The 57,671-nt window shown below is 44.6% G+C and carries 44 protein-coding genes and 1 riboswitch (1 of these 45 running past the window's edge); of the genes, 23 read left to right on the forward strand and 21 right to left on the reverse strand.

All coding sequences use genetic code 11. The annotated features are described in order from the left end of the window. Positions 1-296: 296 nt before the first annotated feature. From D0T51_RS10125 to D0T51_RS10150, 6 genes are all read right to left on the reverse strand, one after another. Positions 297-1,319: a BF3164 family lipoprotein gene (locus tag D0T51_RS10125; protein WP_163728859.1), complete on the reverse strand. Its 1,023-nt coding sequence runs from the start codon at positions 1,317-1,319 to the stop codon at positions 297-299. A gap of 87 nt (positions 1,320-1,406) precedes the next feature. Next, positions 1,407-1,643: an NVEALA domain-containing protein gene (locus D0T51_RS10130; protein WP_163728863.1), complete on the reverse strand. Its 237-nt coding sequence runs from the start codon at positions 1,641-1,643 to the stop codon at positions 1,407-1,409. A gap of 18 nt (positions 1,644-1,661) precedes the next feature. After that, positions 1,662-2,711: a BF3164 family lipoprotein gene (locus tag D0T51_RS10135; protein ID WP_163728867.1), complete on the reverse strand. Its 1,050-nt coding sequence runs from the start codon at positions 2,709-2,711 to the stop codon at positions 1,662-1,664. A gap of 65 nt (positions 2,712-2,776) precedes the next feature. After that, positions 2,777-3,025, reverse strand: a complete 249-nt coding sequence (locus D0T51_RS10140) for an NVEALA domain-containing protein (RefSeq protein ID WP_163728869.1) — start codon at positions 3,023-3,025, stop codon at positions 2,777-2,779. Next, on the reverse strand, positions 3,022-3,888 hold the full coding sequence (locus D0T51_RS10145) for a DUF1573 domain-containing protein (RefSeq protein WP_163728872.1): 867 nt from the start codon (positions 3,886-3,888) through the stop codon (positions 3,022-3,024). The genes D0T51_RS10140 and D0T51_RS10145 overlap by 4 nt, the downstream gene beginning before the upstream one ends. 84 nt (positions 3,889-3,972) lie before the next feature. Continuing rightward, positions 3,973-4,197, reverse strand: a complete 225-nt coding sequence (locus D0T51_RS10150; RefSeq protein ID WP_163728875.1) for an NVEALA domain-containing protein — start codon at positions 4,195-4,197, stop codon at positions 3,973-3,975. A 175-nt stretch (positions 4,198-4,372) separates the two neighbouring features. Here D0T51_RS10150 and D0T51_RS10155 point away from each other — a divergent pair, with 175 nt between their 5' ends. Next, the gene (locus D0T51_RS10155; RefSeq protein ID WP_163728878.1) at positions 4,373-5,389 is read left to right on the forward strand and encodes a hypothetical protein; all 1,017 of its coding nucleotides are present in this window, start codon (positions 4,373-4,375) and stop codon (positions 5,387-5,389) included. A 10-nt stretch (positions 5,390-5,399) separates the two neighbouring features. On the opposite strand, the gene D0T51_RS10160 is transcribed toward D0T51_RS10155, so the two are convergent. Together D0T51_RS10160 and purL are read right to left on the reverse strand one after the other, a co-directional pair. Beyond that, a complete protein-coding gene (locus D0T51_RS10160) occupies positions 5,400-6,518 on the reverse strand; it encodes a BF3164 family lipoprotein (RefSeq protein WP_163728881.1) in 1,119 nt (372 codons plus the stop codon). Positions 6,519-6,522: 4 nt separating this feature from the next. Then, on the reverse strand, positions 6,523-10,209 hold the full coding sequence (gene purL / locus D0T51_RS10165) for a phosphoribosylformylglycinamidine synthase (RefSeq protein WP_163728884.1): 3,687 nt from the start codon (positions 10,207-10,209) through the stop codon (positions 6,523-6,525). A gap of 949 nt (positions 10,210-11,158) precedes the next feature. On the opposite strand from purL, the gene D0T51_RS10170 reads away from it, so the two are divergent. The 6 genes from D0T51_RS10170 to D0T51_RS10195 all read left to right on the forward strand — a co-directional run bounded on the left by D0T51_RS10170 (position 11,159) and on the right by D0T51_RS10195 (position 19,069). Then, complete coding sequence (locus D0T51_RS10170; protein WP_163728887.1) at positions 11,159-11,707, forward strand: RNA polymerase sigma factor; 549 nt, start codon at positions 11,159-11,161, stop codon at positions 11,705-11,707. Positions 11,708-11,801: 94 nt separating this feature from the next. Beyond that, complete coding sequence (locus tag D0T51_RS10175) at positions 11,802-12,980, forward strand: FecR family protein (protein WP_163728889.1); 1,179 nt, start codon at positions 11,802-11,804, stop codon at positions 12,978-12,980. 216 nt (positions 12,981-13,196) lie between these two features. Then, complete coding sequence (locus D0T51_RS10180) at positions 13,197-13,595, forward strand: STN domain-containing protein (RefSeq protein ID WP_163728892.1); 399 nt, start codon at positions 13,197-13,199, stop codon at positions 13,593-13,595. 17 nt (positions 13,596-13,612) lie between these two features. After that, positions 13,613-14,233, forward strand: a complete 621-nt coding sequence (locus tag D0T51_RS10185; protein WP_163728895.1) for a hypothetical protein — start codon at positions 13,613-13,615, stop codon at positions 14,231-14,233. 94 nt (positions 14,234-14,327) lie between these two features. Continuing rightward, positions 14,328-16,658, forward strand: a complete 2,331-nt coding sequence (locus D0T51_RS10190) for an alginate lyase family protein (protein ID WP_163728898.1) — start codon at positions 14,328-14,330, stop codon at positions 16,656-16,658. Continuing rightward, complete coding sequence (locus tag D0T51_RS10195; protein WP_163728901.1) at positions 16,658-19,069, forward strand: glycoside hydrolase family 2 TIM barrel-domain containing protein; 2,412 nt, start codon at positions 16,658-16,660, stop codon at positions 19,067-19,069. Before D0T51_RS10190 ends, D0T51_RS10195 begins: the two co-directional genes overlap by 1 nt. 64 nt (positions 19,070-19,133) lie before the next feature. On the opposite strand, the gene hflX is transcribed toward D0T51_RS10195, so the two are convergent. Then, positions 19,134-20,366, reverse strand: a complete 1,233-nt coding sequence (gene hflX, locus D0T51_RS10200; protein ID WP_163728903.1) for a GTPase HflX — start codon at positions 20,364-20,366, stop codon at positions 19,134-19,136. Between the two features lie 68 nt (positions 20,367-20,434). Between hflX and D0T51_RS10205 the strand changes: the two genes are divergently transcribed. Next, positions 20,435-22,249, forward strand: coding sequence for a hypothetical protein (locus D0T51_RS10205; RefSeq protein WP_163728905.1), 1,815 nt, complete (start codon positions 20,435-20,437; stop codon positions 22,247-22,249). A 49-nt stretch (positions 22,250-22,298) separates the two neighbouring features. Continuing rightward, positions 22,299-22,511, forward strand: a complete 213-nt coding sequence (locus D0T51_RS10210) for a hypothetical protein (protein WP_163728908.1) — start codon at positions 22,299-22,301, stop codon at positions 22,509-22,511. A 16-nt stretch (positions 22,512-22,527) separates the two neighbouring features. Here D0T51_RS10210 and D0T51_RS10215 read toward each other — a convergent pair whose 3' ends face one another. Together D0T51_RS10215 and D0T51_RS10220 are read right to left on the reverse strand one after the other, a co-directional pair. Continuing rightward, the gene (locus D0T51_RS10215) at positions 22,528-23,658 is read right to left on the reverse strand and encodes a metallophosphoesterase (RefSeq protein WP_163728911.1); all 1,131 of its coding nucleotides are present in this window, start codon (positions 23,656-23,658) and stop codon (positions 22,528-22,530) included. After that, positions 23,655-24,290 carry a SagB/ThcOx family dehydrogenase gene (locus D0T51_RS10220; protein ID WP_163728914.1) on the reverse strand — a complete coding sequence of 212 codons (636 nt, stop codon included), beginning with the start codon at positions 24,288-24,290 and terminating at the stop codon, positions 23,655-23,657. Before D0T51_RS10220 ends, D0T51_RS10215 begins: the two co-directional genes overlap by 4 nt. 172 nt (positions 24,291-24,462) lie before the next feature. On the opposite strand from D0T51_RS10220, the gene D0T51_RS10225 reads away from it, so the two are divergent. From D0T51_RS10225 to D0T51_RS10260, 8 genes are all read left to right on the forward strand, one after another. Next, positions 24,463-26,967 carry an outer membrane beta-barrel family protein gene (locus D0T51_RS10225; protein WP_163728918.1) on the forward strand — a complete coding sequence of 835 codons (2,505 nt, stop codon included), beginning with the start codon at positions 24,463-24,465 and terminating at the stop codon, positions 26,965-26,967. Between the two features lie 403 nt (positions 26,968-27,370). Then, positions 27,371-28,021 (forward strand): redox-sensing transcriptional repressor Rex, encoded by a 651-nt coding sequence (locus tag D0T51_RS10230; RefSeq protein ID WP_163728920.1) that lies wholly within the window; start codon positions 27,371-27,373, stop codon positions 28,019-28,021. 3 nt (positions 28,022-28,024) lie between these two features. Beyond that, complete coding sequence (locus D0T51_RS10235; RefSeq protein WP_163728922.1) at positions 28,025-28,639, forward strand: fumarylacetoacetate hydrolase family protein; 615 nt, start codon at positions 28,025-28,027, stop codon at positions 28,637-28,639. Positions 28,640-28,653: 14 nt separating this feature from the next. Further along, positions 28,654-32,067 (forward strand): type IX secretion system sortase PorU, encoded by a 3,414-nt coding sequence (porU, locus tag D0T51_RS10240; RefSeq protein WP_163728925.1) that lies wholly within the window; start codon positions 28,654-28,656, stop codon positions 32,065-32,067. Between the two features lie 75 nt (positions 32,068-32,142). Then, positions 32,143-33,339 (forward strand): type IX secretion system outer membrane channel protein PorV, encoded by a 1,197-nt coding sequence (gene porV / locus D0T51_RS10245; protein ID WP_163728928.1) that lies wholly within the window; start codon positions 32,143-32,145, stop codon positions 33,337-33,339. Between the two features lie 5 nt (positions 33,340-33,344). Continuing rightward, a complete protein-coding gene (gene ispF, locus D0T51_RS10250) occupies positions 33,345-33,827 on the forward strand; it encodes a 2-C-methyl-D-erythritol 2,4-cyclodiphosphate synthase (RefSeq protein ID WP_163728930.1) in 483 nt (160 codons plus the stop codon). Positions 33,828-33,860: 33 nt separating this feature from the next. Further along, positions 33,861-35,435, forward strand: a complete 1,575-nt coding sequence (nadB, locus tag D0T51_RS10255) for an L-aspartate oxidase (RefSeq protein WP_163728933.1) — start codon at positions 33,861-33,863, stop codon at positions 35,433-35,435. A 170-nt stretch (positions 35,436-35,605) separates the two neighbouring features. Continuing rightward, on the forward strand, positions 35,606-36,436 hold the full coding sequence (locus tag D0T51_RS10260; protein ID WP_163728936.1) for a DUF4858 domain-containing protein: 831 nt from the start codon (positions 35,606-35,608) through the stop codon (positions 36,434-36,436). Here the strand turns inward: D0T51_RS10260 and nudC are convergent. From nudC to D0T51_RS10295, 7 genes are all read right to left on the reverse strand, one after another. Then, a complete protein-coding gene (gene nudC, locus D0T51_RS10265; protein ID WP_163728938.1) occupies positions 36,333-37,112 on the reverse strand; it encodes an NAD(+) diphosphatase in 780 nt (259 codons plus the stop codon). The two genes, D0T51_RS10260 and nudC, sit on opposite strands and share 104 nt — an antisense overlap. A gap of 74 nt (positions 37,113-37,186) precedes the next feature. Next, complete coding sequence (locus D0T51_RS10270) at positions 37,187-38,410, reverse strand: peptidoglycan DD-metalloendopeptidase family protein (RefSeq protein ID WP_163728941.1); 1,224 nt, start codon at positions 38,408-38,410, stop codon at positions 37,187-37,189. Positions 38,411-38,622: 212 nt separating this feature from the next. Further along, a complete protein-coding gene (gene recG / locus D0T51_RS10275) occupies positions 38,623-40,722 on the reverse strand; it encodes an ATP-dependent DNA helicase RecG (protein WP_163728944.1) in 2,100 nt (699 codons plus the stop codon). 13 nt (positions 40,723-40,735) lie between these two features. After that, on the reverse strand, positions 40,736-41,437 hold the full coding sequence (locus tag D0T51_RS10280) for a 2-C-methyl-D-erythritol 4-phosphate cytidylyltransferase (protein ID WP_163728947.1): 702 nt from the start codon (positions 41,435-41,437) through the stop codon (positions 40,736-40,738). Continuing rightward, positions 41,437-41,634, reverse strand: coding sequence for an exodeoxyribonuclease VII small subunit (gene xseB / locus D0T51_RS10285; RefSeq protein WP_163728950.1), 198 nt, complete (start codon positions 41,632-41,634; stop codon positions 41,437-41,439). The genes D0T51_RS10280 and xseB overlap by 1 nt, the downstream gene beginning before the upstream one ends. A gap of 17 nt (positions 41,635-41,651) precedes the next feature. Continuing rightward, complete coding sequence (gene xseA, locus D0T51_RS10290) at positions 41,652-42,986, reverse strand: exodeoxyribonuclease VII large subunit (protein WP_163728953.1); 1,335 nt, start codon at positions 42,984-42,986, stop codon at positions 41,652-41,654. Continuing rightward, entirely contained in the window at positions 42,967-44,349 is a 1,383-nt protein-coding gene (locus tag D0T51_RS10295; RefSeq protein WP_163728956.1) for a S8 family serine peptidase, read from the reverse strand. Before D0T51_RS10295 ends, xseA begins: the two co-directional genes overlap by 20 nt. 356 nt (positions 44,350-44,705) lie before the next feature. Then, a riboswitch (cobalamin riboswitch) is annotated at positions 44,706-44,917 on the forward strand. Positions 44,918-44,951: 34 nt separating this feature from the next. Here D0T51_RS10295 and D0T51_RS10300 point away from each other — a divergent pair. From D0T51_RS10300 to D0T51_RS10325, 6 genes are all read left to right on the forward strand, one after another. Next, on the forward strand, positions 44,952-46,955 hold the full coding sequence (locus tag D0T51_RS10300) for a TonB-dependent siderophore receptor (protein WP_163728959.1): 2,004 nt from the start codon (positions 44,952-44,954) through the stop codon (positions 46,953-46,955). Positions 46,956-46,971: 16 nt separating this feature from the next. Then, positions 46,972-48,072: a YncE family protein gene (locus D0T51_RS10305; protein WP_163728962.1), complete on the forward strand. Its 1,101-nt coding sequence runs from the start codon at positions 46,972-46,974 to the stop codon at positions 48,070-48,072. 11 nt (positions 48,073-48,083) lie between these two features. Further along, positions 48,084-49,208 carry an ABC transporter substrate-binding protein gene (locus D0T51_RS10310; RefSeq protein ID WP_163728965.1) on the forward strand — a complete coding sequence of 375 codons (1,125 nt, stop codon included), beginning with the start codon at positions 48,084-48,086 and terminating at the stop codon, positions 49,206-49,208. 63 nt (positions 49,209-49,271) lie between these two features. Beyond that, positions 49,272-50,201, forward strand: a complete 930-nt coding sequence (ribF, locus tag D0T51_RS10315; RefSeq protein WP_163728967.1) for a riboflavin biosynthesis protein RibF — start codon at positions 49,272-49,274, stop codon at positions 50,199-50,201. Between the two features lie 39 nt (positions 50,202-50,240). Next, on the forward strand, positions 50,241-51,314 hold the full coding sequence (locus tag D0T51_RS10320) for a M20 family metallo-hydrolase (protein WP_163728969.1): 1,074 nt from the start codon (positions 50,241-50,243) through the stop codon (positions 51,312-51,314). Further along, complete coding sequence (locus D0T51_RS10325; protein ID WP_163728972.1) at positions 51,308-52,594, forward strand: lipopolysaccharide biosynthesis protein; 1,287 nt, start codon at positions 51,308-51,310, stop codon at positions 52,592-52,594. The genes D0T51_RS10320 and D0T51_RS10325 overlap by 7 nt, the downstream gene beginning before the upstream one ends. Positions 52,595-52,740: 146 nt before the next feature. On the opposite strand, the gene D0T51_RS10330 is transcribed toward D0T51_RS10325, so the two are convergent. The 3 genes in view from D0T51_RS10330 to D0T51_RS10340 are tightly spaced (at most 13 nt apart) and all read right to left on the reverse strand, a layout consistent with a single transcriptional unit that may run on beyond the window. Continuing rightward, positions 52,741-55,983 (reverse strand): efflux RND transporter permease subunit, encoded by a 3,243-nt coding sequence (locus D0T51_RS10330; RefSeq protein ID WP_163728975.1) that lies wholly within the window; start codon positions 55,981-55,983, stop codon positions 52,741-52,743. Then, the gene (locus tag D0T51_RS10335; RefSeq protein ID WP_163728978.1) at positions 55,983-57,461 is read right to left on the reverse strand and encodes a TolC family protein; all 1,479 of its coding nucleotides are present in this window, start codon (positions 57,459-57,461) and stop codon (positions 55,983-55,985) included. The genes D0T51_RS10330 and D0T51_RS10335 overlap by 1 nt, the downstream gene beginning before the upstream one ends. Before the next feature lie 13 nt (positions 57,462-57,474). Beyond that, a protein-coding gene (locus D0T51_RS10340) for an efflux RND transporter permease subunit (protein WP_163728981.1) crosses the window boundary here: on the reverse strand, positions 57,475-57,671 show its 3' portion. It continues 2,902 nt past the right edge of the window; the window shows 197 of its 3,099 coding nt (coding positions 2,903-3,099); its start codon lies off the right edge, out of view — the gene reads right to left on this strand; its stop codon occupies positions 57,475-57,477.

Below are 57,671 nucleotides of genomic sequence, written 5' to 3' on the forward strand. Positions count from 1 at the left end.
TGAATCTCCTATTTTATTTGATTACATTTTGATTATATTTCGAGAAAATGACCGCTTTGCAGGCTTTGTAATCAAAATAGAATCAAATTCTGGCCTCTGTACTGTAATCTCTCATAGTGGCTAGATAATAAAATTGCTGACAATCGTCAGCACAATTGCCGATATACGTCGGCAATTGTGCTGATATATATCGGCAATTATGTCGACAAATATCGGCAATTTCATTTCTCAGCAGAAATACCCCCTTCAGCCTCTTCTGTATCCCTTTTGCCGAAGTCAAAGCGGATCAGCGAAACTTATTGATTCCTCAGAGCAAAAGAAACTAATGTGTCTTCGGGATCTTCAATCACGCAATATCCTTTTCCTGATTCTTCATCAACAGTCAGACAGACTATACATTTATCCGATTTTAATAATTTGATCGGATTCCCTTCCCAGTCTAAGACCATAATATCCCTCTTTTTTCGGTTGTCTGCCGATTGCGTTATAATATAAATATATGTATCGGAACAGGCCAGATCTATAGCCATGGGGTCGGAGTCTGTATGTGCATTGGCTGTTAATATTCCGTCTTCAGTATATGAATAACTGTAACTTCCTAATTGTTTTTTGAAAAGAAGATTAGGTAATGTCTTCTTCCCAGAATCATAAGTATATATTTCAAATACATAACCCGAGCAGGAAGCAAAAATGTTTTTAGTGGGATGCTTAATAAACTGACATTGATGAAACATCGCTTTTACCTCATTGGAAACATCCTTTTCTTCACTCCAGTAATCCGGATATTCCCCAAATTCCCGGAGCTCATCGGGTTTATTCAGATCTAAATAGACATATCTTTTCTCCCATAAGCCGGAAAAAATAAACAAAGAATTATCCAAGGCTATAAAACGATCACTTTTAGGCGGTAACTGAAAATCTTTCTGAAGAGGTATTGCCGTCTCCTTTTTTATGAAATCTAAGTCAATATGATTAAGAGAGAATATCGGGCGACTAAGAATATATAGATTATCTCCTGACACTTGTATGTCTAAAGGTGATATTAATTCATTCGGGCCTTTCCCTTTACTTATTATTTTTCGATCTATCTCATTCTTTTTCAGATTAAAGACAGATACAAGGGAATCGCCATGAAAGTCATTGATAAGGAGATGATTATCGTATTTGACTAATTGAAGTGTTACTCCTAAAGTCGCAGGAAAATCGATTTCTTCGAAAGAGATAACCTCTACGTCCGAAAACTCATATGGGGATTCTTTTTTTGTAGAACACTCTATCATAAAGAAGACTACAAATAGAATAAATATGCTTTTTTTCATAAACAGTTAGTAATATACAGGGTTTAAATTTACTATAAATCATATACGAAGGGATAAAAAACCTTCGTATATGACTAGGTTTGAGTTTTATTTACGTTTATAATATGTTACAGACTCCCCTGGACCTTTTATCCATGCACATAAAATTGTACCTCCAGGACAGTCCGTTGGAGTTGTGATTTCTTCTTCATTATTAGCCAACGCTTCCACATTACTTAAAATAAGATCTGAAAGACTGACTTCGTTTTTATTTTGACTGATGCCCCAGCTTGCGGCAAATGCCATTGTTGCCATCAGGACAACTTCTATAATTCTCTTTTTCATATTTTTCTTTATTTAAATTTATCGATAAGTATATTTATAAATTACATCCTCTGTATTGCTGATATCAAAGCCATAGATTGCTTTAGCTTCTTCATCAACAATAAAATGACTTATACTTTTATCTAATTCAACCAGAGTTTTAGGAGTTCCATCCCATGAGTATATCTCTATGCAAGAAGAGTGCATTTTTTCATTATCCCCCCATGGGATTCCTGAAAACAAAGCATATACATTTTCATATCCAGAACACATTGATTCATAATAAACAATATTATTATCTACATTGTATTTATACTTCCCTTTAACAACATTCTTTTTATATAAATAGAAATCAGGAGGACTGTTTTCTCCAATACTTTTTTCTATTTCTATTTTATTATTTTTTATCGACCCGAACTCAATTCTATCAATAAAAAAGTAACCAAATGCAAATTTATCGCCACTACTGATTATCCAACAATCATCAAATGTTGTATAATAATCCTTTCCCATATTTTTCACCAAATCAAATGTATTTGGAATAGAGTCTACAATACTAAAAGAAGAATAATTCCAAAGTTCTCTTCTGCACCATTTGTTATTACTTCGTTTGAGAAGATACAAAGAGTCATTCATGCAGTTTATTTCCCACATAAAACGATCATCTGTTGGCCTAAAATCAAATTTATTAATAAGAAGACTTAGCGAATCTGTAATTTCATATGTTACAAATCTGTCTGTAGCGTGATCTCTAAATAAAAACAGATTATTCTGTGTACTTTTTATTACTGTTGGCATCAAATACTCTTCAGCCCCATTCCCTTTAGGTGCAAATGCGTATAAAAAATCAAATTCCGGATATTTGTAAACATAAAAGAAATATTCATTATTACTATTTCCATCTCGAATAATCACAAAATCATTTAATTTATAAATGTTTTCAAATTTAATAATTTCTTCGATTTTTATAAATTCCGCCTCTAATTTCTGCGTGAATGGGAATTGCTTTTTATTAATTGATGTTTTTGAACATGATATAAAGAAAAACATCACAAACATTATCCCGTACTTTGATATAAATATATTCATATTTGACACTATTTATAAATCCTCCTTTTACTACATCGTAGATTAAAGGAGGATTTTACTATGAATTAACACCAAGCTTTACACTTTCCACTAAATCTGCCACAATCACAGGCCATGCCTCCACCACTTGACCCACTCCATTCTTGACAGTAATCAGAGCATTTTTCATTATTATTTTCCCCTTCTGCCAACGCTTCCACATTACTTAAAGCAAGATCTGAAAGACTGACTTTGTTTTTATTTTGGCTGATGCCCCAGCTTGCGGCAAATGCCATTGTTGCCATCAGGGCAACTCCTATAATTCTCTTTTTCATTTTATTTGATTCTCTTTTGTTTTTAGTTTAATCCATTTCTCTGTGTTACATTTTACCGTGAGGGTTTCATTGAAGAACCCTGTGTCTTTGGGTATATAATTCACATTTACCTGTAAGACTCCTCCCGGCTGTGCCGGGTGTTTATCGAATGTAGGAGAAGCGCAACCACAAGTTGTTGCTATATCCATAATCAGAAGCGGATGATTACCTGTATTTTTGAGGGTGAACATTGCTGTTTTCTTTTCAGACTTATCAAAAGATCCCAAGTTGATTTCCATTTGCTCTGCTTCGGCTGTCGTACGAATAGGTTGGTTCGTTGTAGAGGAGGCATTCCCACTGACCTGTTTCAGGTATAGGTCTTTTACTGCCAGATTATGAATCGGGTTTCCTACTATCTGCACCTTGTTCTCTTTGTTTAATAAGAAAGTCTGAAAGGTTATTTCCGAAGGGAACTGATTCAACTGGTTCAATTGATCCTTTGTGTCAATACAGACCGGCAGATCAAACTGATCCCGTCTCAACAGGTAATGAAGTTCTTTCAGATCGGAAGACTGGAAAAAGAAGAGAAAAGGCACTGTTCCATCAGTAATAGAGTCAGTCTGTTCGATAAGTTCTTTCCACTTATGCAATTGCAATTTACAGCTTGTACATCCGATGGAATCGACAAAAACCAATACTTTATAGTCTGTATTCGGGATCTGCCAATCCGTGGTGTCCGATAACAAACGAGTGAAGACCGGATTTGAGGGGAAATGAATCTCTTTCCCTTGCCATTCGGTGACTAAACGGGTGATGCGTTCTTTTTCAGACTCCTGGCAGGAAGTAAAAAACAGGAAAAGTAGGAGTAGTTTTAAATATCTCATTGTATAAAGGATATGTATTTAGACTAAGGGAAGAGGGGGCTATTTCCCACTGAATAGACATGAAAAGTGGATAACAAAGCAAGTCTATTTCAAACTGAAATTTGTGATAACTGTTCTTACTTTGTCCCCATTGCAATCCAAACTGCCAGACCCTATACAAAAGTAATTAGATGATCCTTCGTTTTGTGCCAATGCTTCTACGTTATGAAATGTTAGTTCCTGTAAATTTTCTTGTTTATTTGATAAAGACAAATAGGTGCAGAATAATATTATTCCACCAGTAGCTAAAAAGACAATTCTCTTTTTCATAATATACTTAAATTTGTTTGTGGCAAATGTAGACTGCCGTAGGTGAATCTCCTATTTTTTTTGATTACATTTTGATTACATTTCGAAAAAAAGACCGCATTGAAGGCTTTGTGATCAAAATATAATCAAAATCTGTATCTTTGTATGCGCCAACAAGTAAAAGAAGGTATCTTATATGAAAAAAACAATTGAATTAGTTCTCACGATTTTGACAAGTAGTATCCTTTTATGTATAGGAGTTTGTTTAATTTTCAACAGGGAGAAATCTCTAATCGGTGAGAAATTCCAATATATATTTGAGGATACTATAGGGATAGAAATGGAAAAAAGGGTGGAAGATTCAAATACTTTTGTCTCTTTCAGGTCTCAGTCTGTACAAAAAACAGATGTACTAGAAATAAATAATGAAGGAAAAGTTAAAGTTCTTGAAAAGGATTCTCTCTATAAGCAACTGACTTTTGAAGAAAAACGAAAACTGTTTTTGCAAACTTATTTAAAGGAAATAGAATATCCTATTCAGATAATAACCTTAGACTCTCTATATACAAATAAGCTAAAAGAAGAAAGTCCACTTATTGAAACAGGTGTACGGTATATAGATAATGAAAATGGAAATATAACAGATAGTAAACTTACTAACCAGGTATATGCTGCCTATTCGACAACATTAGTAGAGTTAGGGATTGAAAAAGAAATGAGTGTGCAGGGATTTTATACTTTACCTCTTCCTTATGTGTTATGGAGAACCCGTATTCCGGTTATTCTTTTATTAGTGGGCTGGTTCTTGGTCACAGGACTATTTCTTTTTTTACCTCTATATCGCCGAAGAAAGATGAAAAAGAACATTGTTTATGTCCCAGTGAAAGAAATGAAAAAAGGGGAAGAAGATGTTTTGTTAAAAATCACAGATGCGATTTATTATCATCCTCAAAAGGCAGAAATACATTATTACCAAGAGATGATTCTTACGCTCTCCGGTCAGGCTGCTCTTTTGTTTCAGGCTTTTATAGAATCCTCTGATGCGTTTTTGTCCTATGAAGAAATAGACACTCTATTGGGATGGGAGAGTGAGGATAAGATAAGAAGGCGTAGAGCACAGGCCATCAATCGACTAAAAGAAATGCTTAAGCCTATTCCGGAGATAAGGATTGAAAATCAAAACAGAAAAGGGTATCAACTTCTTTCGTACTAATGGGATAAAATTACAACCGTCCCGGTTGATGAATACTTTCAATTTTAAACTGTACGATCGAATCATCATTATTTACATCTGTTGCTGTAATCGTACCTGTTTCTTCATTTACATATATGCCATAAATCGCACGATCAAGCGCATACCGGCAGACCGGTTTCCCGTCCAGGTCAAAAACATAAATAAAGCGTCCTCCGTCCTCCGGATTCTTTCCTTTTTGATAACTGATAGCGATCTCCTTAAATGTCTGTCCATGAAAAACAGTATAGATATATTTCTCGGTCACTTGTATATCGCTGAATCCCATGATACCCGTTGGAATACATCCTCCCTGATACATTTCAAATACCGGTTCACCCGCCGGACCATACACCGCCGTATGGGTATTGTTTTTTAAATCATATATCTCAATAACTTCCCCCAGTTGAGTTGCCAGAACCAAGCGTCCGGTTGAAGGATGATAATCCATAAAACTACGCCATGCCTGCGCCAAAGCCGGGCGAGCCACTTCTTTATACTCTTTCTGACTGGGTATATTTCCTACAGAGTTCACCCGTTTTCCGGCCAGGTCTATTTGGTGACACCGAAATTCTCCCAGGTAGTCCGGTGCCCAAATACACGAATCCATCGGGAAAAAGTCCAGTATCCTTACCAACTTTTTATCTAAAGAGATCACCTCTATGCAACGAGAAGAGCGGTGATCAGGAGAGATCTTCCATCTATTTATTTCCATCTTATTGGCATCCAATACCCAGATAGAATCCAACGCATGGAAATGGAATGTTTCGGCAGAAAGCAATTCACCGGGTGCTTCCCCACGTTTCCCAAAGGAAGTAATATGTGCCCATTGCGGATAAGAAAAAACATGCAGGAAATGATCCGCATTATGTAGATCCATCACCACTGCTATACTATCCCTGACAGCGATTCGGAACGGATAACGGAACAAAGCCGTGTCCAATTGTATAACTTCTGCTTTGAGTTCAATTGTCTGGGGGAAAGTAGAATAACGGGAGGAGGGTATACCCTGTTTCTCCGAACAACCTAACAGGCAAAAGAGGCAGAATGAATATAAAAGGCTGTCCCACTTTATTAGAGGGACAGCCTTTGTAAATAGGTTGTATTGCATAGGGTTATTTATGACTTTCTATCCATTTACGGGCATTCACGAAGGCTTCCATCCAGGGGGTTACCTCGTCGTTCTTCCGATCGGCGGGGTAATAGCCGCATTGCCAAGGGAAGATTGCGCGTTCGGGGTGAGGCATGATGGACAGATGACGGCCATCGGCTGAGCAGACCCCTGCCGTAGCCCAGGGCGAACCATTCGGATTGGCCGGGTACCCCTCATAGTTGTAGCGAGCGATGATATTGTATTTCTCTTCGCCGTAAGGGAAGTTGAACTTACCTTCTCCATGAGCCACCCAGGCACCGATCTTCGATCCGCTCAGGGAACCGAACATCACCGAATTGTTTTTCGGCACTTCCAGCGTCACAAACTCCGACTCGAACTTATGGGAGTCGTTGAATACCATTTTATGTTTCATCGCATGTTCGGGGTAGAGCACTTCCAGTTCGGCCATTAGTTGGCAACCGTTACAAATACCCATACTCAAGGTGTCTTTCCGTGCGAAATAGTTGTCGATCGCTTTCTTGGCTTTCTCGTTATACAAGAAGCCACCGGCCCATCCTTTGGCAGAGCCTAAGACGTCGGAGTTGGAGAAGCCGCCCACGAAAATGATCATATGTACATCTTCCAGCGTTTCCCGTCCGCTGGCCAGGTCGGTCATATGCACGTCTTTCACATCGAATCCGGCCAGGTATAAAGCGTAAGCCGTTTCGCGTTCACATTGAGAGCCTTTTTCACGGATTACAGCCGCTTTGATGCCGCTCCGTTCGCGACGGTCGGCAGTGAGCCCGTAATCCGCCAGTTTGCCGGTAAAGCTCTTGTTATATTTGAACTCCAGGGGTTGCATCTTATAGTTTTCAAAACGGTTTCCGGCGCATACGCTTCCGCTTTGTTTGATATCCAGTTTGTAAGACGACTGATACCATACGTCCCGCATATAGTCGATACCGAAATGGTATTGAGCACCGTCTTTTGAAACCAGTATATGGCGTTCATCGGTTGGTTTGGCGATAAGAGCAAAACCGACACCTGCCTCTTCCATTTGTTTTTCGAAGGCTTTTTTATCTTTTACCTGTACCAGGATACCCGGGTTTTCTGCAAAAAGGATCTTGATGATGTCTTCTTCGGATACCTTGTCCAGGTTCACGTCCAGCCCTCCTTCTACATTGGCGAAACACATTTCCAACAGGGCAGTGATCATACCTCCGGCAGAGATATCATGACCGGCCAGGATCAATTCTTTTTCAATGGCTTCCTGCACGGCATTAAAGGCATCGCGGAAGTATTCCGCATCTTTCACAGTCGGCGCTTCATCGCTCAATTTATTCAAGGTCTGTGCAAAGGCAGAGCCTCCCAGTTTCAATGAATCGAAAGAGAAGTCTATATGATAAATGTATGTATTCTTGTCTTTGGCCAGTACGGGTGACACGATTTTTCGGATATCGCTCACTTCCGCTCCGGCGGAGATGATTCCGGTTCCCGGAGAGATCACCTTTTCCGTGCCGTATTTCTGTGTCATAGACAGGGAATCTTTCCCGGTCGGGATATTGATTCCCAGTTCACAGGCAAAGTCCGATGCTGCAGAGACAGCTTTATACAAGCGGGCATCTTCGCCTTCGTTACGACAAGGCCACATCCAGTTGGCACTGAGTGATACACCGGCCAGTTTGTCTGTTAACGGGGCAAAAACAATATTGGTCAGTGATTCGGCAATAGCCATCACCGATCCGGCTGCCGGGTCGATCATCGCCACCTGCGGTGCGTGACCGATCGATGTGGCTATACCTGCTTTTCCACGGTAGTCCAACGCCACCGCTCCCAGGTCGCTCAACGGCAATTGCAATTCACCCTGGCATTGCTGGCGGGCTACTTTACCGGTAACGGAACGGTCCACCTTGTTGGTCAACCAGTCTTTACAAGCTACCGCCTCCAGTTGCAGTACGTTTTCCAGGTAATGATGAATCTCGGATGTTTTATAGGTGACCGGTTCATGTTTCTCTTCTACTGTACGATCTACCATCACTGTCCGTGGTGCTTTCCCGAACATATCTTCCAGTTTGAGGTCGATCGGTTTCTTGCCATCTGCCTGTTCGAATACCAGTTTCATGTCGTTGGTGGTTTCACCTACCACATACATCGGTGCGCGTTCGCGTTCGGCAATGCGTCTGACCATCTCCACATCTTTCTCTTTCATCAGTAAGCCCATGCGTTCCTGGCTTTCGTTACCGATAATTTCTTTGGCAGAAAGGGTCTGGTCGCCAATCGGCAGTTTACTCATATCGATATGTCCACCGGTTGCTTCGATCAATTCGGAAAGACAATTCAAATGTCCTCCTGCACCGTGGTCATGGATAGATACAACCGGATTCTCATCAGCTTCTGCGATCGTACGGATCACATTGGCGGCACGCTTCTGCATTTCCGGGTTGGCACGTTGTATGGCATTCAATTCAATGCCACTCGTGTACAAACCGGTATCTACGGAAGAAACAGCGCCTCCCCCCATACCGATCCGGTAGTTATCGCCTCCGATCACAACGACTTTCTCGCCCGGTGTAGGATCCCCTTTCAGGGCGTCGCGTTTGTTGGCAAAGCCAACCCCTCCGGCTAGCATAATCACCTTGTCATAACCGTATTTCTTATCGTTTTCCGTATGTTCGAAAGTCAATAACGAACCACAGATCAGCGGTTGCCCGAAGTGGTTACCGAACTGAGAAGCCCCGTTGGAAGCCTTGATCAGTATCTGTTCCGGTGTCTGGTATAACCACGGACGCGGATCCATGATCTTTTCCCATGCGCGGGAACCTTCCGTACGCGGGTAGGAAGTCATGTACACCGCTGTCCCTGCCATCGGCAAAGAGGCTTTCCCTCCGGCCAGGCGGTCACGGATCTCTCCTCCCGAGCCGGTCGATGCACCGTTGAACGGCTCTACCGTGGTAGGGAAGTTATGTGTTTCCGCTTTCAGCGAAATAACCGTATCAATTTCTTTGGTCGCATAGAAGTCGGGTTTGTCGCCCGAGAGCGGGGCAAATTGTTCGACGGTCGGGCCTTCGTTGAAAGCCACATTGTCTTTATAAGCCGATACGAGTTTGTTCGGATTTTCTTTGGAGGTCTTCTTGATCAGGTTGAAGAGGGAGCTTTCTTTCTCTTCTCCATCGATAACGAAGGTGCCCCCGAATATTTTATGGCGGCAGTGTTCCGAGTTAACCTGGGCAAAGCCGTATACTTCACTGTCGGTCAGTTTCCGGTTCAAACGTTGGCTTATCTCTTTGAGGTAGGCTACTTCGTCTTCGCTCAAGGCCAGTCCTTCTTGTTGGTTGTAGCTTTCGATATCGTCGATTTCGACAATCGGATCCGGTTCTTTGTCGATCGTAAAGAGCGTTTGATTCAGTCCGTTATAGATACGTTGCAACATCGGGTCGTGTGTTGCCTGGGCTGAGTCTACCGGGAAGTATTCTTCTATCCGGTGGATACCAGTAATACCCATATTCTGGGTGATTTCTACTGCATTGGTACTCCACGGGGTAATCATTTCCCGGCGTGGACCAACGTACCAGCCTGCGAGCGTGTCTGCTTCTACCGCAGTTGCCTCATTAAACAACCAAACTAATTTTTGAACATCTTCGGGAGAGAATTTTTGCATGGCTTCTACTGCCAATACAGTCTTTGTTGAAGACTTAAAGAATAAGATCATATTGTCGATTTATTAAGTTTTTCCACCTCGTAGACGATAGCGTCCCTTTGCGCGGCAAAGATAGTTATTTTCTATGAGAAAAGAGGAATAACGGATAACGATTAACGATTAGTGATTAACGATTAACGAGGGGAGGAGGAGTGGTTAGTGTTTAGTGATTAGTGGTTAGTGGTTAGTGGTTAGTGATGAATGATGGGTGAAGCGTGAAGGATTATAATTTACAATTTATAATTTACAATTAATTATTAGTGACTAGCACTATCTCAGCTCCTCTTCTTGGATAAGAAGAGGAGCCGAGATAGTGCCGGTTAACACAGTTGGTATTTGGGTTATTTTCAATAAGATAACGATATATATATATACAGGTAGCTTACATATACAGGTCGCTTGCATATACAGGTGACTTATATATACAGGTAAAGAGGTAGTAGGGATTACCCCGGAGGGGTTTCANGAGCAGTTTGAATTCTTTATAAATGCATATACCTATTTTAGAGTAACTATTCATATCTGTTTCTTATTGCTTTTGTCAGAGATATTTATTTGATATATAATGTGATAATATATCAAACTGCTCCACCACCGGCTGTGCCGGCGGTCCCCCTCTTCTTATCCAAGAAGAGGAGCCGAGATAGTACCGGTTAACACAGTTGGTATTTGGGTTATTTTCAATAAGATAACGATGTGTATACAGGTGCTATCTGACAAAAAGTGACCACCCATTTCAGGATAAGTCATAAGTCCAATCTGCTGGAAAATAAAATTGCCGATAGCTGTCGAAACTTGTGCTGATAATTGTCGACACTTGTGTCGATATATATCGGCAATTGTGCTGACGGATATCGGCAATTTTGCTGACGATCGTCGGCAATTTTTTTTATTCGCCCCTTTTTATTTAATTTGTATTTTCATCAAGGGTATTCTTATGATAGAATGATATAAAACATAAATGAACAATCAGCCTGTAAATCCAATAGACACCTTGTACAGAACTTATGTTCATGACCTCTTTTCCTATGCATTGAACCTGGGTTTTGACAGAGAAACATCTAAAGATGCGATCCATGATGTGTTCTTTAAGATATGCCAGCGCGAAGAAATAGTGGATAAGGCTCAAAATATACAATTCTATCTGTTGCGTTCACTCAAAAACCGCCTGTTGGATATCTATAAACAAAGACGGGAAACCGCCGAATTGCCCGCCGATCCTTCTGCCGACGAAATGCCTTTCACTATTCATGTAACAATTGAAGATCAGATCATACAGACGGAAGAAATAGAGCAGACGCGCCAGAAAGTAGAGCAACTCCTCCATACATTGACCGACCGCCAACGGGAAATCATTTATCTGCGTTACAATCTGGATCTGGATTATGATGAAATTGCAGAATTAATGAAAATCACTGTACCCGCCTGTCGCAAACTCACCCACAAAGCCATCTCCAAACTAAAAAAATCACCTTACTCAGCTGTTTTATTACTTTTTTTAATCGGTTGAGTCTTTTTCTTCAAAAAAGAGGGTATAAAAAAAAGAAGCGGTCGTCTTTCTTTATAGAAGGGGTCAGGAAGACTCCTGATATATACATAAGAAGATGATAAAGACCAACTATAAAGATTTTCTGCAAGACACTGATTTTATAACCTGGAGGTTGACTAACGAAAGCCACCTGGAGGTCTATTGGCAAGAGTATATACAGCAACATCCCGCTTTGAAAGAAGAGTTCGATCGGGCTATCCGGGAGTTTGCACACATACAACTCAACAAACAGACATTGTCGGATACAGAATACAACTATCTATTGGAACAAATCCATACCTCCGCGCAACACCTGCAGCAGAAAAAACGCAAGCTGCGGATTCTGTCGTATGCAGCAGCGGCCTGTGTCTTAGTGCTCTCCGCTTTCTCCCTTCTTTATTCTATGAACGAGCAAGAGGAAGAATTCAATCTTTTATCCGAAGATCTTATTGTAGGCGAGAACCTGGAAGAACAAGAAATAAGCCTGATTACCGATTCGCAAACTACTTCTTTCTCCAAAGATGTGAACGTACACATCAAAGCAGACGGTTCGGCCGTCGTACAGGAAATAGGGGAAGAAGTCTCCACCCGGGTAAAGACAGCCGAAAGCAAAATGAATAAGTTGGTAGTCCCCTATGGCAAACGTTCCCAACTGACCTTGTCGGATGGAACCCGTGTATGGGTCAATTCGGGGTCTGTATTGGAGTTTCCTTCTGTTTTCACCGGTAAAACCCGCGAAGTAAACCTGGTCGGAGAGATGTATGTAGAGGTAGCTAAAGACAAGCAGAAAGCATTTATTGTCAACACCTCGGAATTCCAGGCCAAGGTATATGGCACGCAGTTTAATATCTCAGCCTACCGGGATAATTGTTCGCAGTCGGTCGTGCTTGTCGAGGGCAGTGTCGGGATAAAGACCTCGGCCAAAGAAGAGACCCGGCTTCTACCGAATGACCGCCTCCAATTGATAGACAATAAATGGACAAAAGAGCAAGTCGACGTATCCCGGTATATCAGTTGGAAAGAAGGCTATATCGTCTTAAAAAACACCTCCATAGTAGATGTATTGAAACAAGTGGAGCGTTATTACAATTTGACGTTTAACATTCCGGAAAGCAATAAATTAGACGCCCTTACCTGTACCGGCAAAATCTACTTATCAGATGATCTGGACAATGTAATGCATACGGTTTCCCTTTTGTCATCCACCCGGTATAAACGAGAGAACAAAACGATATATATTGATATTAATCCTTAAAACAGAAAACGCCTATGAGATAAACCACCAAACAAGAATCAAACCAAAGAATGCGCCTATAAAGAGGCTTTAAACCACTACGAAAAGGAGATAATGAGCCCTTTTCCGAGAAAAATTACTTTTGAAGTTATTAATATTTAAATCAGACTATTTATGAAGTGTCTTCTACTTGAGGTATTGCGAATACCTCAAAAGCATAAACATCTAATAAGAAAAATGAAAGCATCGATCCTGCTGCTTTTTATAGGAATAAGTATCGCTTCTGCCCATACGGTCTTATCGCAGGAAACCACACTTACGGTTGAGCTTACAGATATATCCATCAAAGAGGCCATCCATGAAATCGAAAACAACAGTGAATACGTATTTGTCTTTTCCGACAATATAGGCAAAGAGACAGAACGCAAAGTAAACGTCAACTTAGAACAAGAATCCATTGAAACCATTCTTGAAAATATGTTTGCAGGCACTTCGCTGACGTATCGCATATTGGATAAACAAGTCGTTATTTTGCGTGACAACACACAGAAATCGGCTTCCAATCATGTTTTAGCGCCCAGCCAGCCAATATTGTACAAAATCCGGGATGGGAATAAGACAGAACAAATTGTTTAATCTAAAATAACGATAAGATGAAAAAGTTTATATATATGTTTGCAGCCATAGCAGTTCTTTTTTCTACTGTTAGCTGTGATGATGATGATGCCTGGACAACGGATCCTGCATTGGAACATCTTTATTACGTAGGGTTTTATAAAACCGGCGTTTTCAGTGATGCTCTCAATTACGAAATTGCCGCAGACGGCTCTGCCCAATGGCGTATCAACAGCGGTGCCTGGAATCATACCGGAACAGACGGAGTGAGTAGTAATATCCCGTTGCAACTTCATAGTGAACGGGTACGTTCGTATGATGCTGTTACCTACTTCTGGGTTTCCAACAGTGGTACTTCTGCCCTGGTAGCCGGAACGGATTATACCGTTGTCGACGAAAATGGTACGGTACTGAATCTTACCGATGGCAAATATGCTCTTACCTGGCCACAAACCAAAAAAGGGGTAAAGAACGTAAGAATCAAACGTCTGTCTACCGCTACAGGGGTATTGAAAGTGAACACGCTGGATCCTTCCAAAGGAACACCCTCTACCAAAGAAGAAAACTACCGGGAAAGTACGTTGAACAGTAAAACCGGAGAATATGAAGTACGGGGATTGACCCACGATTTCAACAAAGTAACGGTTACATTTAAATAAATATCAGTATATTTGCGTACTATAACAAAGACAGAACCCCTCAGAACGAGTGGGTTCTGTCTTCATACTATTTCTTTAATAATAATCTTGTTTCATGAAAAAGAAAACGCTTATTCTCTCTACACTCCTTTTTTTTGCACTCGGTGTGTGCGCGCAAACAATCTGGAGCCCGACACATCTTCAAGAAGTAAAAGCCTCACTTGACAAACCGGCTTATTCCCTTGCCTACGAACAATTACTGAACGATGCCGGCAAAGAACTAAACAAACCTGCTCTTTCGGTTATGATGAAAGAGAAAACTCCGGCCAGCGGAGACAAACATGATTATATGAGCCAGGCACGCTATTACTGGCCTGATCCCACCAAACAAGACGGCCTGCCTTATATTGTCCGCGATGGGGAGTCTAATCCCGAATTGGAAAAACTGGACCGGGTACGCTTAGGACAGATGGCCAACAGTGTGACTACCTTAGCACTCGCCTGGTATTTCAGCGGAGAAGAGAAATATGCCCAGAAAGCAACGGAACTTATCCGTGTCTGGTTCTTTCATAAAGACACACGGATGAATCCGAATCTGAACTATGCACAAATGATACCGGGGCATAATGAAGGTAAAGGACGTTGTTACGGGGTGATCGACACCTACTCTTTCGTAGAGATGCTGGACGCCGTTCAACTACTGGAAAAATCAAAATCCTTTACAACAAAAGACTCCAAACAACTCAAAGAATGGTTTGGCAAACTGTTAAACTGGATACTGACCAGCGAACAGGGACAAGAAGAAAGCCGGCAGAAGAATAATCACAGTGTGGCTCACGACGCACAAGCCATTGCTTTCGCCTTGTATGCAGGAAACAAAGCCGTAGCCGAACGAATCATCAATGAATTCCCGGAAAAACGCATATTCAAACAAATTGAACCGGACGGAAAACAACCGTATGAATTGAGAAGAACGCTTGCCTTTGGCTATTCTGAATACAATGTCAGTCATATGATTGACATCTTTCTGATGGCACAAAAAATAGGCATCTCCCTAGATAATGCCACCTCCGCAGATGGACGTAACTTCTATAAAGCGCTTGATTTCCTCGTGCCTTATTTGGGTAAAGAAGTATCTGCATGGCCTTATCAACAAATCAGCGAATGGGAATATAAACAAAGTGAATTGGGTAAAGACATCTATAAAACGTATCTCTTAAACCCTGCCCGCACCGATTATCTGCAGGTATATCGTGAGAACCGCGTTGTCAACTGGAAAGACCGGTTTCATCTCTTATACCTAAAAGCCGATGAGGTAGACAATGCTTTCGCTTTTGTTACCACTCAATTGAATTACGCCTTCCAATGTGTGGATCAGGCCAAAAAAGAAAACCCCAACAAAAGGTTGGTAAGTCCACGAACCGTTGAGAAAGACGGAAGCCTGCGCCTTGTAGCTCCGCGGGACTGGTGCTCAGGTTTCTTCCCCGGTTCACTCTGGCATACATATGCTTATACAAACGACAATTACTGGCGTCAGGAAGCCATCAGTTATACCTGGCCGATAGAAGAGATGAAACGATTCAAAGGTACACACGACCTGGGATTCGTCATTTTCAACTCTTTCGGACAAGCGTATCGGTTGACCGGTGAGAAATCGTATAAAGATGTTGTATTACAGGCTGCCAATTCTTTAATTACCCGTTACAGCGAGAAGGTAAAAGCCATCCGTTCCTGGGACTGGAGCAGAGACTGGAAATACCCTGTTATCATTGATAATATGCTGAACCTGGAGATGCTTTTCTGGGCTTCGGAAGAAACTGGAAATCCGGTCTACAAAGAAGTGGCCATCAATCATGCGAATACGACATTGAAAAATCATTTCCGGCCCGACTATTCTTCTTACCATGTCATCGATTATGATCCAGAGACAGGAGAAGTGCTGGCAAAACATACCCATCAGGGTATTCACCATGAGTCGGTATGGAGCCGTGGGCAAGGATGGGGCTTGTATGGATTTACCATGTGTTATCGCTTCACCAAAGACCCTGCTTATCTGGCACAAGCAGAGAAGATCGCCGATTTCTTCTTCAGTCAGTTCAATATGCCGGAAGACCTGATCGCTTATTGGGACATGAAAGACCCGGCTATTCCCAACGCACCGCGGGATGCTTCCGCTGCCGCGTTGATGGCCTCTGCCCTTTATGAGTTAGCCGGATATACCTCCACGCAAAAAAGTACGCATTACAAAGAATTAGCGGATACCCTTGTACATAATCTGACCACGCACTATCAGGCTGAGCCTGGTACGACGCAAGGATTCCTCCTCTTGCATTCAACAGGTAACTACCCTAAAAAGGATGAGATAGATGCACCTATTTCATATGCGGATTATTATTATTTGGAGGCACTTCTGCGGAAGGCCGGCATCACGAATTATAAAAAATGATGAAAAAGACAGTAATAGTTTTCTTCGTATGCCTGTATTGCAGTCTCCTCTCCCTACAGGCCATCGTTGTTCCTTCCACAAATAAAACCCGTTTAAATGACGGGTGGCAATATATCCGGGGAGACATGGGAAGTGTATGGGAGGTTATGCGCCCTGCACAACCCGGAAAACCGGAATTTGTGCCTCTGTGGACCCCGGTAACCCTTCCTCACTGCTTCAATGCCGAAGACGCTGTGGACCCGGATGTGAACTACTACCAGGGACCGGGATGGTATAAAACCGCACTCTCCATAGACAATCCTTATACAAACGGACGTATCCTGTTGGAGTTTGAAGGTGCCGGACAACGGACAGAGGTCTATGTATACACCACAAAAGTGGGAGAACATACAGGAGGATACGATGGTTGGAAAGTGGATATTACGGAGGCAGTTGAAGCCTTCCGCCAGACGGAAGTATGTCAGAAGCAATTCAAAGGGAAAATACCCGTTGCCGTTCGTTGTGACAACAGCCGGGACACGGAAATCATTCCTTCCGACATGTCCGATTTCAATGTATATGGTGGACTTTACAGGTATGTGAATCTGGTATATGTTCCCGAAATATCCTTCGATCGGATCCGGATAGAAGCCCATACCGATGAGAAAGGGAAAAACGGTCAATTACTTATCCATACTTCTTTTTATAACCCGGAAAAGAAAGAGACAGCCTTGCCTTTGTCCATTCGCATCAAAGATCCCCAAGGGAAAGAAGTCTACACACAGACACTCTCTCAACCTTGGCTGCGCGATACCGAGCTGGTGCGTATCTCATTGAAGAAACCTGGGTTATGGGACGTGGAGAATCCGCAACTCTATACCTGCGAACTGACGCTCGGTGTCGACGGCCAGTCGATACAGGCAAAAGAACAATTTGGTTTCAGGCATTTTGAGTTCAAAGAGAAAGGACCTTTCTTTTTGAATGGAAGAAGAGTCTTACTCAAAGGAACACACCGTCACGAAGACCATGCAGGCCTGGCCGCTGCGCTTACGGAGGAGTTGATGGTGCAGGAGATGCAGCTCATAAAGAAAATGGGGGCCAACTTCATACGCTTAGGCCATTATCAGCAATCGGACATAATCCTACGCCTCTGCGACCAATTGGGTATCCTGGTTTGGGAAGAGATACCCTGGTGCCGCGGTGGATTGGGAGGAGAATCGTATAAAGAACAGGCACGCCGGATGTTAACAAATATGGTTGAGCAGCATCACAACCATCCTTCCGTGATTCTTTGGGGAATGGGGAACGAGAATGACTGGCCGGGAGATTTCAACACATTCGACCAACAGGCGATCCGAGCCTTTATGAAAGAGTTGCACGACCTCTCGCATCAGTTAGATAACAGTCGCCTGACTGCTATACGGCGGTGTGAATTCTGCAAAGATATCATCGACGTCTATTCACCCAGTATATGGGCCGGCTGGTACAGTCGGGCGTTCAGAGATTATGCAGAAATGAGCGAAAAGGGAATCCAGGGTACGACCCGCTTCTTTCATGCGGAATGGGGAGGCGACAGCCATGCCCGTCGGCATATGGAAGGCGACTTTGCTCATGTCAGCAATGCGGCAACCAAAGGGGACTGGTCTGAATCCTATATCATCCGTCTCTTCGATTGGCACCTGAAAGAACAAGAGAAAATGCCCCTGTTGACAGGTTCTGCTTTCTGGACATTTAAGGATTTCTCAACCCCTCTCCGCCCGGAAAACCCGGTTCCTTATGTGAATCAAAAAGGAGTTGTCGAACGCGACCAGACACCAAAAGAGAGTTATTATGTATTCCAATCTTATTGGTCCAAAGAGCCAATGGTCCACATATACGGTCATACCTGGCCAGTACGTTGGGGTGAAAAAGAGGAGAAAAAAGAGATTCTGGTATACTCCAACTGTCCGGAGGTGGAACTATTCGTCAACGGCGTCTCCCAAGGAAAGAAAAAGAGAGACAGTCAGGATTTCCCGGCTGCCGGTTTCCATTGGTATGTTCCATTGATAGAGGGAGAGAATACCATACGGGCAATAGGTTCTGACAAGAAGAACTCACTTATTATTGATGAGATCAAACAAACATATCAAACGCAGAAATGGGGCAAAGAGGCAGAGATCAGTCTGACTGCTACCCCCTTGGAGAATGACCAGGTATGGATCCAGGCCGAATTAAAAGATGCAGCAGGAGTGCGTTGTCTCGACTCGCGTCAATACATCGAATTCAGTTTGGCCGGTGATGGCAAGCTCATACAAAACCAAGGAACCTCTACCGGCTCATACCGTGTGCAAAGTTACAACGGAAGGGCCTGTATTAAACTGGAACGAAAAGGCAAATGCGTGGTTGCCGTCAAATCGGATAAACTGCCATCTATTTTCCTTTCTATAGAATAGAAGCATACGTATGTAAAAGAATCTCCGGCAGGAAACAAATATTTCTTGCCGGAGATTTTTTTATTTATAATCCTCCTTCGTATTCTTCTTCATCATACTGCTGGAAAAGGAAGTCGTTATAAGGGAAACGTGTAATATGGATTTGTTTGACCCGCTCATACAAAAGACTTTTAAGAGCTTCTATATTCGTACGTTCGCGGGCGGAGATAAAGATTGTGTTTTCGGGAAGTTTATTCATCCAGGTTTGCTTGAGTTCGTCCAGACTAATATTCTCCCGGGTACGCGGTGTCAGGTCGTCTTCGTCTTTCGGCACAAAGGTAAAGGCATCGATCTTGTTAAAGATCATAATCATCGGTTTCTCCGTTTCATCGATCTCCGCCAGTGTTTTATTCACGATCGTTATCTGTTCTTCAAAAGCAGGATGAGAGATGTCGACCACATGCACCAAGAGGTCGGCCTCCCGTACCTCGTCCAAGGTAGATTTAAAAGACTCCACCAACTCCGTCGGCAGTTTGCGAATAAAACCGACAGTGTCGGAGAGCAGGAAAGGCAGGTTTTCAACAATCACTTTCCGCACCGTAGTATCCAGGGTGGCAAACAATTTGTTCTCAGCAAATACTTCACTTTTGCTTAACAGGTTCATCACAGTCGACTTTCCCACATTCGTATACCCAACAAGGGCCACACGCACCATCTTTCCCCGGTTTTTGCGTTGCACGCTTTTCTGCTTGTCGATATCGACGAGATCCTGTTTCAACTTGGCAATCTTGTCCTGGATGATACGCCGGTCGGTCTCCAACTGAGTTTCACCCGGTCCCCGCATCATCGCTCCCCCTCCGCGTTGCCGTTCCAGGTGAGTCCACAAACGGGTCAGACGGGGTAACATATAGTTGTATTGTGCCAGTTCGACCTGGGTTTTAGCATGCGCTGTTTGTGCACGAAGGGCAAATATCTCAAGGATCAGACTGGTACGGTCCATTATCCTTACCTGCAATTCTTTCTCTATATTGCGTAATTGTTTGGGAGAGAGTTCGTCATCAAAAATAGCCAACCCTACCTCATTCTCCACCACATATTCTTTGATTTCCTGCAGTTTGCCGGAACCGACAAAGGTTACCGGATGCGGATGATCCAGTTTCTGGGTAAAGCGTTTGATCGCTTCCATACCGGCTGTCTCGGCTAAAAAAGCCAATTCATCCAAATATTCTTTTATATGTTGTTCGTTTTGCGACGGGGTTACCAATCCGATGAGAACCGCCTTTTCTGTTTGTGTCTCAGAGATAATAAAGTCTTTCATGGAGCAAAGATAGCGTATTTCAATTATTTTGTATATTTGTAGAATCAGAAACCGTAAAAAACCTGACTATGAACGCGAATACATCCCTTTGGGTGAGTCGTTTACTCCCCTTTTGTTTTTCTTTTCTCTTTTGTATAACCCTTCATTCTCAAGGAGTAGATCCTTCCTCTTGGCAGAAATTCGTAACAGGAAAAGAGAATGACTCCCTCACGGATACGTTTAGGCTCCAGACCTTCAACCAGGCTTTATCGGATAATTGGGCATACCAGACAACAGGAAATACGCCTTTGTTCGATCCACGGGAAGAAGGCATCCTTGATTCTTCGGATGGGCAATCAATCATGTTGACTCCCGGCAGTTACCTCTACATGGATACTATAGAACATAAAGGATACGACAATATAAAGATACATGTAAAATACGCCGCCTGGAGACTGATGACCGGAGAGAACCTTCTATTGAATACCGACAGAGGAGAGACCTCCTTAAATAATTATCTCTGGTTAACACCGCCAGACAATTATTCTGCCTCCTTCACGCAGAAGAAAGACAAAAGTGCGTCCCCTAACGCCTCCAAAATACTTATTCTGAACAATCCCCGGAATTTAACTTTATGGGTGGAGACGGCAACCCATGAAAGCCAGCAGGGCTTTTATGCGATTGACAGCGTAGCAGCACTTGGGGCAACCAAAATACATTCCCTGTTTACCCAAAAGGGCCATTGGCACGAAGGCAACCTCTGGAGCCATGCCCCGGCCTTGCGTCAGCGCCGTGCCCTGATCAATGGTGATGTCTATATAGACCGGCCTACCTCCTGTGCCCGTATAAACCTGGGCAACGGTTCCATTCATATAAACGAAGGCCAGTCTTTGTCTGCACAAACGCTTTTGTTTCACCCCGCAGATCCGGCCCTTTATTCCTCCGGTGATATACATCTGAATAAATGTATTGTCTACCAAACGTTCCCGGAAAAGGGAAAATGGTATTTTATCTCTTTCCCTTTTGATGTGTATAAGAATGGGCTTGATGTGAACTTCCAACTGAAAGATCAGACCTTCAAAGGAGAAGGCAATTACTTCTATTTGCAGACATACGATGGAGAGAAACGGGCTATAAAGAATGAAGCAAGCGGCAACTGGCAAGTCGTTTCATCGGATATATTGAAGAGCAACCGACCTGTGTTTGAAAAAAACAAAGGTTATCTGATCGCCCTGGACAAGAAAGCGAAAAGTCAAACGCTCTATTTCTCTTCTGCCAACGGAGATATCCCCCTCGACTTTGCCCGCAAGGCAGTCCTTTCGCTATCGGTTACTGAAAAGACAAAAGAGAATCAGGAGCAACATCACGGTTGGGTTCTTTGCGGCAATCCCTTGCCGGCCCCTCTGCCTCTTTCCCACATCGAACAGACAGGTGATACAGACGGATATATTTATGTTTACGAAAAAAACGGCTTTACCCCTTATGCTTTGCATAGCGATTATATACTCCCCCCCTTTTCCGCCTTTTTTATAAAAGTTCAAAGAGAGACGGAGTTATTCGTGCAAACATCTCCCCCGGTGAAAAGTGGAAGGAGGATCAACGTATCTACGCCTTTACCAACAGAGATGACAGAGCCTTTTTCTTCAAAATCGCCGGTTTCATCGGCATATCCCCCTTTCTCTAAAGACATGAACAGTTACATCAAAGGCGACAGGCTCTACCTGGAGAATATGCCGGCCCGGGGTTGTGTTTCTATCCTGAACTATAAAGGCCAAAACATATGGCAAAAAGAGATCGGGAAGGGCAGCTCCAGCCTCCGCCTCCCCTCCCTCTCCGGCTTGTACATCGTATCGATTCAGGCCAATCCCTATCAGGCACAACACAAATGCGTTTGGAGCCAATGAATATCCTTGAAAGATAATACCTTTGTCCTGTATTGATAAAAAGACACATATGAAAAAGATCAATCTGACAAGTTTCGCCTTATTGGCCTATTTGATTATTATGAGTGTATTGGGTTGGCCGGGACGGGCAAAGACGCCTTTGAGTTATACCGAGTATTTCTGTATGATTGGTGCCACCGTAGTTATTATCCTTCTCTTGCGTTTCTTACAAATCAAACGCATGAAAATGAGAAACAAAAGAAACGAAAAGGAAGAGTTATAAAGTCAGTATAAGGCTCTCAGACGTCTGAAAACCGGATATGTAGAACAACCAATTCGGAAACCGTGCCCACCCTGTAAGGAGGACCGGCTATGCCAATGCCCGAAGAAACATAGAACTGACTGTCTCCTTTGCGAAGATATCCATAAGGTTGTTCATAAACAAACCTCATCAATAAAGGATAAGGCCACAACTGCCCATAATGCGTATGCCCATGTAATCCGAGATCGATCCGGTTCATCGCCATCTCCGCAAAAGCCCAGGGTTGGTGATCCAATACAAGAACCGGCTTAGACGGATCTATCCCTTTCATCAATGCCTGCAAAGGCTTGCGCTTCTTATTGATATAATCATCCCGCCCGATAAGATAAAACAGGGAGTCGGGCATAACTACTGAGTCGACCAATAAAGTAGCCCCGGTCTTTTCCAACCAACGCTTTTTCGCATGCCGGTTTGCCCGGTATTCATGGTTTCCATAAACGATATACGTACCCAGGGGAGCCTCCAACTGCTGCAGGTCTTCTTCTATATGTGCCTGTTCGGCAAATCGCGACTCATAATCCATGATATCCCCGACCAATACGACCATGTCGGGATATAAGGCATTACTCATACGTACATATTTCTGCACCATCTTTTTGCCAATGACCTCCCCTATATGCAAATCGCTCATCATCACAACGGTGAGACTGTCTACCCCCACCCCCTTTTTAGGAAGCGTGATATGTACATGGGTGATGCAAGGATTCATCACCCGGTGATACGCCTGTATCATCAGCAAGAGAACACCGCAGGTAATAAAGACAAAGAACAATCTTTTGGTAAGATCCCAATGGGTGGTTACCCAACGCGGAAACCAGGGATATAAACGATGCGTAAAACGCAACAACTCCAACAGCCCAAGAGCCATCGTCAGATACAAGGAAGCAATATACCAGGTATTGCAAACATACATAATGCCTATAAACACCTTGTCGGGCAATACCTCGTGAAAGAAGAACCCTGTCAGAAAAAGACATAATTCAATGACAAAAAACAAAAGATAAGGTATCCGCCAACTTTTCTTTGCAGGAAGAGCCTGATACCCACGCCAACAGATAAAGGGTGTCAGGAGAAATTGCCCCAAGATAGACTGAAGGAATACTTTCATTTCGGATATCCCACCGGATTATTCATTAACAACAGATCGGTATCTTTCAATTGCAGAATCTCTTTTAAAGCAGCCTGATCCATTGACCCCCGGGGTACGGTAGCCAATCCCAGGCCGGCACAGGCTATATTAATATTCTGACACACAATACCCACATCCACCGAAGCCATCAACTTGGTACCTTCATGGATCGTTCCGCCAAACAAGGTGAGGTCTGATACCAATACCAGGCTAAGCGGTGCGGAAGTTACAAAGGCCTGTCCGCCGGCCACAATAGCCCGATGATCTCCGGCAGCCACAGGATCCAAGGCATGCTGCTCGGCATTGTACAAAAAAGCTCCTTCGGGAAGAATGACATACACTTTCACATCCCTGAAATCCCGGCATGAAGGGGCCGTGCGTTTCCCATCCGCACGGTTTATTCCGTTTGCCGCCCATAATAAGTCCGATAAATCCTGCGGATCCAAGGGCTTGGAGGCATAGGAACGCTCCGAATGACGTTGGTCGAATGCTTTCATCACACGACTTCCCCGTTCTTTATTGGGAGCATTTAGTTTAATCACCTTCAACTCTTGAGCTTCAAGAGCTGCAACAATAAATAATGCAATAAAAATAGAAAGGATGCGTTTCATAGGGGAATGATTTATATTATATTATACAAAAGTAGAGGAATTGCTTGCTTTTCAAAGGGACTGATACATTTTTTATACTTATTTAAAAATCCATTTATTTAAATTCAGATAGAATCAACTACTTTTGCGGCTTACGAGCATTTCGTAAAACTAATATTATCTAATAGACTCGATGAAACAGAAACTGCTGACTTTACTTCTAGTATTGTGTTGTGCCTTCTCTTCTTATGCGCAGACAAACAACAATGTGTCGTCCTTTTCAATCAAAGGACAAGTGATTGATTCACTGGAAAATGAAAGCGTACCTTATGCTACGCTGAACATCGTAATGGAAAATGCCCCTCAAAAATCTATCAAAAGATTGGCTTGCGACGAGGATGGTAAATTTGAAACAACATTAAATGCACCGGGTAAATACCTCATTTTTATGCAATCACTCGGGAAAGCTCCTGCACAAAAAAGCTTTACCCTGGCGGAAACGAATAAAAAAGTAGATCTGGGTAAACTGATGATGGCCGATGATACACAAAACTTAGGCCAGGTCACTGTCACCGCCCAGAAACCCTTGGTGAAGGTAGATATCGATAAGATCTCTTATAACCTGGAAGACGACCCGGAGTCGATCACCAATAATACATTGGAGATGCTGCGTAAGGTGCCGATGATCACGGTGGACGGGGAAGACAAGATCCAGTTGAAAGGTTCGACCAACTTCGTTATCCACATGAACGGAAAACCTTCTAACCTGTTAAGCAACAACCCTTCCGACGTATTAAAGAGCATGCCTGCCAGCTCCATCAAAAACATCGAAGTCATCACGGATCCGGGTGCAAAATACGATGCCGAAGGGATCGGTGGTATTATCAACATCATTACAAAAACCAACAGCCTGCAAGGATTCAGCGGTTCTGTCCGTGCGAATGCGAACACCTTAGGGTATATGGGCGGAGGAGCTTACCTGACAGCCAAAGTGGGAAAAGTAGGATTGACAGGTAACTTTAACTATTCACACAGAGACTCTCCCTGGAACGACTCGGAATCTATGCGTGAAAACATACGCGAAGACGGCAATACGTTCCTGAATCAAACGGGAAGAAGCAAGAACAAAGGACCTTTCCAACATGGAAATATAGAGATCAGTTATGAAATAGATACACTCAATCTCTTGAGCATCGGGGGAAATCTATTCCAGGGCGATTCCAAGAGTTACTCCGAACTCGGAGTCGTTATGCTGGATAAGGATCAAAAACATATCTACAGTTACGATCGCCATTCGAAAACGACTTCTACCTTTGGTTCGAAAAGTCTGAATGTCGACTATCAACGGTCTACACGGAAAAAAGACGAGTTAATCACGCTCTCTTATCGTTTCAACGACTCGCCGAACGACAGTGAAAGCAATACAGACATTTTCAATGTGCAAAATTATGTACCGTTCACCCCTTATCCACAGCATAACATCAACGATGCTTCTACCAGAGAACATACCGGCCAGTTTGATTATACCACGCCGATACGGAAAGGACATACCCTCGAAGCGGGCGTAAAATACATCATGAGACAAAGCAAGAGTGAAGCTATGCGTACCTGGTTTGACGAAGACACCCATCTGTGGAACGAGATACCGGCAACAAACAGCAACTTTAAACATACCCAACATATCTATTCCGGATATGCCGGTTATTCCATGCGTATCAATAAGTTTGGCTTAAAAGGGGGTGTCCGTGCAGAAGGAACCTCTTTGGATGTGAAGTTCAAAAAAGAACCGGCTCAAAACTTTGATGTAAGCTATTTTGATGTCGTACCGAATGCGACTGTCTCTTATCAGTTAAGTATGGCCAAACAAATACGACTGGGTTATAATATGCGTATTCACCGTCCGGGTATCTGGTACCTGAACCCCTATGTGAATGATGTCGACCCGGAAAATATCAGTTATGGTAACCCGGACCTGGATTCAGAGAAAAGCCATAATATCAATTTCAATTTCAGCTCTTTCTCTCAGAAGTTTAATTTAAACGCAAGTGTCAATTATTCTTTTGTGAACAATTCAATCCAACGCTATACTTTCCTGCAACCGAACGAAACGCCGGGAAAACCCGATGTGTCCGTCTCTACGTATGACAATATCGGAAAAAGACACCAGGTAGGGGGATATCTCTATGCCAGTTGGACACCCAACCCTAAATTTAATATTTATATCAACGGAGGTGTCAATTACGTCGATATGGACGGAGGCAATAGAGGCATGTCCAACAATGGCGTGAATGGTCATGGGTTCGCAGGAGCCAGATACACCTTGCCTTATGACATCCGTCTGAATCTCAACGGAGGCTATTTCGCCCCTTATATTCAGTTGCAAGGAAAAGGATCTTCCCAGTATTTCATGTCCTTCTCTGTCAACAAAGATTTCCTGAAGAAAAAACTGACAGTCTCTTTAAGTGCCCAAAGTCCTTTCTGGAAAACGATGGAATATAAGACCACCACGACAGACCCCACATTCAATATGCGCAGTGTAAGCCACTGGACGGCACGTTCCTTTGGCATCAGTGTTTCTTACAAATTCGGTTCCATGAAAGAACAGATAAAGAAAGTAAGACGAGGCATCAACAACGACGACGTGAAAGCCGGCGAAAGCGGTGGCGGTGGCGGCGGCCAGGAAGGTGGCGGTCAATAAGAATAAAACAACCTTACAGACAGATACAAAGTCTGATTCTTTCAAGAAACCCAAAGGTACAAGCGAAGTGCCTTTGGGTTTCTTTTTTGCCTATTCCCAAACATAAGAAATGAAAAAGACCGATACGGATTCGTCCTTTTTCTGCGGGAGAATAAAAATGCCGATATATGTCGACACAAGTGCTGACAATTGTCGACACAATTGCCGATATATATCGGCACAAATGTCGACATATATCGGCAATTCTATTATCCAGCGTTTTTCTCTTCAGAGGGAAAGGCCCCCTCCCCTTGCAGGAAGGGGTAAACAGGATAAAAAAAGAGAAATTGCGGATATGCCGAAAAAAAAATGTAATTTTGTAATTCATATATGAATATCTTAGTATAGGAAACGGATGGACAGCATGGCGAATGATGAGATGAAACAGAACTGGAAAGTTCCGGAACCCACACTAAGGCGGTTGCCATGGTATTTGGCCTTTGTCAAATTGTTGAAAGGTCGCGGGGAAACCTTTGTCTCGTCCACCCAGGTGGCCAAAGAGATCAATGTAGACGCCAGCCAGGTAGCCAAAGACCTCTCCTATATCAATATATCCGGGAAGACACGGGTAGGGTATGATATCGATGCCTTGATTGCCGTATTGGAAGATTTTCTCGGTTTCACCGCCCAGCACAAAGCTTTTATCTTTGGCGTTGGTAGCCTGGGAGGCGCCCTTTTGCAAGACTCGGGATTGAACCAATATGGGGTGGAGATCATAGCCGGGTTTGATATACGGAAAGAGCTGACCGGCAAAGACATCAATGGCATTCCCGTTTTTCACATAAGCGAGTTTCCACAAAAACAAAAAGAATACAAGGCAACGATCGGGATCCTAACCGTTCCCGTAGAGAATGCGCAGGAGATCACCGACCAGGTGATAGCCGGAGGCATCAAGGCCCTCTGGAACTTCACCCCTTTCCGCATCCGCGTGCCGGAACATATTGTCGTACAAAATACATCTATGTATGCCCATTTAGCCGTTATGTACAACCGGCTAAACTCACTCAATCACTAAGAAATGAAAATTATTGCCGTAGGAATGAACTATGCAGCTCACAATAAAGAGATGCATCATTCGTTAGAATTAACAGAGCCTACTCTCTTTATGAAGGCCGATTCGTCTTTGTTGAAAGACGGGAAACCTTTTTTTATTCCCGACTTTTCCTCCGAGATAGAATATGAAACGGAACTGGTGGTCAAGATAAGCCGGTTGGGGAAGAACATTGCCGAACGGTTTGCACACCGCTATTACGAAGAAGTAAGTGTCGGTATCGACTTTACGGCACGGGATCTGCAACGCCACTTGCGCGCCCAGGGTTTGCCTTGGGAGCGAAGCAAAGCGTTCGACCATTCGGCGGTAGTGGGAACCTTTGTCCCCCTACAGGAAATGGGAGACATAAACGCGCTGGCTTTTCATCTGGACATCAACGGAGAGAAGGTGCAGGAAGGCAATACAAAGGATATGTTATTCCCTGTCGACTCATTGATAGCCTATATCAGTCGTTTCTTTACCTTAAAGATAGGCGACCTGATTTATACAGGCACTCCGGCAGGCGTAGGACCGGTCCAGATAAACGATCACCTGACAGGCTATCTGGGAGAAAGAAAGTTATTGGATTTTTATGTGAAATAAGATGAGACATTAATATGTTACGATTTATTTATATTGTATGCATCAGTATTTGTATACCCTTTTTATCCTGGGCTGACGGCAGTCAGTATGCCTCAAAATCCGCTCTGGCCGAAGGCAAATGGGTGAAAATAGAGGTAAGCGAAACGGGCATCTACAAACTATCGTATAGCGATTTGAAGAAATGGGGATTCCCAAACCCCGAAAAGGTGTCTGTTCACGGATACGGTGGCTGGCCATTGGATGAAAACTTCAAGAAACCCTATATAGACGATCTGCCTGCCATAGATGTATGGCGGGGAGCAGATTATCTGTTGTTCTACGGGAAAGGCACGACGAAGTGGGAATGCGTGGACGGCCTCTTTGTCCACACCAACAACCCGTATGCTACCTCGGGATATTATTTCCTTACGGATAGTTCAACACCCGGGGAAATGGAAACAACAGCCAATGTTTCGGGAGCCTCTTTACAGATCACAAACTTTGATGACTATAAGGTACACGAACGCGACTGGGTATCTATCAATAAATCGGGGCGGGAGCTTTATGGAGAATCTTTCGAAGGAAGCACCTTGGCGCAGACCTTCCCCTTCTCGTTTCCCGGCATCACCCAGGAAGAGGGCAAAGTGACTATGCGCTTTCTCTCCAGAGCCACTTCTGCCGGAGAAGCGATCTTGAAAATAGGTACAGAGGAAGTAATTACCCTGGTTACGTATATCAATGACAGTTCCTCCTATACGAAGGCAATGCCGCTGGACAAAACAGGCACCTGGAAAGGGGAAAAGACGGAAAGTGTAAAAGTAAACGTCTCTTATTCCGTGCCTTCGCATAAGAATACCTACCTGGATTATATCCGTATGCAGGTAAAGAGAACCTTGAAACCTTACGGAGCCTATACCTTTTTCCGCAGCCTGGCCTCTGTGAATAATGTAAGCCGCTTCCTGATACAGGGAGCCCAGGCAAATACACTTATCTGGGACGTGACGGATGCCATCCATCCGAAACTGATGGAGACGGAGTTGAACGGTTCGGAATTATCCTTTACAATTCCGGCAGGCCCTTTGCGGGAGTTCGTCATTGTACAGACAAACGATAACAGTTTCGCTGTTCCGACCCAGGCAGAAGAGGTACCCTGTCAGGATCTACATGGTTTATCACAAACAGACATGGTCATCATCGCCTTGCCGACGGTCAAAGAACAGGCCGAAAGACTGGCTCAGGCCCATCGCGAACGCGACGGTTTGTCGGTAGAAGTGGTTGAACCCCAAATGATATACAATGAGTTTTCCAGTGGTACACCGGATGCCTCCGCCTACCGCCGTTTCATGAAGATGTTTTACGACCGGGCGACGACCGAAGAGGAGAAGCCCCGCTATCTGCTTCTTTTTGGCGACGGCTTGTATGACAACCGCGGTGTCTCCTCCGAAATAAAAACTACTTATCCGGAAGGAGAGATCCACCAGAAAATGCTATTGACCTACCAGTCGGTAAACTCTTGGGATATAGGCTCCTATGTAACAGATGATTATTTCGGTTTCCTGGGAGATAACAATGATGAAAAAAGCGGCATAGAATATTGGAAGCAAGAAATAGGCATAGGCCGACTCCCTATACGGACAGTCACACAAGCCAGACAAGCGGTGGATAAGATCATCGCTTATATGGACAACAAAGAGATGGGAGCTTGGAAAAACAACCTCTGTTTCATTGGCGATGACGGTAGTTCCGCGGATGAATATACGACATTGCATATGGAACAGGCGGATTATCTGGCGGAAAATATTATTGAAAGAAATCATCCGGAGTTCCTGGTAAACAAGATCTACTTTGATGCCTATAAAAAAGATTTCTCCGGACAAACAACGTATCCGGATGTGCGTACCCGGATACAACAATTATTGAAAAGCGGATTGTTGCTTATGAATTATACCGGACATGGCGATACCCAGTCCTGGAGTGATGAGAAGATATTGACACAAACCGATATCTCTCAAGCGACCTATACGCATTTGCCTTTGTGGGTAACGGCCACCTGCGATTTCACCCGCTTTGACGCATTAGCGACCTCTGCCGGCGAACAGGTGTTCCTCAACAAAAACAGCGGGGGCATTGGGCTGTTTACGACGACCCGCGTGGTATTTGCCGAATACAATGGTCCGTTGAACCAGGAATTGATTACACATTTGTTCCAAAAAAGAGAAGACGGTACGCGCCTGACCCTGGGGGAAGTGATGAAAGAGACTAAAAACAATTATAAATACGGAGGAGGCGAAGGCTTACGTAACCGCCTGAACTTTATCCTTATCGGTGACCCGGCAATGAAATTGGCTTATCCCGAATACCGGATGAAGGTAACGGCTGTCAACGGCTCTCCGGTTTCCGACGATGCAGTCACCTTCAAAGCGTTGGAAAAAATAACCATAGAGGGAGAAGTATGGGATGGCAACGGCAACCGGGCGACCGGTTTCAACGGCACGCTTATTCCTACGGTCTTAGACAGCAAAGTAGAGCGGGAGACATTGGATAATAACCGGAAAGACAGAACCTTTTCTTTTACAGACTACCCGAACACGCTCTTTATCGGAAACGATAAGGTGGTGAATGGTAGTTTCAGTTTCTCTTTTACCGTACCCAAAGACATCTCCTACTCGAACGACTTTGGAAAGATGAACCTATATGCCTGCGATGAAGAATCAGGTATCGAGGCACAAGGGAATTTCCAAAACTTCAAGGTGGGAGGTACTTCCGAAAGTGCAGAAGAGGATAAAGAAGGACCGGAGATACGGTCGTATTACCTGAACGACTCGACCTTTATCAGTGGAGACCGGGTTAATACAACCCCACTCTTCGTAGCCCATGTATGGGATAAAAGTGGCGTCAACCTCAGCGGAAGCAGTATCGGACACGATGTGGTATTGATTATCGACGGCAGTCCTGCCTATACATATACCCTGAACAGTTATTATAAAAATGTGGTGGATAAAGAAGGGGAAGGCGTGGTTATCTTCCCGATACCGGCAATGAAACCGGGGCTGCACACGGCGGAATTTATCCTTTGGGATATTCATAACAACTCGTCGAAAGAAACATTCACCTTTGAAGTAGTGGAGGGACTCAAACCCGAACTCACCGAGATAACCGCCACGCCCAACCCGGCGCGGGAGCAGGTAGAATTCAGCTTGCGCCATAACCGGCCGGAAGCGTATATGACTGTCAACATCTGGGTGTACGACATGACCGGCCGTCGCGTATGGCAGTGGCAAGAGAAAGGATCCTCCGAAGTGTTTAAGTCGTATATCGTCACCTGGGACCTGCAGGATAATTCGGGTGCCCGCTTGCGGCCGGGAGTTTATGTCTACAAGGCAGCCATCAGTACCGACCATTCCAAAGAGGCTACGGATGCAAATAAATTAATAATTCTTACACAATAAAGCAGAAGGAAATCTGTTTATATGTTGAGGCGAACTTGTATTCGCCTTCTTTTGTCAAATAAAATTAGAATATGTATGAAATTTTCTCGATTCAATTTATGCCTGTTGATACTTTGTCTTGTAAGTCCTTTTATGTCCTTACAGGCACAAGGAGGGGGGGAAGAGGATCTTAAAACAAAATTTGCACCTATCAGTACCGCGATACCTTCATTATCCATTGCGCCGGATGCACGCGGGGGAGCTATGGGGGACAATGGGATTGCTACGACTCCGGACGTGAACTCACAATACTGGAACCCGGCGAAACACGCGTTTCAGTATAGCAAAGCTGGTATTTCTCTTTCTTATACGCCTTGGTTGCGGAAGTTGGTAAACGATGTGGCACTGGCTTATCTGTCCGGTTATTATAAGATTGGAGATAATGATTTACAGGCGATAGGGGCCTCTTTGCGTTACTTCTCATTCGGAGAGGTGACAGGCAGTGCGATCTTGGGCGACCCGAATAGCACGATGACACTCAGCCCTTATGAACTGGCTCTCGACGTAAGTTACAGCCGCAAGCTGTCTGAGAACTTCTCCATGGGGGTTGCCTTGCGTTACATCCGTTCGGATCTAGGTGCGGACGCACAGGATGATCTGCAGGCGGAAGATGCATTTGCTGCCGACATTGCCGGATATGGGGAGAAATATGTGATCCTAGGCAATAGCGAGAGTTTATGGAGTTATGGTTTCAATATATCCAATATCGGTAGTAAGGTATCCTATGACGGAGGTCAAAAGAACCAGTTCCTTCCTGCTACCTTACGCATTGGTACAGGTATTCTCTTCCCTTTGGATGATTACAACAAATTGGGATTCTATCTGGACTTAAGCAAATACCTGGTACCCAGCCACCCAATAAAAGAAGATATGACAGATGAAGAATACCAGACAGCCTACGAAGATTATAACAGCATGGGCTCTATCAACGGTATCTTTAAATCTTTCACGGATTCTCCGGATGGATTCTCCGGCGAATTGAAAGAAGTCATGCTTTCACTCGGAGCGGAATATAGCTACAACGACCAGTTCTTCCTGCGTGGTGGGTACTACTACGAGAACCCGAACCTGGGGAACCGTCAATATTTCTCTTTGGGAGCAGGGTTCCGGATGAATGTGTTCCAACTGGATGCAGCTTATCTGATCAGTACGGTACAAAGTAACCCCTTGGACCAGACCCTTCGTTTCTCCTTATCCTTCGATATGGACGGATTAAAGAACTTATTCAGATAAAACAGATGAAAATCCGGGTTGGATTTGGTTATGATGTACATGCGTTTGCTCCCGGCCGGGCTCTTTGGTTGGGAGGCATCCAGATAATGCATACTGCCGGACTACAGGGACATAGCGATGCGGACGTACTGATCCATGCCATCTGTGATGCCTTATTGGGAGCTGCGAATATGCGGGATATCGGATATCATTTTCCGGATACCGCCGGTGCGTATAAAGATATTGACAGTAAAATCCTTTTACGGGATACCATGAAGCTGATCCGGGAGGCTGGCTATGAACTGGGGAATATCGATGCAACCGTGGCGGCTGAACGTCCCAAACTCAAACAATATATACCCGCTATGCAAGAGGTTCTTGCCGAAGTAATGGCGGTACCCGTCAACGATATATCCATCAAAGCGACAACAACAGAAAAGCTCGGTTTTACCGGAAGAGAAGAAGGAATGGCAGCTTATGCTACTGTTTTGATTCAATCAATAGATTAAATGCCTAACTTTGTCCCTTCTAAAAATGCAGAAATGGTACAAAAATTTGATTTCTTAGTGATCGGCTCAGGCATTGCCGGCATGAGTTTTGCTCTAAAAGTGGCACACAAAGGCAAGGTAGCACTTGTTTGTAAATCAGAATTGGAAGAGGCAAACACCTATTTTGCCCAAGGAGGAGTCGCCTCGGTAACCAACCTCATCGTTGACAATTTCGAAAAACATATTGAAGATACTATGATTGCCGGTGACTGGTTAAGCGACCGGACAGCCGTAGAGAAAGTGGTGCGGGAAGCACCGGAACAAATACAGGAACTGATTAGCTGGGGAGTAGACTTTGACAAAGATGAAAAAGGCAATTTCGACTTACACCGGGAAGGGGGACATTCCGAATTCCGTATCCTGCATCACAAAGACAATACCGGCGCAGAAATACAAGACAGCCTGATACAGGCCATCAAACAACATCCGAATATTTCCGTTTTTGAAAACTATTTCGCCATTGAGATCCTCACACAACACCATTTAGGGGTGACCGTTACCCGGCAGACACCGGATATCGAATGTTATGGGGCTTATATTATGAACCTAGCTACCGGCCGGATCGACACCTTCCTCTCGAAGGTGACCCTAATGGCTACGGGAGGAATAGGCGCTGTCTATCAAACGACAACCAACCCTTTGGTCGCAACAGGCGATGGCATCGCTATGGTTTACCGGGCCAAAGGAACGGTGAAAGACATGGAGTTTGTACAATTTCATCCTACCGCCTTCTATCATCCGGGCGATCGCCCGTCATTCTTAATCACGGAGGCGATGCGCGGTTACGGTGCCGTCTTGCGTACGCAGGACGGACAAGAGTTTATGCAGAAATACGACGAACGTCTTTCATTGGCTCCCCGGGATATCGTAGCAAGAGCTATTGACAATGAGATGAAAACACGGGGGGATGACTTTGTCTATCTGGATGTCACCCACAAAGATCCGGAAGAAACAAAAAAACATTTTCCTACGATTTATGAAAAATGCCTGAGCCTGGGCGTCGATATAACCAAAGACTATATTCCGGTGGCCCCTGCCGCTCATTATCTGTGCGGAGGTATCAAGGTCGATCTCGACGGCAGTTCGTCCATCAAGCGGCTCTATGCTGTCGGAGAATGTGCCTGCACAGGCCTGCACGGAGGAAACCGCCTGGCGTCCAATTCGCTGATCGAAGCCGTTGTATATGCGGATGCCGCTGCCAGACACAGCACTTCTCTGATCGGAAATTATTCCTATCAAGAGAATATCCCTGCCTGGAATGACGAAGGTGTACAATCACCTGAAGAGATGATACTCATAACCCAAAGTGCCAAAGAAGTAGGACAGATCCTGAGCTCATACGTAGGCATTGTGCGTTCGGACTTACGCTTGAAACGTGCCTGGGTACGCCTGGATATTATTTATGAAGAAACAGAAAGCCTGTTTAAACGCTCGGTGGCATCCAAAGAGATCTGTGAACTCCGTAATATGGTAAATACAGGCTACCTCATCATGCGACAAGCGATCGAACGCAAAGAGAGCCGGGGATTGCATTATACCTTGGACTACCCGCCGGCAAAAAGAAAATAAAAGAGGTTTCTCGGCCCACAATTAACAATTATGTACGCATTTTATGCTAAATCTATGCAAAAAGGTTTAACATTATACATACAACATACTAATTAAATAATTTATAGATATACAAAGCGATATCCTATATACTTTTGATTCTTTATTGGTTTGGATGGAATAAACAACGAATGATTTTGTGGATCTTTTGTCTAAACGAAGCCGCATTTGTTTATATACGGGGGCCGGTTGAAAAAGCTATCCTTGAGAAGTTGAATATGAAGAAACAGTTGATTATATATTTCCTTTTTTATATGAGTAGTACAGGCTATGTTTATGCCCAATGGACAAGCAAAGATTCCCTTTGGCTTAAGAATGTATTAGCCGGGAAAGATACGATACGCTTGAATATAGAAACGATGAAATCCATACAAGAGGGGCATTTTCTGAATCAGGATAAACCGTTGACGCCTATGCTCTCTGTTTCCCCCGAATTACCGGTAGTCAAAGATTTCTCGGAATATATACAATGGAGTGACTCGCTCAAGCGGAAAATGGCATTAAAAGATTTGCCGCCCTCCGTGTTTTGGCTCACAGGCCCCAAGGATATGGCTGATTTCACCCAACCGGTTCTGGAAATAAACCCGGCCTTTTTCATGGTGACCCCAGGTGCGCTCGGCAAGCCTGTACCCAGAGGACAGTCTTTTGATTTCATGGGGGCCATTGCTTATGTGTTTAGTAAAGAATACAGGCAAAAGGCAAAAAACCAGAAACAGGCAACCTCCTGGAAATACTACAACAGCCTCCCGGAAAGTACATCTCCACATAAACAACGGAATTTCCGTACCGTCAATCCGGAATTGGTCCTTCCCTTGGTAAAATCAAATGCCAAGAAAAAAGACAGCCTGGCCGTAGCAATTATTGGGGATTCTCTATCCACCAATCGATCATCTTTCTGGCCAGACTCAATCGCCTGGGCAATTCCGGCAGATTCTCTCGGTGAAAAAATCCTGCTTCCATAAGTTCTTCCTCTTGTAATTGAATCTCTCCCCCGGCATAATCGGCAATAAAACCAACCATCAGACCGCTGGGGAAAGGCCAGGACTGATTGCCGAAATAGGTAATATGGCTAATATCCAGTCCGGTCTCTTCTTTTACTTCACGGGAGACACATTCTTCCAATGTCTCACCGGTCTCCAGAAAGCCGGCAACCAAGCCATAAAAAGGGCCTTTGAAGTTGCGGGCACGTACCAACAACACAGTATCTTCTTTGCGTATAAGCACCAAGATTGCCGTAGAAATAGCTGGATAGAGTTCGTATTGACAGGAGGGACAAGCCTTCATGATGGTGTTGACCTGCTGGGTCTCTGTGCCACAAACGGGACAAAAACGGCTGTGCTTATCCCAATACACTAACTGAGCGGCCTTTCCTGCCATTTTATACGGAGCAGCTTCCAGATAATCCCAGGAAGAACGTAAATCAATCGGCAGATACTGCTCTGTCTCCACAAGCGTTGTTTGGGATACAGCCGCATAAGAAGCCGTTTCTTCCGAACATGCCAGTTCGATCGTTTGTTGAATGGGAACAGGGGGATGATTGCCTGTGGGAATTGTATATGTACCTCTCTGACCTTTTTCCAAAAGGAGAAGACCTTCTTCGGAAAAGATATACCAATAGAACGTTTTATCTTTATACATAGGAGCACTCATTTATGCCGCCAAAGATACGTATTATCCCCGGAATCGATAAAAAAAGCTTGCAGTAAGAAAGGTCAGGAACAACGGATTGCTTTTCCCAACCGAAGAATAGTCGTACGTGTGATGCCGTTCAATTCACATAATTTACTAACGGATGTACCATATTTCGCTGCAATAGCACCTAGGGTATCTCCTTCTTGTATTTTATGGTATACAGGTGTTTTATCTCCTGTACTGACCGCTTTCTCCTGTTGGGAAAGGGCGGCGACAGCAGCTGTTGTTGCTTTTACTGTAGTCTTGGGGGCTGCCTGGGTAGTCTTCTTTGAGGCATTGGTTTCTACACCAGCAACACAACGAATGGATTGTCCGATCCGCAAGGTGGAAGTGCTTCGCAGGCCATTCAAGCGACAAAGCTCTTTCACAGTAGTACCGTACATCCGGGCAATCTTACCCAAGGTGTCTCCTGACTTAATCCGGTGATAAACCATTTTACTATCGGAAGAGGTATATATGTTGCTGTTTCTACCGTTGATTTTCACATTACGGAACACATACATATCCTGATGAGGAACACCGTCTGTGAAATCTATAATTTCTGCCGGATTAATAGCCTGTCCTAAAAAGCGGGTCTCAAAATGAAGATGAGAACCAGTAGAACGACCCGTATTTCCTCCCAAAGCAATAGGTGTACCTGCACGTACGATATCGTTTTCCGCCACTAAGAATTTGGAAAGATGCCCGTAAATAGTTTCCAACCCGTTCGGATGGCGAATGACAACGTAATAGCCGTATCCCCCCCGTTCGTAACTGCGTATACGGATTTTTCCGTCAAACGCTGCACGGATCGTATCACCAACCTGTACTTTCAAGTCAATTCCTTTGTGCATACCCCGCCGACGAGGACCGTATTTGGAGGTTACTTTAATATCGGTATCGATAGGAAGAACGAAAGAAGAACAATCAATGGCACAAGAGTCAGGGAAAGTAGCAGTTACGCCACCACGGAAAGGGTCTACAAATTTATTTTCCCAATGAGATCCATATAATTCATCTGCGGGAAACAGAAGAGATTCTCTCTCCAATAATTCCGCTCTTTCATTGATATCAATAAGTTCTTTTAATGCGATATCTCTTTTGATCGTTACACGATCCGCCAAAAATTCGGATACGTATTCCTCCATCAATTGAGTCGCTTGAATAGAGGGATTTGTTTGCCCTTTTGTATTCGATTTCTGCGCATGAACGAAAGGAGTAGCGAGTATGACGCAACCGATACATAGTAGTGCTTTTATCTTCATATTTATCGTTAGCTTTTGCTTTTTCAATTGGAAAAAATCAGCTGTCAGGGGCAGTCTGATCCTTTTTTTAACCAGCCAAAGGTCGCAAAAAGGAATAAAGCTCCCAAAAAATAAATCTTAAAACTTCCCGAACCATAGACTAAAGAGGGGGAAACAAAGCCGTAATATATTATACAATAAAGGTTTACATAAAACATATGTTTTACAACATATCAGCTAATTAATCCCCAATTAACCTTCCGGGAAAAGAGTATTTTGAGCCTTTCGTTCAATATCCGGCTGGTTTCGGATACCAATTCCGGGTCTTTGTTCAATATCTCCTGGGCCATATCCCGGGCATATTGCAGTATTTGTCCGTCGGCCGCCAGATTGGCTATTTTCAGGTCAATCCCTTCTCCACTTTGTCGGGTTCCCTCCAGGTCGCCATATCCGCGCAAACGCAGATCGGCCTCTGCTATTTCAAAACCATTATTACTTCCCACCATGATCTCCAGGCGTTTCCGTGTTTCATTACTGAGTTTATAAGAGGAGACCAGGATGCAATAAGACTGTTCTGCTCCACGCCCTACCCGCCCCCGTAGCTGATGCAATTGGGAAAGGCCGAAACGTTCTGCACTTTCTATGACCATCACCGAGGCATTCGGCACATTCACCCCTACCTCTATCACGGTTGTCGCCATTAATATCTGTGCTTCTCCGGATATAAACTTCTGCATCTCCTTTTCTTTTTCGGCCGCTTTCATGCGTCCGTGAACCATACAAACAGTATATTCGGGGAAAATATCCTGAAAGAGTTCGAATCCTTCTTCCAGGTTTTTATAATCTAACTTCTCACTGCCTTCAATCAAGGGATACACTACATATATTTGTCTTCCCAGACGTATCTCTTTCCGAAGAAATTCATAGAGTTCCGCCTTTTTATTATCGTACCGGTGCAATGTTTGTATCGGTTTACGCCCCGGAGGTAATTCATCAATCACAGAGACATCCAGGTCGCCATACAAGGTCATCGCCAATGTGCGGGGAATAGGTGTCGCCGTCATCACTAATACATGGGGAATGGTCGTGTTTTTCACCCATAAACGGGAACGCTGTTCCACACCAAAACGATGCTGCTCATCAATGATAGCCAAGCCGAGGCAGGAGAAAACCACCGTTTCTTCTATCAGGGCATGTGTGCCGATGACAATCTGTATCTCTCCACTGGCAATAGCCGGCAGAATTTTATTACGTTCTTTCTTTTTGGTAGAGCCGGTAAGAAGAGCCACTTTGACATCCATATCTTTCAGAAACGCCATCACAGTTGCATAATGTTGCGTAGCCAGAATCTCCGTAGGGGCCATCATACATGCCTGATAATTGTTATCGACAGAGAGCAACATAGCCAGTAAGGCAACCAGGGTTTTACCACTACCCACATCCCCTTGCAAGAGACGGTTCATCTGCCGTCCACTCCCCATATCGGTACGAATCTCTCTCATAACCCGTTTTTGGGCACCGGTGAGTTCAAAAGGCAGATAGTCTTTGTAAAAACTATTGAAATAATTCCCTACGGTAGGAAAAACAATCCCTTTCAGTTTCAATTTGCGCAAGCTGGATGTACGGAGAATATGAAGCTGGATATAAAAGAGTTCATCAAACTTCAGGCGCAACTCCGCTTTTTGTAACATCTCAGCCGACTCCGGGAAATGAATATGACGCATAGCCTCCGACAAAGAGATCATACCCGTCTGTCTCAATATATCCGGTGGCAGTGTCTCCGGGATCTCCCACTGAAGGCTATTCAATAAGGTATATTGCAGGTCTTGTATGGCCCGGGAATGAAGAAATGCCTTCTTCATGCGCTCGGTGGTGTTATAGAAAGGATGTAAGCCACCTGCCACCTGGTTGGCCTGGTCAACCGGATCCATATCCGGATGTGGGATGTTGACAATTTGTCCGAATTCGGTTGGTTTTCCGAATACAATGTATTCCGTTCCGGGACGGTATTTATCGGTAATATAACTCAATCCTTTGAACCATACGAGGTCAATCACACCTGTTCCATCCGTGAATTTGCCTATCAACCGCCTGGTACGGCCTTCCCCTACCGTATCATAATAAAGTATACGTCCTTTTAACTGAATATAAGGCATATGCCCGTTTACCTCCGCCACTTTATAAAAACGACTCCGGTCTATATATTTATAAGGGAAATAATAAAGCAGATCTTCATAAGAAGAAATACGGGCTTCCTTCTGAAGAACCTCTGCTTTACGGGGGCCGACCCCCGGCAGATAGGTAATGGAACGTTTACTGAGGTCTACTAACATCGTATCTCTTTTCTTATGGACAGAGAGGACAAAGGGCTTTTGCTATTAACAGATCGAATGGCGTAGTGATCTTTATGTTTTCCCTATTACCCGGCACCATATGTATTGACTCGCCCATCGCTTCTACAACAGAAGCATCATCCGTAAAAAGGGGGGAATAAGGAAGGGTATAGGCTTTTAAGAGGATATCACTATGAAAAACCTGTGGCGTTTGTACGATATAAAAGCGGGAACGATCCACTGGTCTGCTTCCTTCTTCGGTCACTTCCCGTAATGAATCCACAATAGGTATGACCGGAACGGCGTTTCCCGCCTGCTCGGCACTGCCAAAACAATTTTCGATCACATCCGGCCCGGTAAAAGGGCGGACCCCATCATGCACAGCGATCCATGCTTTTTTATTCCTTTCCGGGAAAAGCCCCATCTCTTCTGAGAGAAACTCCAATCCGTTTTTCACTGAATGAAACCGGGTTTCTCCTCCGTTCACGATATGATGTGTCACGGTACAGCCTATTTCCTGACATAACATACGCCAATAATCCTGGTGCTCTTCCGGCAGGACAAGGATTAACTTTGCCGAGGCATCCCAATTGTGGAAATTCTCCAAGGTACGCATTAATACCGGCTTCCCTCCTATCGGCATAAATTGCTTGGGAAGATCAGATCCCATGCGAAGCCCTTTCCCTCCGGCTACGATAATTACATACTTTTCCATTAATCCAGTTCCTCCAATATTTTTTTGACTTCTTCGTCGGCTTTAAAAAGCTTTTCTTTACACAATTGAATCAGCCGGGTTGCTTCTTTCACCTTTTCAGAGAGCACATCTACATCCAATTCATTATTTTCAATCTCGGCTACGATCTTACGAAGTTTCTCTATGGCTTCGTTATATGTTTCTGTTTTTTGTGTCATGTTTGATTCTTATTGATTTATTCTACAATACTTTGTCTCTCCCCATCCGAGAAACGCGAAACGATCCGATCTCCCGGTTTCAGTTCACTTGCCTGTTTAATGATACGTCCCTCTTGCATCGTCAGGCTGTATCCTCGTTTTAAAATATATTCGGGAGAACTCATTTTTATAAACTGTTCCGACAATTGTATCTGCCGGTTATTCTCTGTCAACAAAGAGGATACCCCATTGGTTAGACGCGACTGCATACCATCCAAGAAAACGGCATGCCGGGAAAACAAAGAAGAAGCCAGTGCCGGTAATCGTCCTGTCAGTCCTTGTAAGTTATTGCGGTTGCGCTCCAGGCGGTTGGAGACAAGACTAGGCAGGCGGGTGCCTAAGAGTTGCAAGAAATTCTTTTGTCCCAATAGGTGATCAGTCACAAACAACTGGATATGTTGTTGCATCTCTGCCAACACCTCTGCCGCCTGGTTCATCTGCCCGATCAGAAACTCAGCTACGGCCGTCGGTGTTTTCATGCGGGTATGGGCTACCATATCCAAAACCGTATCGTCCCTTTCATGCCCTATTCCGGTGATTATCGGCAAAGGGAACTGGGCACAGTGAGTTGCCAGCAAATAGGAATCGAAGCAACTCAGATCGGCCGTAGATCCTCCTCCACGGATGATAACAAGCACATCAAAATGTGCCCGCTGATGATACAGATGATCGAGTGCCGCAATGATAGACATTTCAGTCTTCTCTCCCTGCATCAATGCCGGAAAGAGTTTGATATAAAAAGGATATCCGGCCTTATTATGTACCAGTTGATTCAGGAAATCTTCGTACCCGGCGGCTGTTGCCGAAGTGATCACGGCAATACGTTGGGGCAAGGTTGGGAAAGGAAGCTCTTTGTTTAAAGAAAAGACTCCTTCCTCCTGTAATTGACGGATAATCTCCATCCGTTTGCGTACCATATCTCCCAAGGTATACGTAGGATCGATATCGGTTACGGTTAGGTTAAATCCATACAATTCATGGTAATCAATCATCACCTTTACCAATACCTTTAAGCCGGAGCCGAATCGTTGTCCGGTTTCTTTCTCAAAATAAGGTTTCAACAGATGAAACGTCTTTGCCCATATCGTTCCACGGGCTTTAGCCACCAATTGCCCCGACGTCGCCTGTTTTTCGATAAACTCCAGGTAACAATGTCCCGAGGAGGCATTCACGCGTACATCGCTTGTCTCCGCCTGTATCCAACAACTTTGAGGGAAAGAGCGGTTGATAGCCTGCCGTATAGACCGGTTGAGGTCTAACAGAGACAAAGCCGACCGTTCGGCAGGTGTAGTATCAGTCGCCTGTGTGAACATATTTCAATCCTTTTTTATAGGTTTTGTATACATCGGGAATACCATAGCCTTTTTCAGCATCCGGACGTTTATACTGAGAGGAAGATTCTTGTAACAGAGTGATTAACTCCTTATGAGTAAGGGTCGGCAATGCCTGGTAAAGACAAATGCCCAGACCGGCCAGGATAGGAGTGGCAAAAGAGGTTCCATTCGCATAACGCACATTCCCATAGGCATCAATCACACAGTTACCACTACCCAAGGCCACCAGATCGGGCTTCACCCGGTAATCGGAGGTGAACCCGGTGGAGCTGAAACTGCTTTTTTCTTTTTTATCCGTAATCGCTCCAATGGTTACTATCCCCTCAGCGTCGGAAGGGAAAGTAATTTTCTCCCAAGGGTTATTGCCCTCGTTTCCGGCACTACAAAAAACAAAAAGCCCTTTCTCTGCCGCGCATGTTGCTATCCGGCTGATAAGGGTTGTTTTACCGTCTAAAGCCTCTTGTCCATAACTCATCCCTTCTTCATCAAAACGGGAATAACCCAGGGAGGAACTGATAACGTCCACGCCTACACTATCGGCAAACTCGACAGCTGCTGCCCAATAATCTTCTTCGACGGGATATTCCGTTCGTTCATCTTCACTTTTCAACAACCAATAAGAAGCATGCGGAGCCGTCCCCACCATAACTCCGGGCAGATTGGCTGCCAGGCAGGATAAAACCTTCGTGCCATGGTCATCGGCTTCAAACACACTTTCTCCCGGAGATACAAAATTATAAGTACCCGCTAATCGTAAAGAGTCAAAGGCATTGATACGATCGACATGCATAAAGCCGGCATCAATCACGGCCACAGACACCCCTTCTCCGGTGAATCCCCTCTCATGAAGTTTGATTCCATTAAGCATCTTGATCTGTGGTTCGCCATATCCGTAATAGGCTTTCAACCGGGTGTCAGAAGAAAGTAAACAAGAAGCTTCGTCTTCCCTATCCCTTTCTTTCGTTTCTTCCCTCTCTCCTCTCCACACACATTTGACCGAATCAACGATTGCTAATTCCTGGAGTCGATCGATCAACAGACTATCCGGACTGGAAAGCACCACAGTAGACAGCCACTTGCTTTGTGTCACTAATTTTCCTCCGGTAGCCGTCAATGCCTGCAGATAAGAAGAAGCTATGGGCAGATCGGAAGAGTCGATCCCTATCCTTTTTCTCAATCTCCGGGCAATCGCTTCGGGAGACAGAAATTCCTCCGGTTTATCTATAGTATAACCAGACTCACCTTTATCACTCAGGTATACCCGGAAGCTATACGCTTCTGCGGCAGACAAACAAAATACCTGAAAAAATAAAAAAACAAGAACAACCAACCCTCTATTCATAGATCTTTCACTTCATTTGGGAATACAAATATAGTGAAAGGTGAGTGGAATCCGAAAGGAAAATCTATTTTCATGGAGGATTGCCAAGCAAGGATAATTTTACTGTCGACGATCGTCGACAGTACTGTTGATAATTGTCGACAGTACTGTTGATAGCTATGGACAGTACTGACGATAGCTATCAACACTAAAATATCCCCCCAAAAAAGAGGTAGTAGGGGTTACCCCGGAGGGGTTTCAGGTGAATAACCGCGGGTTGTCAAACCCGTGGTATATAGTTGAATTAGAGAATTACCGAACCGCAAGGAAACAAAAAATAAATCTCCGAATCTATTGTTCAAAGAAATAAAGCATATATCTTTGCATCGCATTATGGTGTAACTCTTTTTGTTCAAGAAGAGTTAGTAAAAGGGAATCCGGTGTAAGACCGGAGCTGTACCCGTAGCTGTAAGTTCTATAAAACCCCGGCAATTCTTGTTGCCACTGACGATTTTTAATTGAATCGTTGGGAAGGCGGCCGGTAAAGGGAGAACGAGCCAGAAAACCTGCCATGATCGAAACGAAGCAATACCTCGGGTAAAGGTGTTGATAACCGAAGTGGAATGTCTAATTTATTGCTGAAAAAGAAACTATACCTAGTGGGTATGGGATTGATTGGCGTCATTTATTTGCCGGCGCAACAAACAGATACGACGACCGTCCGCAGCCTCACACAAGTGGAGGTGGTGGAGAAGGCACGTATTTCCGGTACCCGGCAAGGTGCTCCGATGCAATTGATGGACCGGTCGGACATGGAACGATTGGGCATACAAGATCTTTCCGAAGCAGTCAAACGTTTCTCCGGTGTGACAGTAAAGGACTACGGAGGCATAGGCGGCTTGAAGACCGTCTCTGTTCGCAGCCTGGGAGCACAACATACAGCCGTGAGTTACGATGGCGTCACTATCTCCGATGCCCAAAATGGACAGGTGGATATCAGCCGGTTTTCTCTGGACAACGTAGAATCCGTATCCTTGTCTATCGGGCAGATAGATGATATTTTTCAGACAGCCCGGATGTATGCTTCGGCAGGGGCTTTAAATATAAAGACCAGTGCCCCCCTCTTCAAAGACCGCTCCTTCAAATGGCAAGCTCAACTCAAAACAGGATCGTTTGGCCTTATCAATCCTTATATCCGATACGACCGGAAACTCTCCTCCACCTGGTCGGTTTCTTTACACGGTGACTATTTACGGGCGGATGGGAATTACCCCTTTACCCTTGTCAATGGAACAGAAAAAGACCGGTTGAAACGTAAAAACAGCGATATCGAAAGCGGACGAACAGAGATCAACCTATACGGCAAAGCCGGGAAAACAGCCACCCTGGCTATAAAAGCGTATTATTTTGATTCGGAAAGAGGGCTGCCCGGATCCGTTATCTTATACAATGATTATGCTGCAGAGCGCCTATGGGATAAAAACGCCTTTGCCCAGGTGCATTATAAAAACCAGTATAACGAAAAATTCGCCTTCCAGGCACAGTTGAAATACAATTATGCCTGGAACCGCTACCTGGATATAAACAACAAATACGAATCGGGCAGGCAGGACGACCGGTATACACAAAACGAATATTACGGTTCCGCATCCGGTCTTTACAGACTGAACAAAGAATTCTCTTTCTCCCTGACAGAAGACTTCTTTGTCAATACACTGGACAACACCTTACCCGAATGCCCCTATCCTACCCGGTACAGCTCCTTGACGGTCTTGGCCACGCAATATAAAAACAAACGCCTGACAGCCACTGCCAGTCTATTGGGCACCTGGATGAGTGAAAAGGTAGACCGGGGCGATCGTCCTGCCGACAGGAAACGATTATCTCCTGCCATAAGTGCATCCTGGCGTATCTTCCCGGCACAAAACCTGCGGATCCGGGCAGCTTTTAAAGATATATTCCGTGTCCCGACATTCAACGACCTCTATTATCTACGCATGGGGAATACGAATTTAAAACCGGAAAGAACAAGGCAATACAATATCGGATTGACCTGGAACGGGCAGTTGGCCGACATCCTTCCTTCTACAAGCATCTCCGTCGACGGATACTACAATCAGGTGCATGACAAGATAGTGGCAATGCCTACCTTATTCATCTGGAAAATGATGAATATGGGTGAGGTCTCTATCAAAGGGTTGGATGCCAATCTATCCACACAAATATCCCTTTACAAAGAAATCGCTATGCATCTGCAGGGTAGTTATACTTTCCAAAAGGCTATCGATATCACGGATAAGAATGCCAAAAACTACCGGCATCAAATACCTTATACCAGCAAACACAGCGGTACAGCCTCGGCCTCTGTGGTCAATCCCTGGTTGAATATAAGTTATCATTTATCTATTGTCGGCGACCGCTATGCCTTGCCTCAAAACACGCAGGACAATCTTATCAAGCAGTATGTCGAACAGGGCATTTCTCTCAACCGGGAGTTCGCATGGTCTAATTGCCGCTTACGTTTACAGGGAGAGATTATCAATTTAGGTAATATCAATTACGATGTAATAAAGTTTTACCCCATGCCGGGACGTTCCTGGCGCCTGAGTATAGGATTCTATTATTAATCAAACAATATAAGAAATGAAAACAAAAAATCTCTTTTACTTTTTTTCTTTATTTCTAATCACCTCATTGGCCTTTACAGCTTGTGACGATGACAATGACCCGGAATACCCAGACACTCCGGTAGAAACGACAGGAGTTTATATTTTGAATAGCGGGAAATATATGGGAAACAATTCGACCTTAGACTTTTACAATCCGGAGACAAAGGCACTGACCTCCAAGGTATTCTCCGCAACCAATAGTCGCGGACTGGGAGATACAGCCAACGATATGCTTATCTATGGCGGTAAAATGTATATCGCTCTGGACAAATCAAACACCATTGAAATTACAGACCTGAGTGCTAAGTCCTTACAAACGATCTCTCCGAAAGATGCGGAAGGACAACCTCAATCTCCCCGTTACCTGACAGCACACAATGGAAAAGTATATGTCACCCTCTTTGATGGTCACCTGGCTTGTATCGATACCACCTCTATGGAGATCACCCAAAAGGTGAAAGTAGGTCCTAACCCTGAAAAGGTGGCCGTGGCAAAGAATAAGTTATACGTTGCCAACTCCGGCGGGTACAATCCGGTACAAGATTCGACCTTGTCTATTGTGGATGCAGCTACTTTTACTGTTTCGAAGGAGGTCGTTAAAGTAGTTCTAAACCCACGCTGGGTAGAAACAGATAATGAAGGTAATTTGTATGTCATGTCATCGGGTAATTACTATGACATAAAAGCAAGCCTTCAGAAGATAGATCCTCAAACAGGAAAAACGGATATTATCTGTGTGAATGACCAGATCAATATGACCGTATGTAACGACAAATTATATATCATAACTTCTGAGTCTAACGCTTCTACTGGTTGGAAACCGGCAAATACAAAATATATGATCTATGATATCCAAGCCGGTAAGATCACCACAGAAAACTTTATTACCGACGGAACGACCATCGAGAATCCGGCTTATGTAAATGTAGACCCGGTAGATGGTTCTATCTATATCACAGCAGGAGATTATACCAATACAGGAGACATCTATGTATTCTCTGCGGAAGGGAAAAAGATAAACAGTTTTGGCATATCCGGTATTAACCCTATGGGAGCCTTTTTCGTCACTCAATAATACCTTCCTCCATGAAACATCTTCCATGCATCTTGTTTATTGTTTGGTTTGCGTCTTGTTCCTTTTCCGGAAAGAAGAAACATACCGAAGAGACATGTATTGCCTCCGACACCATCCGTTACGCACGGGGTCTCGATATTCACCGGTTCGCAGACTACAAAACAATAGAGATACATGATCCCTGGGAGAAAGGACAATTATTACAACGTTATATACTGGTAGAGCGCGACCAACCACTTCCCGGCAATCTGCCCGCCGGGACAGTGGTCCGCGTTCCTATTCAACAGGTTGTTGTTTACACTTCGGTGCATGCCGGAATTATTGATTTACTGGGAGAGGCTGACAAAATCATTGGGGTATGCGAACCCCGCTATATGGATACCCCCTCCATACAGGAAGGGGTAAAGAACGGCAGAATCGCCGACCTGGGAGAAGCAACCTCTCCGAACGTAGAAAAGATGATCGACATAGGAGCGGAGATCGTTATTGCCTCCCCCTTTCAGAATAACAGTTACGGCCCTGTGGAGAAAATAGGCATCCCTATCATAGAAGGGGCGGATTATATGGAATCACTGCCATTGGGACGAACAGAATGGATCCGTTTTTATGGTCTCCTCTTCGATAAAGAGGTGATGGCCGATTCCCTTTTCAAAGCAACAGAGGCGCGTTACCTGGCACTAAAGGCCTTAACTGCCGATGTAAAAAACAAACCCACGGTGATCGCCGAGAAGAAGTTTGGCTCCTCCTGGTATGTGCCTGCGGGAGATAGTTATATCGCCCATCTATTCCAAGATGCCGGGGCGGATTATCTTTTCAAAGAGTTACCGGGAGCCGGTAGTACCCCGTTGGCTTTTGAATCGGTATTCGACAAAGGCATTCATGCCGACTTGTGGTTAATCAAATACAATACCACCCAAGACATGACCTACAAAGATCTACGCACCGAATATACACCTTATGAAAACTTCGACGCCTTCCAGAACAAACGCATATTCGGCTGTAACACCGGCAAAGTCCCTTATTACGAAGAATTCCCTCTGCATCCGGATTATTTATTGAAAGATTTATTAGGGATATTCCACCCCGAACTTTTACCCGGTTATACCCTACGCTATTATAAACAGATGACGGATTAAGTCTGCCCCGTTTGCTTCTGCGCGCAGCTTTTCCTATCTTTACGACCACAATTCGAAGATAGGATGCAAATCATTACAGATCCAACAGATTTAAAAGGCATTGAAATAGTAGCGACTGTCGGTTTTTTCGATGGAGTCCATCTGGGACACAGACACTTGATAGAAAAGATGCAAGAGACAGCCCGGATGCATCACCTGCCCACAGCCGTAATCACTTTTTCGCAACACCCGCGCCAGGTATTACAAGCCGACTTCCAACCGAAACTACTCAACTCCTTCGAAGAGAAAACAGCCCACCTGGCAGAAACAGGTATCGATTATTGCATTGTCCTGGACTTCACAGTTGCCCTTTCCCGTTTAAATGCACAGGCGTTTATCTGTTCCATCCTGGCCGAGAAATTACAGGCGAAAATAGTATTCATTGGTTACGACCACCGTTTCGGACATGACCGGATAGACGGATTCGAACAATACAAACTGTATGGAGCAAGCTGCGGCATAGAGATGATCAACGCCTCTTCTTATAAAGAGGGAGAGATAAACGTGAGTTCCTCGGAGATACGCCGCTTACTCATGCAAGGCCAGGTCGAAAAAGCCGAACATATGCTTACCTATCCCTACCTGATAAAAGGACATATCGTGCATGGTCATAAGGTCGGGCACAAACTGGGATTCCCTACAGCCAATATACAGGTCGATGAACCGTTTAAGGTTATACCAGCCATAGGTGTCTATGCGGTGAAGGTGATGTTGGAAGGAAAATCCTATAATGGCATGTTGTATATTGGGAACCGTCCTACCCTCAACAACGGAGAGAATATCAGCCTGGAAGTAAATATCTTCGACTTCTCGGCAGAGGTGTATAACTCTTCGATAACAGTCGCTTTCAAACAATATATCCGGGGAGATATTAAATTCGACTCCCTCGACGACCTTATCGCCCAACTGGAACGTGACAGGGAAGAAGTGGGGAAGGTTTTAATGCATGACTAAAAAGATTTTTTCACAGACAACTTAGTGATAAACAGAAAAATGGAACATTATTACGAAGCGATCGATATTTTAAAAAATATGATCTCTTGCCCTTCCTTCAGCCGGGAGGAAAAGGCAGTGGCCGATTACCTGCAACAAACGTGGGAGGCAAAGCAAGAGGTGGTACATCGAAAAGGGAATAACCTCTGGATAATCGCTCCGGACTTCGACTTTGCCAAACCAACCCTCCTGCTTAATTCCCATATAGACACGGTGAAACCGGTGGCAGGATGGACAAAAGACCCCTTTTCTGCCGAAGAGACAGGAGAAGACAAACTCTATGGCCTGGGCAGCAATGACGCCGGAGCCAGCGTGGTCTCTTTGTATGAGGCTTTTTCTATCCTGCGACAGAAGAAACAAGCCTACAACCTTATTTTCCTCGCTTCCTGTGAAGAAGAGGTATCCGGAAAAGAAGGCATCGAAAGTGCTTTGCGCGACCTGCCCAGGATCGACTTTGCCCTTGTGGGGGAACCGACAGGTATGCAACCGGCGGTGGCAGAAAAAGGATTATTCGTCTTGGATTGTACTGCCCACGGAAAAGCCGGCCATGCCGCCCGCCAGGAAGGGGTGAACGCCATTACCTTGGCGATGAAAGATATCGCATGGTTCAACACCCACAATTTCCCATTAAAAAGCGAACTCCTGGGACCGGTGAAGATGAGCGTGACAATGATCCAGGCAGGCACCCAGCACAATGTTATTCCCGACACCTGTACATTCACCGTCGACATCCGTACAAACGAATTTTATACGAACGAAGAGCTCTTCGCTCTTATCCGGGAACAAGTAGATTGTGAGGTGAAAGCCCGGAGCTTCCGTCTCAACTCAAGCCGGACAGACCTCTCCTACCCCTTGGTGCAACGGGCCATCTTATTGGGTAGAGAACCTTTCGGATCGCCCACACTGAGCGACCAGGCATTGATGCCCTTCCCTTCCGTGAAGATGGGTCCCGGACAATCCGCCCGCTCACACAGCGCGGATGAATACATTGAGTTACAGGAGATCCGGGAAGCAATAGAGATTTATGTCAAATTGCTCGACGGTTTACAATTAGAAAGAGACAACGCATGCTGAAAAAGATACTCGGAACGATCGGAACGCGCTACCTGGTAGCTTTTCTTAACCTGGCTCTTATTTTTGTCAATGCGAAAGTGTTGGGACTGGAAGGCGTCGGACTCATCGGTATCCTGGTGGCTTCCGTGAATATTGTCGTGATCGTTTGTGGTATATTAAGCGGGAACACATTGGTGTATTTCATGAACCGGTATGCTGTGCGCACCTTATTTCCCTTAGCCTATGGTTGGTCACTGGCAGGTTCGGTGATTGCCTGTGGCATTATGCAACTGACCGGATTAATCCCCGATTCCTATTTCATGGCGGTATATACACTGGCTATCCTGAACTCATTTGTGACCGCCAATACACGTTTCCTTTTAGGGAAAGACCGGATCAAAGCTTTCAACATCACCTATCTCCTGCAAGGGGGACTCCTCTTTTTCGTTCTCCTCTATTTCTATTTCGTACGGAAAGAGGCAACAGTGGAATCCTACATCCGGGGATCGTATATTGTAAACGGCATTGCTTTTGTAGTCAGTCTCATCTGGATATATCCCTACCTAAAAGAGAAGAAGGATATATCCCCTTCGCTCTTTTCTGTCTTAAAAGAGATGTTCGTTTACGGTTTATGGGCTAGTGCCGATAACCTGGCAGAAAACCTGATCACCCGCATCAATTACTTCCTGATACAACGTTTCGGAGGCTTAGGCAGCGTCGGTCTGTTGGATGCGGGCACCAAAGTGTCGGAAAGTGTCTGGCATATCAGTCGCAGCGTCAGCCTGATGGAATATAACAGTGTAGCCAAAACCTCCGATCTCAAAGAACAGAAACGAATCACCATCTCTTTTTTTAAGTTCACCTTCTGCGCCTTGACCTTGGTGATGGCAGGCATCTTATGTGTTCCGGAATGGATCTATACAGACTTCCTGTTCAGTGCAGAGTTTCAAGGGGTGCGACAAATAATCATAGCTCTTTCCATCGGTATTGTCGCTTTTGGAAGCAACAACATCCTGAGCCATTTTTTTATTGGAAGCGGACGGATTCGTTATAGCGCCTATTGTTCAGGCATCGGACTCGTTGCCCTCTTACTAGCCGGCTCTTTCTTCATCCCACGCTACGGAGTAACGGGAGCCGCGGCCAGCACCAGCATCGCTTTTAGTGTCATGCTATTCTTCTCTCTCTCTGTCTTCACCCGGCAAACAGCCACCCGCCTGCGCGAATTTATTCCCGGACGCAGTGACTGGCAATACCTGCAAAACCTACTCCAGCACCGAAAGAAAAGCAATTCCGAAAAATAAATATCTTCCCTACCCTCCGTGTGGAAGTCAAATCGCTGGCAAATAAAATTGCTGACAATCGTCAGCAATTTTGCCGATAGACGTCGGCAATTGTGCTGATATACGTCGGCAATTTTGCTGATATATATCGGCAATTTTATTTAGGTTCACTTGGGACTACTGTTTGCCGGAGATTTGGGGGTTTTCTTTAATGCAAACAGGGGCAAATAGACAAAGATGCCTATGACCGACATGATTAGCCCTCCAATCGTACCGGCAGCCAAGGGAAACCAGAAGGCCTCTTTGGCTGTTCCTACCATAAAAGGGATGAATCCCAGTACGGTCGATATGACGGTCAGGAATATCGGGGTGATCTTCGCATTCCAGGCCTTCAGGTAGAGCCGAAGCGGGGACATATGCGGATGGGAAAGACGTAATTGGTTGTATTCGTTGATGATATAAATACTGGCATTCACTGTGATCCCGCACAGAAGCACGAAAGAGGCAAAACCGCCCTGGTCGAAATTCAGTTTGAACCAATAGAAGGTAAGGAAAACACCGATATAAGAAATAGGAATCACGCAAATCACCGCCAGGGGCTGTTTGAGCGAGTTAAACAGGATGCTTGTCGTGAAAAAGATGATCCCGATGATTAACACCAGAAGCAGGTATTGTTTATTGTCCTTTTTGCCCCATCCCCAGGTGGTACTTGCCGATTCGGCCGCATATCCCATGGGTAATAAGGCATTGAATTCTTTCAATTCCCTTTCTTGTATTCTTGTTCCCTGGTTGGCAGCACCGATGTATTCATATTGCAGGCAAAGCAGATACTGCTGGTTTTCTTTGGCGACGCGTTGGGGCATTTGTCCTTTTTCGATAGTTGCCAGTTCGGATAATTTGTAAGGTTTGTCTTTAACATATTGGGGCACATATTGCATGCTCCAGATATCAAACTCCTGCGACTGGCGGGAACTTAATTTCAGTTTCTCCAGTTCATTATCCACCACAATCGTACCGGTGTTCATATCCCTGCCAAAGACAGGTCGCAACGACCGGAACAACTCCAACGGCAGTATATTCTCTTCTGCCATACGCCCTTTATTCATATGGAAAGAGAACTCCTGATAATCATCTTTATACCAGGAAAATTCGGAGTTGATCAATACGGAGGAGATACGGCGGTATGTAAGAAGCCTTTCTTTTAGTTTCTCTGCCCAGTTGTAAAGCTCATCATAATTATATCCGTACATCTGGATACGGAACGAGCCTGCATTTTCGCGCACGTCGTTATTGAAGCCATTGTCCTGGAGCCCGTATACGCCCCAGCTGCCGCCGCCCAGTTCCAAGGCTTTGCTGATCACCCGGCTTTTCAACGTATAGGGGAAACCGCTTCGTTCGGTTTCGCGGGTAAAATAAACCCGGATACTGGCTCGCCGGGCATTGTAGATAGAGGTTTGGAACTGACGTATCTCTTTATAGGAACTCAGGTAAGTCTCCATACGCTTAATCAGATGATTCATTTGCTCCACCGTCGTGCCATTAGGCATAGAAGCCGTAATGGAGAGGACCACCTCGTCGTTGCGGGTAAAATAACTGCCTCCATATACTTTCTGTACAAACAAACGCAGGGTACCCCCCAAACCTTTGTCAAAAACGGGTTTGATATACTCTTTATAGAAGTCATTCTTTACCCATTCATTGTATTGGTCGATGAGTGTTTGTTTAAATGGAGAGAGCGTCTCTTGCTGTTGCGGATCAGGTTCGATCTTATCCGGTAACATAAAGACAGGCAGACCAAAAAGAAGAATGATAAAGAGGCAGGCCAAAACCCGCCAGCGCATAAGAAATCCGATCTGTCTTTGGTAATAACGGGTAAAAAAGACAGGCAGGCGACGGGCAAACCGGCGGATACGGGGAAAGCGTTTCTTTGTTTTTCTCTGGGTATGGGCCTGTTTCAGTAAGCCCATTTTATCGATTAATGCAGGAACAAGGAAAAGAGCAATAAAGAGGGAGACAGCCAGGTTGATGATCACAACGGCGGCAAAGTCCTGCAGGTTTAACCGTATCTTTTCATCCAGGAAGAAGATAATACTCAAAGCACCGATAGTTGTTAATGTAGCTGCCAGTATAGACAGGAAAGCCCCTTTGTTTTGTCTGTTACGGATGTGATCCGTCATCACAATCGTATTGTCGATGATCAGGCTCAATGAGATCGTGATACCTGCCAGTGAATAAAGCTGTATCTCCAGTTGGAGCAGGTAGTAAAGAATAATGGCAATGCCGAGATTGACACTCAGGCTGATCACGATCAGGAACAAATACTTCACATTCCTTGTGATCAGAAGAACGAAAAGTAATAAGATCAACAGGGTCAGCCCTGTCCGGGCGTAAATCTTATTGAGTTCATCCTGGATATATTCTGTGGCATCGTAGCTCGTATGTATCTCATACCCCCCGGGAAGAATAGAACGGATATGCTCCATTTCCGCCTTCACCTTCTTGGCCAGCTCCAGTTGGTTGGCTGTCTCGTCTGCCCGGATGGAAAGATAGATGGAGTTGAGACCGTTTATGCGGAAATAGCTTTGGGGAGACTCCTCCTGCCGGGTGACCTTGAGCAGTTGATCCAAGCGGATCAACTTACCCTCTGCCGATTGCAGAGAGATACGGGAAGGATCGAACGCTCCTTCTGTCGATTCGGGTATTAACGCCAGCCGGATCCATTCATCCGAGGCGTCTGCCTGTTCGTTTATCGCGATGCCTAAGAACTCTTTCTGATAATATTGACTGATAGCCTGCTGTATGTTTTCCAGGGTAACGCCTAGGGTGTTGAGCTGCCGGCTATCATACTCCAAGCGCCATTCCATCGGGGTGGCCCCACTCACGTCGATCCGGTAGATGCCAGGGATGCCGGAAAGCCGCGGCTTGATCTGTTCTTCGGCATAACGTTGAATAAAGATAGGCGTAGCCGCCGCATTCAACGTATAACTGATAAACGGGCGGGAGTCACTCTCATCCAGGCGGCTCATATCCAACCGGGGATAACTCAGCCCGTCAGGCAGGCTGGGCCAGGTCTGGCGGATAATGGTGGAGGCTTCGAAACGGGCGGCATCCACATCCGTATGTTTATCCAATTCCAAGGTGATACGCCCACTTCCGTTGGCCGAAGAAGAACGGATATTCTTGATGCCTTTTATCCGTGCCAGCATCGACTCCAAGCGGGAGGTCACCTCCATCTCGATCACCCGCGCCGAATTGCCCGGCATGGAATAACTCACACTCAATTGAGGCAAGGTACGCGACGGAGATAGTTTTATCGGCAACAAAGGCAGAAAGGCAATGCCCGCCAACGCCATGCAGAGGAAGGTGACAATGAGGGTGAAAGAAGATATTTTAGGTGTCTCTTTATTCATTATTTCACATGATGCTTATAATCGAAATCCTTACTCAGGGATATGCCCATGTCGAAGTCATATAATGTCAGTTTCCGTATCTTGTAATAACTCAGCCAATAATTCTTCAAGGCGGAGATATACTGACGCTGTGCCTCTTCCTGGCGGTTGGAGGAGAGTGTGAGGCTGTTGATATCCGCTTTCCCGATCATAAAGCGTTGGCGGGTCTCGTTATAGGCCATCACGGCCAGGTCTAAGGCCTCTTCGGCACTACCGATCAATGCCTGCTGAATATTGAAGTCGCTCACGGTCATAATCACATCCTCTTCTACCGAGAGTTCTTCCTGGCGGGCGGAAATCTGGGTCACATTCAGGTTGTTTCGGGCAATATTATATTTCCCTTTCCGTACGCCCCAGTCGATCAAAGGGATAGAGACAGACACAGAGACGATATCCTGCTGCAAAGGATCCCGGTAGGCATCTTTCAATTTCGTGGCGACCTGGTTGAATCCGATACTTGCATTTATAGAAGCATTGAATAAGGCCTCCTTTTTTGTTTTATCCACCTGCTGTTCTGCTTCCAATACCTGCTGTTGCAAGTCCAGGAACTTCGGGTTATTCTCTTTGGCATAGGCCAAAGCCTCCTCTACAGGAATGATCATATCCCGTGGGCGGTTAGGCAACTCCAACCGGATCTCTGTATTTTTATCGAAATTAAGATAGGAGGCAAGACCGAACATCGCCCGTTTGAGGGCTATATCTGCATTTTGCAAGGCGTTCCGTGCATTTACCGCATCCAACTTCAGGGTAAGTAAGTCGCCTTTGCTGATAGAAGCTATTTTATGTCGTTCCTGTCCGGTACGGTATAAAGTGTCGGAAGCGCTCACTTTCTCTTTGGCCAGGTCATATTCTACCTGTGCCATAGCCAGGGTGAAGAAGTAGGACGTAGCCTGCTCACTGACTTTTTCCAGGTTGTAGAGGAACTCCTTTTTCACCTTTTCATAGCGCAGGGGTTCAATCTTTCTTTCCCAACGGAAAGGGTTATACCCAATTAGTTTCTGGGAATATCCGAGGCGGATAGGAACAGAGGTAAACTGGGTAGAGGTATTATCTCCGAAATTACGTATATACCCCAGGTCGGAATCGATATAGAAACTTCCTCCCAACAGGTCGAAATTCTGCATAACCGTCAAGTCTCCTCCGGCATAAAAAGACTGCTGTTTTCTGTATATATCGATATCATTCTCCGAATCGTAGCGTCGGGTGATATCCCGGTAGTACTGTGCCGGGGTGACATTCAGGGTCAGGCTGGGCAAACGTCCCGCCTGAAACGTGCGGTATTGCCAATACCCTGCCAGGTACATATTCTTACTGCGGAAGGCTTCCAGTGAACTGTCGGCAGCCAGGGTGATCGTCTTGTCTAAGGAGAGAGTGACCTGGGCTTGTGTTTCGGCAAAGAATAAAGCCAGCAATACCCCTAGTATTCCAATTCTTTTCATATCTGTTTTCATCTTACGCATGTTTCCTGTAAATAAACCAATAAACCAACGGAATAATAAAAAGACTCACAGCCGTGCCCACTATCATAGCGGCAATCATGGCAACGGATAGCGGTTTCTGTAATTCACTTCCCAAATCGAAAGAGAACAACAACGGCACCATCGCAAAAATAGTGGTCAACGAGGTCATGATAATAGGGCGCAAACGCC

This window comes from Parabacteroides sp. 52 (genome assembly GCF_010500925.1).
Lineage (GTDB): Bacteria > Bacteroidota > Bacteroidia > Bacteroidales > Tannerellaceae > QVMG01.

What these genes read in the sequence shown, in the direction of transcription:
- D0T51_RS10125 (WP_163728859.1), bottom strand. Translation starts at nt 1,319, where the DNA reads ATGAAAAAAAGCATATTTATTCTATTTGTAGTCTTCTTTATGATAGAG.
- D0T51_RS10130 (WP_163728863.1), bottom strand. Translation starts at nt 1,643, where the DNA reads ATGAAAAAGAGAATTATAGAAGTTGTCCTGATGGCAACAATGGCATTT.
- D0T51_RS10135 (WP_163728867.1), bottom strand. Translation starts at nt 2,711, where the DNA reads ATGAATATATTTATATCAAAGTACGGGATAATGTTTGTGATGTTTTTC.
- D0T51_RS10140 (WP_163728869.1), bottom strand. Translation starts at nt 3,025, where the DNA reads ATGAAAAAGAGAATTATAGGAGTTGCCCTGATGGCAACAATGGCATTT.
- D0T51_RS10145 (WP_163728872.1), bottom strand. Translation starts at nt 3,888, where the DNA reads ATGAGATATTTAAAACTACTCCTACTTTTCCTGTTTTTTACTTCCTGC.
- D0T51_RS10150 (WP_163728875.1), bottom strand. Translation starts at nt 4,197, where the DNA reads ATGAAAAAGAGAATTGTCTTTTTAGCTACTGGTGGAATAATATTATTC.
- D0T51_RS10155 (WP_163728878.1), top strand. Translation starts at nt 4,373, where the DNA reads ATGAAAAAAACAATTGAATTAGTTCTCACGATTTTGACAAGTAGTATC.
- D0T51_RS10160 (WP_163728881.1), bottom strand. Translation starts at nt 6,518, where the DNA reads ATGCAATACAACCTATTTACAAAGGCTGTCCCTCTAATAAAGTGGGAC.
- purL (WP_163728884.1), bottom strand. Translation starts at nt 10,209, where the DNA reads ATGATCTTATTCTTTAAGTCTTCAACAAAGACTGTATTGGCAGTAGAA.
- D0T51_RS10170 (WP_163728887.1), top strand. Translation starts at nt 11,159, where the DNA reads ATGAACAATCAGCCTGTAAATCCAATAGACACCTTGTACAGAACTTAT.
- D0T51_RS10175 (WP_163728889.1), top strand. Translation starts at nt 11,802, where the DNA reads ATGATAAAGACCAACTATAAAGATTTTCTGCAAGACACTGATTTTATA.
- D0T51_RS10180 (WP_163728892.1), top strand. Translation starts at nt 13,197, where the DNA reads ATGAAAGCATCGATCCTGCTGCTTTTTATAGGAATAAGTATCGCTTCT.
- D0T51_RS10185 (WP_163728895.1), top strand. Translation starts at nt 13,613, where the DNA reads ATGAAAAAGTTTATATATATGTTTGCAGCCATAGCAGTTCTTTTTTCT.
- D0T51_RS10190 (WP_163728898.1), top strand. Translation starts at nt 14,328, where the DNA reads ATGAAAAAGAAAACGCTTATTCTCTCTACACTCCTTTTTTTTGCACTC.
- D0T51_RS10195 (WP_163728901.1), top strand. Translation starts at nt 16,658, where the DNA reads ATGAAAAAGACAGTAATAGTTTTCTTCGTATGCCTGTATTGCAGTCTC.
- hflX (WP_163728903.1), bottom strand. Translation starts at nt 20,366, where the DNA reads ATGAAAGACTTTATTATCTCTGAGACACAAACAGAAAAGGCGGTTCTC.
- D0T51_RS10205 (WP_163728905.1), top strand. Translation starts at nt 20,435, where the DNA reads ATGAACGCGAATACATCCCTTTGGGTGAGTCGTTTACTCCCCTTTTGT.
- D0T51_RS10210 (WP_163728908.1), top strand. Translation starts at nt 22,299, where the DNA reads ATGAAAAAGATCAATCTGACAAGTTTCGCCTTATTGGCCTATTTGATT.
- D0T51_RS10215 (WP_163728911.1), bottom strand. Translation starts at nt 23,658, where the DNA reads ATGAAAGTATTCCTTCAGTCTATCTTGGGGCAATTTCTCCTGACACCC.
- D0T51_RS10220 (WP_163728914.1), bottom strand. Translation starts at nt 24,290, where the DNA reads ATGAAACGCATCCTTTCTATTTTTATTGCATTATTTATTGTTGCAGCT.
- D0T51_RS10225 (WP_163728918.1), top strand. Translation starts at nt 24,463, where the DNA reads ATGAAACAGAAACTGCTGACTTTACTTCTAGTATTGTGTTGTGCCTTC.
- D0T51_RS10230 (WP_163728920.1), top strand. Translation starts at nt 27,371, where the DNA reads ATGGCGAATGATGAGATGAAACAGAACTGGAAAGTTCCGGAACCCACA.
- D0T51_RS10235 (WP_163728922.1), top strand. Translation starts at nt 28,025, where the DNA reads ATGAAAATTATTGCCGTAGGAATGAACTATGCAGCTCACAATAAAGAG.
- porU (WP_163728925.1), top strand. Translation starts at nt 28,654, where the DNA reads ATGTTACGATTTATTTATATTGTATGCATCAGTATTTGTATACCCTTT.
- porV (WP_163728928.1), top strand. Translation starts at nt 32,143, where the DNA reads ATGAAATTTTCTCGATTCAATTTATGCCTGTTGATACTTTGTCTTGTA.
- ispF (WP_163728930.1), top strand. Translation starts at nt 33,345, where the DNA reads ATGAAAATCCGGGTTGGATTTGGTTATGATGTACATGCGTTTGCTCCC.
- nadB (WP_163728933.1), top strand. Translation starts at nt 33,861, where the DNA reads ATGGTACAAAAATTTGATTTCTTAGTGATCGGCTCAGGCATTGCCGGC.
- D0T51_RS10260 (WP_163728936.1), top strand. Translation starts at nt 35,606, where the DNA reads ATGATTTTGTGGATCTTTTGTCTAAACGAAGCCGCATTTGTTTATATA.
- nudC (WP_163728938.1), bottom strand. Translation starts at nt 37,112, where the DNA reads ATGTATAAAGATAAAACGTTCTATTGGTATATCTTTTCCGAAGAAGGT.
- D0T51_RS10270 (WP_163728941.1), bottom strand. Translation starts at nt 38,410, where the DNA reads ATGAAGATAAAAGCACTACTATGTATCGGTTGCGTCATACTCGCTACT.
- recG (WP_163728944.1), bottom strand. Translation starts at nt 40,722, where the DNA reads ATGTTAGTAGACCTCAGTAAACGTTCCATTACCTATCTGCCGGGGGTC.
- D0T51_RS10280 (WP_163728947.1), bottom strand. Translation starts at nt 41,437, where the DNA reads ATGGAAAAGTATGTAATTATCGTAGCCGGAGGGAAAGGGCTTCGCATG.
- xseB (WP_163728950.1), bottom strand. Translation starts at nt 41,634, where the DNA reads ATGACACAAAAAACAGAAACATATAACGAAGCCATAGAGAAACTTCGT.
- xseA (WP_163728953.1), bottom strand. Translation starts at nt 42,986, where the DNA reads ATGTTCACACAGGCGACTGATACTACACCTGCCGAACGGTCGGCTTTG.
- D0T51_RS10295 (WP_163728956.1), bottom strand. Translation starts at nt 44,349, where the DNA reads ATGAATAGAGGGTTGGTTGTTCTTGTTTTTTTATTTTTTCAGGTATTT.
- D0T51_RS10300 (WP_163728959.1), top strand. Translation starts at nt 44,952, where the DNA reads ATGTCTAATTTATTGCTGAAAAAGAAACTATACCTAGTGGGTATGGGA.
- D0T51_RS10305 (WP_163728962.1), top strand. Translation starts at nt 46,972, where the DNA reads ATGAAAACAAAAAATCTCTTTTACTTTTTTTCTTTATTTCTAATCACC.
- D0T51_RS10310 (WP_163728965.1), top strand. Translation starts at nt 48,084, where the DNA reads ATGAAACATCTTCCATGCATCTTGTTTATTGTTTGGTTTGCGTCTTGT.
- ribF (WP_163728967.1), top strand. Translation starts at nt 49,272, where the DNA reads ATGCAAATCATTACAGATCCAACAGATTTAAAAGGCATTGAAATAGTA.
- D0T51_RS10320 (WP_163728969.1), top strand. Translation starts at nt 50,241, where the DNA reads ATGGAACATTATTACGAAGCGATCGATATTTTAAAAAATATGATCTCT.
- D0T51_RS10325 (WP_163728972.1), top strand. Translation starts at nt 51,308, where the DNA reads ATGCTGAAAAAGATACTCGGAACGATCGGAACGCGCTACCTGGTAGCT.
- D0T51_RS10330 (WP_163728975.1), bottom strand. Translation starts at nt 55,983, where the DNA reads ATGAATAAAGAGACACCTAAAATATCTTCTTTCACCCTCATTGTCACC.
- D0T51_RS10335 (WP_163728978.1), bottom strand. Translation starts at nt 57,461, where the DNA reads ATGAAAAGAATTGGAATACTAGGGGTATTGCTGGCTTTATTCTTTGCC.